The sequence below is a fragment of the Thermogutta sp. genome (genome assembly GCF_039793925.1).
GTDB lineage: Bacteria > Planctomycetota > Planctomycetia > Pirellulales > Thermoguttaceae > Thermogutta.
The window spans coordinates 1-57,671 of the sequence record NZ_JBAMME010000099.1 but is presented as its reverse complement, the minus strand read 5'-3'; the positions used below and the strand labels follow the sequence as shown (position 1 = coordinate 57,671).

The window sequence follows — 57,671 nt, the reverse complement described above, 5'->3', positions numbered from 1 at the left end:
GAGCATCGCCTGGGCTCTGGCAGCGCCAAGGGGTGCCCGTCTTGTGTATGTGGACTCACAGTTCGATCATGAAGCGCGCAAACCGAAGCCCTTTACGGAAAAGCTTACCGTTTTTTCTCTCGATACCCTCCCGAATAATTCTGTTGGTGGATAGAATATCGCACCCACCTTTCCTGAAGCGAGCGTGTGCTCGTCTTTCTTCTGATTGACCCTCCATGTCTGCGGTGCTCGCAGGACAATGTCCGAGGCACCAGTGGCATTTGGGAGAAACCGCGACCATAAGGGGATTGGTCAGTCCTCCCGCCTCCCGGAGAGCGCTGTTTTCACCGCATCGGTGCTTGATCTAAGGCACACATCGGTTGCCGTTCTGGCGACACACAATATGATAAAGGTTGACTCAGCGTTTTCTGCCAAGTTTTCATGCGTGGTTTAACGAGAAAGATTACCTCACTGGGAAGGATACATAGAGATGGCCACACAAATCGAAGCGGCTCGGGCCGGGGAAATTACACCGGAAATGGAATATGTGGCTCGCTCGGAGCACCTCAGCCCGGAATTGGTTCGGGATGAGGTGGCACGCGGACGGATGATCATCCCGGCCAACAAAGTTCACCTCAAAAAAGGGCTGAAACCCATCGGCATCGGCATCGCATGCCGCACCAAGATTAACGCCAATCTGGGTAATTCCGCGCTGCAAAGCGACGTGGAATGCGAGCTTCAGAAGGTCCATTGTGCGATCAGTCTGGGGGCTGATACGATCATGGACCTCTCCACCGGTCCGGACATCTTGGGGATCCGCCAGCGAATCATCGATGCGTCGCCTGTACCTGTGGGGACTGTTCCCATCTATCAGGTGGCCGAGGAACTCGACGACATCGCCGATATGACGCCGCAACACTTCCTCGATGTGGTCGAGCAACAGGCCGCCCAAGGTGTGGATTATATGACCATCCACTGCGCCCTGTTGCGAGAACACCTGCCCTTGGTAGAAAAGCGAATCACTGGCATTGTCAGTCGGGGCGGGTCGCTCATTGCTAAGTGGATGGCGGTCCATAAAGAGCAAAATCCGCTCTACACGCACTTTGACGACCTCTGCGATATCATGCGGCAGTACGACGTGAGCTGGAGCCTGGGCGACGGACTTCGACCGGGATGTCTCGCCGATGCCAGCGACGAAGCCCAGTTCGCTGAACTGAAAGTGATGGGCGAACTCGCCCGGCGGGCACGAGCCAGAGGCTGTCAGGTCATGATCGAAGGTCCCGGCCACGTCCCCATGGACCAAATCGAGCGGAATATCCGCCTGCAGATGGAATGGTGCGACGAAGCGCCCTTCTACGTGCTTGGACCACTCGTCACGGACGTGGCGCCGGGTTACGACCACATCGCCAGTGCGATCGGAGCGGCCATGGCTGCCTGGTACGGAGCCGCCATGCTGTGCTACGTGACACCTCGTGAACACCTCGGCTTGCCCACCCTGGAAGACGTCCGACAGGGGGTGGTGGCCTATAAGATCGCAGCGCATGCAGCGGATGTGGCGCGCCATCGCCCTGGTGCCCGAGATTGGGACGATCAACTCAGCCGGGCGCGCTTCCGGTTCGACTGGGAAGAGCAGTTCCGCTTGGCGATTGACCCGGAGACAGCACGCCGGATGTGGGAGGAAACCGCCCGACCCGGCACGAGTCTCCATGCCAAGTACTGCAGCATGTGCGGGCCGAACTTCTGCTCGATGCGGCTATCGCAGGACGTTACCCGGCTGGAACAAACCTCAGAGCAAGCTGCTAAACCGGTTACCTCGCGGTGAACTAACCGGGTTGCTGATCATCAGCACGTGCCTCAAGGTCCCACCCGGGTGACCACCACAAAGTAAAAGCCCCGCCAGGAGCCGTCTTCCGCCATGTGTCGCGCTTCCAACTTGGTCTTGCCTGTCGGCAGATCGGCCTCGAAGACCACACTCTCGGCACCCGGTGGAATCGGCTTTTCCTCGTCAAACAAACCTTCTACAACCAGCCGAGCCTTCCCTTCCGGAAGCTTGAACGACACGTACGCCGGCCGATCCCGCAGCTCGAATCGATATCGTCCGGGCTGAGCAAATTCCACTGCCCAAAATCCTTGCCCCTTTAACCCCCTTTGCATCTGGCTTTGATCCCAGGGAACGATCTCCCCATGCCAGTCATGTGAGCAAAGTGTGACAGGATTCTGTTCCGGCGCTCCAAGGACCAGTTCGCAGTATTCCCCGAAACGCTGGGAGACATCGGCATACCACCGCTCATAGTCGCGGCGGAGTTCAACTACCTTTTCCGGATGTTCCGATGCGACGTGGTGTTGCTGACCGGGATCAGTCCGCAAATCGTAGAGTTCTTTCCCATCGATGAGCCGCCAAGGCCCCCGCAAAACAGCCGAGGCGGCCCACGGCTGAGGATGGTCCACCCTGTTCACCTGAACCACCAGAGTCCGTTCCGGAATCGGCTTCTCACCTTCGAGATAGGGACGCAAAGTTATTCCATCCAATTTGAGATTCGGGGGAAGCGGGAGGTCACAAAAATCCATCAGTGTGGGCAGCAAGTCAAGGTGAGCCGTCAAGCCAGGCACGTCTCTGGGGGTGAGTCTTCCCGGCCAGCGAATGAAACACGGCACTCGGTGTCCCCCTTCGTACATGGACCCTTTTTTCCCACGCATCCCCGCGTTAAATCCGTTCCCCGCGGTTCCGTTGTCGGTCATGAACACGAGGATGGTCTTTTCTTCCAACCGGAGCTCTTTCAATGCATCCAGAAGCCGGCCGACATTCTCGTCGATATTGGTGATCATGCCGTAGAATCTGGCCAGGTTATCGGGCAGGCCGGCCTCTCGATACGGCTGAGCGTAGCGCTCCTCCACTTGAAGGGGTGCATGCGGCGCATTGGTGGCAAGATAAACGAAGAACGGCTCGTCACGGTGTGCTGTGATGTATTTGAGAGCCTCGCGGAAGAAAATATCCGTGCAATATCCCTCGTGCTTTTCCCATGTACCGTTGTGACAGAGTGTCGGAGAAAAATACGTATTGCCCCAGTAGTCCGGACCCTGACCAATCCCACCTCCTAGATGGATCAGGCACTCTTCGAAGCCACGATCCCACGGCCGATAGGGAAAACTATCTCCCAGGTGCCATTTTCCAAAGATGGCCGTGCGATAGCCCGCTTGTCGGAAAAGCTGCGCCATCGTCACCTCATCCCGACGCAGTAACGACCGCCCCATGATAGTGTGCCAGACACCAGTCCGGCACGAATAGCGTCCTGTCATCAAAGCTGCGCGAGTGGGCGAACACGTGGGGTCCACATGGAAGTCTGTCAATCGCACACTTTCCTGAGCAAGCCGGTCCAAATTGGGCGTCTTGATAATGGGGTTGCCGTGAAAGTGCAGATCGCCATAGCCCTGATCATCGGTGAGAATCAAAATCACGTTGGGCCTCGACGGATGGTCCTCCGCGGCGCAGATCCCGCTAGAAGACCACGCTCCCACAAGAACTGCGCCCACTCCAAGGACAAGCACCAACTGCAGAAATCCACCCATGTAACGGCTCTTTTTCGCAACCATCCAGGCAACGCTCCACCTGCTCATCTCTCACCCCAATCCATCCACGTTGATGTGAAGATCAGACAGTTGATTTCTCCCATTCCATCGGGATTGACTCATCGGCAAAATCCGCGATTTTCATCAAGCGGCCATTGTAAGCCCGTCGCGCCCTTTCATCCACCTCTCGCCGTTCCAAGCCAATCGCGACGCCGGCATGAAGCTCTCTTTGTTGGAATTCCCCAGCGTGTTTGTGGCGCACGTCCCGGGCCAGTGCCCTCAGGTGTTCCCATCCCCAAGTTGCGCTCGGTGAAGTTCGCGTCGCGCTTGGCGGTGACGTCCTCACCTGGCACACGGCTACTTTTTCGCTGCGCCGTTGGATAAGTATTAAAGAGCGGGATGCAAATTTAGGGCAAGTAGGCAATACAGGAAATCCTTCCCCCTCAATCAGGTAATTGGCGCAGGGAGGCCTCGCGGCGACAATAAGCTCAAGGATTTGCCGTTGGACGCGCACCCTTGTCTTGGCAGCGGCTCCGGGGGCTCAGTCTTATCCGTGTCGCTTGGTGGGAGGGAGAAAGGAGTCGGTTATGAACGCTCAGACCACGCTAGGCTGGGATCTGGAAGTCATGCGGGGAGAAGGCTGGCTCATCGTGCGGCCCGTTCCTCGCCGGGAGAGCACCACGGAACTCGTCCCCTTGGCTGACGAACTGTTTCAGTTGCTCGAGCGGTGCATGGTGAATCGGGTGATCCTTTGTCTCGACGGAATCCAGTTCCTGAACTCCTTTTTGATTGGGCAACTCGTAAAATTGCACAGAAGCCTGGAAACACGGGGAGGACTTGTTCGCCTGTGCCATGTCTCCCCGAATAATCGCCGTGCCCTGGAAGCGACCGGGCTGATTCGACGGCTTCCCGTCTATGAGGATGTGGAAGCCGCTGTGATGGGCGGTTTTCCTCGTAAACCGCGCTGAGGCGCTGCCGCGAAAATAGACTCACACTTCAAACGCACTCCCAAACCGAATGGTTTTACGATCTCCGCATTTCGGCCGTCGAGCGCTGGGCGGAGAAAAGCAGGGCTTCTCAGTCGCAGCCGAACGCGGATTCCCAATGAGTGATTTCTGGGTTGCCGGGGTTGTCTTTCGGCCAAAGCACGGTGATCACATCGAACCGCAATGGTTTCCTTGGACCGCCGGACGACCTCAAGTATTCCAGGGCTGCTCGAATGACCCGGTGCTGTTTCGCCGGGGTCACGGTGGCGGCGATATCAGGATCAGACTCGGAACGGCGAGAACGCACTTCCACAAAGATCCATGACTTCCCATCGGTGGCCACGATGTCCAATTCACCAGAGCGGAACTGGACATTTCGGGCGACGATTTGATAACCACGCTGAACGAGAAATCGGCAGGCAGCCGCCTCGCTCGCCTCTCCCAGTATTCGGCGTGGGTTCCGAAAAAGCGATTCCTGCCTTGTGGGCTCAGGACGCTCGCGGCTTTCCCGCCGTGATCGAAAGAGACTTTCTTCCCTGAAAAAAATCCGCAAGATGGCCACCACCATCTCGCGGCCTATCGTTTTCAGTCGAGACCACAACGAAGAGTCTTTGGATGAATGTGGGTTCCAAGATTTTGGCTTTCGCGGGACCACCCGGACATCTCCCAGAGTGGCTTACCGAGCCCCATGGTCCACCACCCGCGACGGCTATCACGCAGAAGTCGTCTGCTCGACAGGTTCACCCCCTCGTTTGGCCCAGTAGGCGCGCTCGCGATTAAGCCGCTTTTGCATCTGGTCGGGACGCCGTTCGCGGAGACGCACCGCTTTGCCCACCCGCTCGCGGAGAAAGTACAGTTTTGCCCGCCGAACGATTGCCGTCCGTTTGACCTCGATCTTGGCGATTCGAGGCGAATGGAGTGGGAATTTTCGTTCCACACCTTCGCCCTGGACAATCCGTCGCACCGTGAACGTTTCCCGCGTACCGCTTCCGCTGCGGGCGATGACCACACCACTGAAGATCTGAATGCGCTCGTTATTACCTTCGATAATCCGGCAGTGGACGTCAACGGTATCCCCGACTTCAAAATAGGGGATGTCCGTTTTCAAGCAGGGTTGCTCAACCGCCTTTAGAAGTTCACCCTTGTTCATGGCAGGCCTCTGGTTTACGCTTCAAAAACTTATTCTTGTTTTGAATCCTCTTGTGTTTCTGTGGCAGGGCTTTCAGGCTGTAGCCCTGCGTCGCCGCGTTCGCCAAGCGAATTTTTGGAAGTTTTTTCGTCTCGTACACCCTCTCCCGACCTGGAGGCCGTTGAACTCTCCAGCAGGTCACGGCGGCGTTCTTCCGTGCGCCGTCGCCGATCCATCAACCGCCATCGTGCGATTGCCCGGTGGTTGCCACTGAGCAACACGGCCGGGACTTCGTAACCCCGGTAACACCTCGGACGGGTGTATTGGGCATGGTCCAGCAATCTTTCCGGACCGGAAAACGAGTCCTGGCGGCTGCTTTCTTCGTCTCCCAGCACTCCGGGGACGAGACGGATCACGGCGTCGATGACCACCATCGCCGCCACCTCGCCCCCATTGAGCACGTAATCCCCGATGGAAATTTCGTCGGGTTTCAAAATAAGTCGGATTCTTTCGTCAAACCCTTCGTACCGTCCGCACAGAAGCAACAACCGCGGATACTGCGCTAGCTCCTCAACAACCGCCTGATTGAGTTTTCGGCCCTGGGGCGTCAGCATGACCAAGTGGCCCGGCTGATCTGCCATGGCCTGGACCGCCTCAACGCATTCCACGACTGGCGGCGCCATGAGCACCATTCCCGGCCCGCCACCAAACGGCCGATCGTCCACCTTGTGGTGTTTCTTGTCGTGACTCCAATCGCGGATGTTGTGGAGATAAATCTCCACCAGCCCCCGCTCAATCGCTTTTTTCAGGACGCTTTGCCCGAGGTAGCTGTGAAATATCTCCGGGAACAGCGTCAGGACATCAATCCGCATGGATCACTCAGCGGACGCCTCTTCCGCAGCTTCGGCCTCCGCAGCCCGGGTAACCTCTTCAAGGGCCTTCTTGGCCGCCTTCTTCTGTTCCGCCAAAACCAACGCGTGCTCCGCTGCTGCCTTCCTGGCCGCCTGCATCTGCCGGAGTTTCTCAATGGCCTCCCGCTGCTTTTCCAAATGGGTGCCGTTTGGACCGTATTTCTTCAACAGAATTTTTACCTTTTCACTGGGTTGCGCACCGACGCTCAACCAATACTGAACCCGCTCGAAGTTGAGCGTGACCCGCGCGTCCGTCAACGGGATCATTGGATCGTACGTTCCTAGCACCTCAATCACGCGTCCGTCCCTCGGCGCCCGAGCATCTGTGGCGCAGATGCGGAAAAAGGGACGGTGCTTTCGGCCACATCTTTTCATGCGGATACGAACGGCCACGGACTCACTCTCCCTCTCTTGATTTGATCTTGTACGCAAGATTGACGTGTATCTTTCGGCCGACAGGCAATGCAAAAAGTCACGGTTGCCCCCAGTCCTTCCTCAGGTTGCCAGAATGGGGGCATGCCCGCCGCGATCATGACGACCACGCACCGGGTGGGCAAAAATTTAAGTGTGCCAGATGCGGTGGGTTCTTTCAATAGGGAGCCTGCCCAGCGTTTTCCAAAGATCGTCACCGCCACATGGCGGGGCTGCTCCACTCCATCAGGACTTTTGGGCTCCCCTCGGTCGTCTGGGAATAACCCACCTCATTGTGGACGACTGGCTTGGAATTCTGAAGTTCGGCGGCTGTCCCGCCGCAACCACATCCCGGGGATTCCTGCCCACCATCAGTCGGGGTAGCCTGCGCAGTGACCGGAGCGGGCACTGGAGAGGGACGCCAACCAGACACGTCTACAAGAGGGGGATTCGACGGATCATACTGGGGTGCACTCAACCGCGTACTGGCGACCGGCTCTCCCGCACCGGAGGGACGTTCCCCAGTCGAATCCCTCATTTCGAGGGGAGACGCGGCTAACTGCTGGTAGAGGGAGGGAACAACAGCCAACGATGATCCTTTGGCTCGCCAGTCAGAGTTAGAACCCGCGACGGTCGCCGCCACCAGTGTGGCCTCCAGGGCAGACGGACCAGACGCGGGGGCAAGCTGGGGAAAACCGCGGGCCACCCAATCCACCCAGCTGAGTTGTAGCCGCCCCAGGTCTTGGTAGGGATAATGCCTGGCCAGCGCGGCATCCCAGTTGTTGTCTTTCAGGCCATCTTCCAGAAATTGAACGAATTTGCGATGGCCCCCTTGCTGAATGAGGAACTCGGCGAGAGTGTACCCCTGGGCATAAAGCGGCATGATGTCCTGGGGGTATTCTTCCATGGCGAACATGTGACGAAAGGGGATCCCCCGTCGGGTGCGGAGGAATTCGAGGAGCATCCGCCGATGCTTTTCCCTTTCGCTGATATGCTCCACCGTGGTGGCGGCTCCCTCATCCGCCCACCGGGGCAGGGGCTGGCGAAAGTGGCTGGCCAGGATCATATGGGTGATTTCATGAGGAAGCACCGAATCGAGCAGGCGTGCCCGGGATCCCTGAATCGTCATTTTCCAGCCATAAACCTCTCCCCGGTCGAAGACGAACGTCGTGGCCCCGCCGGCTCCAAGGTTCGGCCCCTCGTGAACCGTCACCGGGCACGGGCGAGACCAGTCGGGGAGCGTGTGCCCCAGCCACAGTTGGGCCAGCTCTCTCCGATATCTCTCTGCCGCTTCACCAAGCTCACGCGCAAGCTGGGGATCCTGGCAATGGATGATGAAATTCGGGGTGGGATACGACGCCCCCGCTGCGGCCAAAACAACGAGAAGGGCGCACACAAGACGGGATAGTCGAGCATCCATGCTCCACGGCTCTCCTTGCAGTGGGAATCCATTTCCACGTGCGGCAGGAAACCGGGGAACGCGAAAGCGCTATCACTAGGACGTCAACCCTTTCTGCCATTTCCGCCAGTTCCTGCCGTGTGAAACCGAGGCGTCCCGCCCAATCTAGCATGCCTGGCAAAATCCGCAAAGATCAATTTCGGTTCCGTCCCCTGTTCTCAACGGCTCGTTCGGAAGAAACTGCAAATTCCGTGAAATTGATCAAAGCCGAAGAATCCGAACGCCGATAATGTTGACGCCCAGGGGGGACAGTAGGTTGTGCCAGCGAGACCGCTGGCAGGTGCCTTTTTTGGGAGTCGATCCGGAGAAAAGCCCCTATGCCACGCACACATCTCCGCGTTTACTACGGCCCTCAGGAAGACGAGGCTCCGGCCCAACAAAAGAACGTCTCTTCCCTAGTGAACGTGCGACTCGGCGAAATTCTGCCCCTTCTGGTGGATGCCGTTCGCTGCCAGCGGACCTGGTTGAAAGATTTTGAACAGGAGGAAATCACGATCTCCCTGGATCTTTACGAGGTCCTCCTGGCCTACCAGTATTACCGCCGCCCATCCGCCTGAACACGTTCCCGTCCGGTGGACAATCGGTGCCCCGGCTTGCAAGGCGGCAGCGGCCGGTGATCCGCCAATTGGCCACCGTCGTCAAACAGGCAAGGTAAAAACCAGTTTGTCCGTCTCTTGTCCGCTGGCTGGAAGGTCGCGATCTCGCGGCTCTTCCCCGCACGGGGAAGTTGGCCTTATCGCTGGAACACGCGTCGGATCTCCGGTCGTAGTCCGGGGAAGCGGTCCATGAATTCCGCCCGGTGTTTCTCGAGGGCAGCCTGTTTTTCATCAAACACGTCGTGTGGGAAGAGTTTCTCCGGGTGGAACAGGATGGAATCCACCAGCCTCACCGCGGTGGGCACATGGAGCTTGGTGCGGGGGGAATAGACCCATTCATCGAGACCGCCGCGGAGGATGGAGTCGAGAATCCCCATCGTGTCTTGGAGGCGGATGTCGCGCATTGATTCGCCTTCTCCCACGAACCCCGTGTTGAGCAGGTAGCATTGAATGTGCGGATTCTCTTTGAGGATATCGTAAAACAGGTTCGCGTGCTCTGCGCGGTTCCCGGCCACAAATGGATCGTAAAAGAACACGTTTTTGATTTTGCCTGCCTGAGTGGGGTCACCGGCAGAGGATTCCATGGACTGTCCCAGCACCATGAATGCGGCAGCCTCTTCTTGGGTCAATTTGGCAACCGCGGGAATGGTGCTTCCCCGGGTGATGAGGAATAGATTGTCGATGCGCTCGGCGTTGATGGTTTGGGCGGCATGCATGAAATCGCGGCGCTCCACAACCGCCCGGCCGTTGGATGTCCGTTCCATGTTGAAAAAGTCAATGGTTCCGTCCGGCTCAACCCAGACGTTTTCCAGGAACGTCTCACGTTTTAGACATGCATAGTAGGCCTCGAGCTGATCGCCGGGGTTAAGCCCATCCGTTTTGATAAAAATTCCGCCGGGCTCGAAGCCCCGGAATGAGCCATCGCGATAGAAGGCACCTCCGTCATCCTGAATGAGCCAGGAGCGTTCGCGACCTTTTCGTGCCAGCACTTTGCAAGTGGTGCTTGTCTTGCCATTGGCACTCAGCGCGGCAAACAGGGAGCACACGGTGCGATACCCACCATGGGGCGTTTCCAAGGTGTCTCGCCGGCATCCCACGTGCAAAAAGATCGCGTTGCCCTTTTGCTTCACCCGCCAGTCCTCACCGGCGAAAACGCCTTTTTTCCACTCGCCGAAGTAATTGCTGTTACGGACAATTTTCACCATCCGTCCGTCGGACGAGTGGGCGAGGCGAATGGTGATGTCTTTGTCGGGGAGCTTTTTGCGTTTATTGCTTTCGAAGGCCTCATCCGTGAACATGATAACCTGGTAAGTTGGATTATCCGTGCTGGTAGGCTTGAAAAGCTTCAGTCCTGCGTAAGCTACATGGGCAAATCGGCGCGGGACGATGAGCCGCGCGGTAATTCCTTCTGTGCCGTCGCCAACCTGCACATCGATGCTCACCAGCTCCTGCTGCGCCAGCCGGCGTTTGGCCTCCTCGAGAAGTTCGTACTCCTCTTTGCCGAATTTCGTATCGATGTTATTTTTGGTGAACATCGCTGCCCGCGATGTCGGCTCGGAGTCGACCTCCAGGCTGCCATAACGGGTTTCGCGCACCTCGGGTTCTTCGAGAGCCATCGCGCGGAGTCGCGCTGTATCGGGATTGCGGATGAGCCTTCCTTCGTGCTGGGCCTGTTCAAAAATGGTCCGCGCTGCCTGCAAGAATTCTTCAAACATAAGCGCCTCCCGGAAAATGAAACAAAGACTCCCTGTCGGCTCGTTGGAGCCTCATTTTTTAAGCTAATCTCTCGTCTCCCAAATTGCCAGCACCCGCCCAGGTCCACCTGCGACAAAATTGTTCGGTGGATCGTCGCGCCAAATGGCGATATTCGCCGGCCGGACGCAGTCTCTACAATATTGGTTTTTGGGTTTCTTTGAGGAGTGGAGCGATTTCGTGAAACGATGGCTGAAGATTTTTCTCATCGCGCTCGGAGGGAGCTTCCTTCTGGGCCTAATTGTTTTTCAGATCCTCCTGATGCTGGCCTCTCGGGCGCCCGATTTCTATCTGGAAAAAGTGCAAATCGATCCGGCTGAGGCCAGCCAGATGAGCGATCAACTCCTCCAAAAGACCACGGCTCTGGCCACGCAAGTGCAACGTCCTGGCCGCTGGTTTCAAGTTTTCACGGAAGATGAGATCAACGCCTGGTTGGCCGTCGATTTGCCAAAGAATCACCGAGACCTGCTGCCGCCCGAGCTCTCCGATCCGCGGGTCAAGCTCGAGCCCGATGCAGTACGGATCGCCGTCAAAGCCAGGCACGGCCTGCTTTCCGGGATTCTGACGATTGACATCCACGTCCAATCGCCCGAGGATAACACTGTTGTCCTTTCCTTCCGCCGCGTCTCATTGGGGGCATTGCCGCTTCCTTTTCGCCCGATGATCGAAAGGCTCAAGAATTTCGCGGCGCACGCCGGATGGGAAATGCGGGAAATGCAGAAAGATGGTGTCCCCACCTTCGTGATCAGAATTCCTCCCATTCCCGACGAAAAAGGACAGATCCGAGAATTAACGTGGCTCCGCATTGCTGATGGCCGCGTCGAACTGAGCGGGATGGTCCGCAAACGATGAACTCTGGCTAGCGTGATTTCGCAAGGATCTCGTTTGCCAGAGCGCGGACCTGGTGGTCAGGATCCTCGACGGCCAGCGTACGGATGATGCTCAGAGCTTCCGGGGTGGACATGGTCCCCAGGGCGGAAAGTGCCTCAAGGCGGACCGTGTGATCTGGATCACAAGCCAGCAACATCAATAGCGGAAGCGGGTCCAGGCTGGCCGTGTTCCAAATCGCCGCCACCGCTTTGCAACGCTCTTCGGGATTTGGATGAAACGCGAGTCGCCCGACCAAGAAAGCGTCCGGCATCCACCCCAGCTCGCGGAGTTTTTCCTGTGCCTTTGCCGACTCGGGACCTCCAGCCGCAAGTTGGCTCCAAAGAGCCCTGTCGCGCTGCCAGGGATTGGCCTGCAGGGAAGCCACCTCCAACGTTCCCTTTGTGCTTCCATCGCGAGTTTTCTGCAGCGACAAAGCTCCCGGGAATTCCAAACCGAGTGGCGAGACGGTGGTTCCACTCGGCGGTGATTCTTCCATATCCTGTATTGCCTGTTGACGAGGCAGCTCTTCGGGACCAGACAGCGGCTCGGCATGTTCCGGAATGCGCAGCGTGGGTGGCATCTGGCCCGGTCCAAATGAAAGTGGGGTTACCTGCGGAAGAGCGGAAGCGTGGTCATTTTGGGAAGGCATCCCGCCTACCGCTGGGCTCACCCTCGGCGTGAGAGAATTCGGCCCAACTTCTGTTTCCGCTGCATAATGGGCGAGTTGGACTCGTTCCTGCGCGTGCTGTGCAGCGGCAGTGAGGGCAGGCTGATTTGATTGTGGTGCACGTAATGGATTGGCAAAGCTCCTCTGACCTTCTGCCGTCTTGAGTTGAGATCTTTGCGCCGACGGGGCCGGGGTTCCAGCCTCTGTCTTCTCAGCCAACTGCGGGTCAGCCGGCAATTCTCGCAGGATGGCTGCACATTGTGCTGCCAGTTGCGCAGAGGACGAAGCGTGGCCGGAAAACCCTTCCAAATAAAGTTGCAGAATTTTGCTCACCTGGTGCCGCCGGTCAACCGCAATTTTTGGCCAGACCTTAACGATGCCCGCCACGGCGGCGTTCGCCTCGGCGATTGCCTGAGTGGATGTCCGCGCGGCAAACACTTTTTCCCAAAGTACTTTCGCTACAAATTCGGCCACGTTCGATTGGGGATGAAGAAGTCCGCGGGCAACCGCCTCGGCACCCGCTGGTCCCAGCTCTTCCAATTCCGCAATTGCATGGAACGCCTGGGACTCCGGCATGCTGGGGAGCTCCCGGCCCACCTGCTGCACATGCAGGCGAACGACCAAATCCACAAGGTGCGGTGCTCCCAAAATAAACAAACCGGTTAGTCCAGCCAGGAAACACAATTTGCGGAACCAGGTCAAAATCGCAGGGAATCCCTTCCACCGCAACGCATGGTCGGTCACTTGGGACTCTAGCATTTTTGGATCCGGCGGAGTTGTGCACATATTGACCAGGACGCGTGGACCATAAAGTCCACAATGAACGGCGAGATTGTCGCACGAGACTGGGACAGAGACAAGAGAAAATAGGAAAAACGTAGAACCATCATCTGCTCCGCAAACTCTCGCAAGAGGAATTATTCACCCCGGAGAGGCTGCTCGCCGAATAATGGGTAGAGTGACTTTCGGTGAATGAGGCCTTCTGTCCGCAAGGGGGGCGTCCGCCTTGGAAATTGACCCTATGACACGGAAGACCTTCGCCCCTGATAAAGAACCGAGAGGAACCGGATCGGCAATAGGGCCGGGCCTCTCGCCCGCGGCACTCCGTTCAGGCCCCTTCAGCAGGCGCGATCTCTTGCGATGGCTTGCTTTGGGCCTGGGGATGATGCTCCTGGAGGATGTGCATCCCATTCTGGCGGAGGTGGGCTCGGCACGTGGTCCCGGCGAACCCCCCCGCGGCAAAGCAGCGAAGCAGGAAGCGATCAGCCGGATTCCCCTCGATCAGCTTTCCCCGGCCTGGCGGTCACAAGTGCTGGAGGTGGTCAACCATGCGGCCATGTTTCAGGTGATGCATTCCCCCATCATCGAGTGTGAGCCCGACTTTTATCGCTTCCTCGTCGAGCATCCCGAAGTGATCGTCGCGATGTGGCAGGCGCTGGGCATCACCAAACTGAAACTGGACGTGTTGGGTCCCCGGCAGTACCGGCTTGACGACAGTGCGGGGACCATCGCCCAGGTGGTGTACATCCACACCGGCACGACCCAGCACGTGGTGTATTCGGAGGGAAGTTACTCGGGCCCTCTCATGCTTCGTCCGGTTCGGGGGAAAGTCGTCGTTGTCCTCAACAGCAGTTTTTTGCGGGAGGCGGGTGGGACGCCATATGTTTCGGCCCAACTCGACCTCTATGTCCAGGTGGAACAGGCCGGCATGGAACTTCTCACGCGGGCGCTCCATCCCCTGCTCGGTTCGATGACGGAAAACAACTACCAGCAAACGATGAACTTCGTGGGCTCGGTGTATCGCACAGCCCGACTCCGGCCGATCACGTTGCAAAGGCTCACGGCCGATCTCAAGATCGACGCCCAAACCCGGCAAATGCTCGGCGACTGGATTACCCGCCTCAGCACCTGGGAAGAGTCCGATCAGACACGCGCTGCCATGGTTGACGGCCTGCCGAGCCTGGATGAGCAAAGCCTCCGGCCGGAAAGAATTCTTCGCCAGTAATCGGCTTGCCAATTCACGGGAGAGCGTTCGACAAGTGAGCGACTGTGACCCCGATCAGCCTTCCGCCGGTTTGGAAACAGGACCTGTGGCCAACAGCAAGGCGAGATCGTGGAGGGCTTTGATATCGAGTTTTCCGGTGCCCAGCACAGGGATTTTGTCCACCCGATAGAAATTGTCGGGCTCCGGGATCCAGAGAGGGGGAAGGCCATCTTCGAGGAGCCGCCGCACGAGTTCCTCCGGCGTATGCCGCAGTGCCGTGTAGAGAACGACGAGGCGTTCGCCTTTTCGCGGATCCGGCACGCCCGTCACTGCGAGGGTGATCGCTTCCTCGTCACCCCGGCCTTCAATCTTCCCCAGGGCCTCTTCGATGGCCAGGTGGGGCACCATCTCTCCGGCAATCTTTGAAAACCGGCTCAAACGCCCCGTGATGGTGAGGAAGTTGTCCTCATCGATGAGGGCCATGTCTCCGGTGATGTACCAACCGTCCTGAATGACTTTGGCCGTCTGCTCGGGCTGGTGGAGATAACCCTTCATCACGTTGGGACCTTTGACGCACAGCATGCCGGACACCCCAGTCCCGAGATCTTCCCCGGTTTCAAGGTCCACAATTTTTACTGCCACGCCGGGAATAGGTCGCCCCACCGTCCCCTGTTTCGCAGAAACAAACCATGGCTCCCGCACGCGGGAAGGGGGAATGTTGGAAGAAACCACCGGCGACAATTCTGTCGTCCCATAGCCTTCCCAGGGACGCACACCGAATTTTTTCTCGAAGGCATCAGCAACCTCCGGTGGGAGTTTCTCTGCTCCCGTGATAACGACTTCCAGATGGGCGAACTCTTCCGGCTCACAACGGCGGATGTAGTTGCGCAAGAAAGTGGGTGTCGCCACAAGGATGGTCGCCTTGTATTTTTTGCACAATTGGCCGATGGGCCGCGGTTCCAGAGGACTGAAGTGATACACAACGGTCGGCTCAAGCTGAAGCGCCGTCCAAAGCGTGGTGGTGTAGCCAAAAGAATGGAAAAACGGCAGAATTCCACACAACACATCCTTTCTCCGAAGATGGAGGATCTGGTTGAAGGCCGCCACGTTGGAGCCGATGTTGAGATGGGTGAGCATCACACCTTTGGGCTTGCCTGTCGAACCGGATGTGAAGATGACGGTGAGCACGTCATCCGGCCGGAGCTTGTGAAGACCCAGGATCCGCTCCAATAACCAGGCGGGCAGCAACAGAGCCTGGAGGGTCGCCACCAATTTATCTATTCTGGTGATCTGTGACCGCAGGTCCTCCAGGTAGACGATCTCGGCGTCCAGATGGAAGGGAAATCGCTCGAGCACCCGGCGACTCGTCAGCACGTGGCGGATGCCCGCTGTCTTGATGCAGTAATTGATCAACTCCTCGGAAAGCGTGTAGTTGAGATTCACGCTGATGCGGCGATCCACCGCCACAGCCGCGTTGGCGACCACCCCCGCCACCGAAGATGGCAGGAGTATTCCAACGTGTGTCTCATCATCGGCCAGAATTCGCCGTCGCAGGAATCGTCGCAGGGCCAGGACGCTGATGAGCAGCTTTCCGCCAGTCAGCTCGATACCCGTCGTGTCTGCCAGTTTTCGTCGCCAGAAAAGGCTCCGCGCGGTCCTTAAGAACTGCCGAGGCGGGATGTGAGCGATCTCCTTTCGCAATGACACGGCCTTCGCGGCCAGAAGGCTGACGGCAAGCTGGGCCTCCCACGGGCGCTGTACATGGCGCAGCGGTTCACCGATATAAAGTGTCACCTGGAGGCGTCGCAGTCTTGGCCATTTCCAGAAGTACCGGCCGCCCGAATAGCTGAAAATGCTTCCCCAAACACCGTCGATATAAACGGGAATGATCGGCACATCGAGGCCCCGGGCAATTTTCAGAAAACCGGGTTGAAAGCCCCGCATCTGGCTTGTCCGCGTCATCCCTCCTTCGGGAAAGATACCCACCAACTCCCCGTTTTCGAGGGCCTCTCGCGCCTGCCGTACTCCGTGCACGAGAGACTTCGAGCCAGGAACGATGGCGATCACCCCCGCCCGCTCTGCCAGCCTCCGAATCAAAGGTGCACTGATGTACTTGGCGTGAGCGATCATGCGAATCCGCCGGGGCATGGCCAGCATGATGAGCATCCCATCCAACCAGCTTATATGGTTGGAAACCACGATGGCGCCCCCTTCTGCGGGGATGTTCTCCAGTCCCACCACGCGAAAGCGATACACGTGGCGAGCAATCCAACCGAACAGAACACGAATAAAATCAACCGCCGTCAGCCAGAGAATCACTGCCGCGATGGGTAGGGTGATCAGCCCAGCACACGCGAACATCTGGCGGGCCGACAACCCCAGAAAACTCCCCAGAAACCAATACACCACGGAGCCTGTGATCATGCCGGAAAAGCTCAAGAAGTTATACGCCGCCAGGATCCTTCCCCGCTCGTGTGTGGGACTTTCAAATTGCAGAATGGAAATGAGTGGAATGTCGTAAAGTCCCGCCGCACAGCCCAATAAAAATAGGAGAATACACGCCAGATAGTAAGGCGCCGAGTTCCAGTGGCCGGTTCCCGCCGGAATTAAAGTAAAAGAAAGCGAAATGACGGCGATCCCGAACGCGCCGAGGGGCACCAGCCCGCGTTCGATCCGTCCGTGAGACCACACACCCGCCACCACGCTTCCCACTCCGATTCCCAGAGTGAGCGCCGCGAGCATGGGTCCGACGGCGGCCTGACCGGTCGGGCCGACCAGCTCCGGCACCGCGAGTTTGTCAATGGTGAGCTGGAGCAAAAGCCCCAGCGTCCAGAAATAAGTGCTTCCCAATCCGGCAAGGGCCAACGTTCGATGGCGGAAGAGTTCACCAAGATCGCGAAAGCACTGGGCAAATGGGTTGACGGGGATCCGCCGTGCAGGATCCGCAGGTGGTAACGGTCGAATGAAAAGAGCGGCAAGCAATCCTCCGATGCCGATCGCCAGAAGGCTGCTGGCATGGATCCACCAGTGATACTGCCCCGGTCCAACTCCGAGCTGCCGCGCAAGTTCGGGATCGGATACAGTCGTTAAACTGTAAAGCCAATTCCCTAGGGAACCGCCCACAATCACAGCGATCATCGTGGTCAGACCAATCAGGCCGTTAGCAGCCGAGATCGCCTGCGGACCCACGATTTCCGGGATGCTCCCATACTTGGCCGGGCTGAAAAACGTGCTGTGCACACCGGCCAGAAAAAGAACCACCGCCATCGCCCAGATGTTACCCATCAAAATCGAAGCGACCGCCATGAGGATGACGATCACCTCGGCGACCTTCGCTCCCACCAAAACGGTGCGTTTGCTGAAGCGGTCGGCGGTAGCCCCTGCCCAGCCCGCCAGCAAAATGAATGGAAGCAAATAGATAAACGACCCTGCCGCTCGGGCAATGTCAGCACTTTCCCCGAGCTGGCTTTGGGCAAGGTCCTTGCCAATCGGAATGAACAGCCAGCGGAGGATATTGTCGTTGAGCGTAACCGTGAATTGCGTGATCAGCAGAGCAATAAAGCTCCGCGTCAGGAGCGTCTGTTTCTGATTGTCCAAGGGATTCATCACTGAACGATTCATAGCCTGGCGACGGCTTCCACACCATTGCTTTCTGACTTCCGGTCAACCCCCGTTGCCCTTTCCCAAAACTCCTAGTTTACGAAGGATCGCCTCGAAAGGCATACTACACTTACCCCCCCATTGTGGCAATCGCAATTTGCCCAGCTCTATCCCGAAAAAAAGCCAACCAGAGAGCCCGCGCCAACTGGTGCAACCGGCGACTGACGCTTGCCAACACAACCTGAGCGAACTCCACCTCGCTGTGTTGCCACGTCGGGGTTTCAGCACGGCCCAGCACGGCTGTCAAGTCCACACCGTACACCTAGACACCTCCGCTGTTTATACTAGGGGAAACCACGTGTTACCTGGCAAGAAAGGACCGCGCCGATGGCAACTCCTCAGGGGCCGAGTGTTCCACCACCAGGCGTAACAGTCTCGTGTCCGCATTGCGGCGTGGCTCTGCAAATCCCCGCGTCACAGGCCGGCGCCATCTGCGCCTGCCCGGTCTGCCAGGGAAAATTTCAGGCGCCTGTGCCCTCGGCGCTTCCTGCAGGAGTAGGCATGGGATGGGGACCACCTCTTCCACCGCATGTGAAAGATTTTGTGTCGAAAAAGACCGCCGCCGGCGTGTGCGGCATCCTCCTGGGGGCGTTGGGCATTCACAAGTTCATTCTCGGCTTGACATCCGCTGGCGTCATCATGCTCCTTGTGTCCCTGGTGGGTGGCGTGTGCACGTTGGGAATTTCCACCCTGGTCATGAGCGTGATCGGGCTTGTGGAAGGCATCATTTATCTCTCAAAAAGTGATGAGGATTTCTATCAGACGTACGCTGTCCAAAAGAAGCAGTGGTTTTGAGCCGCCCGAGCCTTCCCTGGGACGGCACAATTACCACCGGCGTTCGTCGAAAAGTTGCCCGATCCGCCTGTCATGCGGATCTCACAGCGCCTGGTTCTGGAGGACAACCCGATCGATATAGATGTTTGTCGCCGTTTGCGCCATGCTGCACCAGCCGACCCAGGTGAGCTCCTTGAACCGCTCGCTGCCCACGGGAAGGTCGCGAAACACCTTGGTTTCGCCATCCGGCCCGGTGACCCGAAGCTCCCATTTTCCGGTCACCGAGCTGCCCACCGGACAGATGATTTCCAGTGTGATCCATTTCTCCAGCGGCAGTTTGATTAGCTCCTTTCCGCCGACGGTCAATCGACCGTCGCGGATCCACAGGGATGGCCCTACCTGATATGGGCCCGAGTCCCAGGTCCGCCATTCGTGGAATAGCACAGCTCCGGGGCCCAGCCAGACGTCGAACCGCAAAGTGGTGGTGCCTTTGGTATGATTCGGCCGAACGATCCAGTGCGGGTTGAAGGCGTTCGCCAATCCTTCGGCATCTCGCAAAAGGAGCGACTTCTTACCGTCGGAGGCGCGATCCGTGGAGACGACGACGGCATCTCCGCGGTTTTCCGAGATCGCCTGGCCTTCCTGAGGTGGGCGTCCGGATGCCATAAACTCGAACGATTCATCCAACGCAAGTGGCGGAGCCGGCGGAGGAGGCGGTGCAAATTCGACCGGTGGATATTGGAAATTTTCCGGGATTTTCCGCCACTCGGCATTGCCCTCCAATCCCGCCTGAGTGTAATCGAACGGCACAAAACCGATTTTAAAGGCCGGTGATTCTGGAGGTAGGGTAAAATCTCCATTCTTCGGATCTTTGAATCGCGGATCGGCGATGATCGAACCGACATCCCACCCTTTGGCCTGCCGTTCTTCTAGGGTCATTCCCTGAAAGTCGATCGGCTCCCGACCGCCGTTCCAGTAGAGATTGGATGCGAATTTAACGAGATCGTCATTGATCCGGCCGGCCGTGATGAGGGGACCACCGTCCCACAGGACGATATTTCTTTCGAAAAAGAAGGAAATATGATCCTCCACGCGGGATCGCTGAATTTGTCCATCCATGCTGTACGCAAAAATATTGTTCTCGACCCTGTTCTCCCGGCCGTAATGTTGATGGTAATTGCCCGTCTTTGTTCGATAGACAAGATTATTTTTCATCTCGATATAGGAACTGCCTTCGTCATTGTACAGCCCCCAACCGCCACGACCGTAGTGATCATACGAATATACATCGTGAATGACGTTATGACTGACTGTCGTCCCGGGTGAAACGCCCAGGGTGTAAACACCGCCCATGTCGCTCAGGACGCCCCATCCCAGATGGTGAATATGATTGAATTCAATGCGATTATGATGGGCCAAGGAATCTTTATAACCCCAAACCCAGCCCACAGAAATGCCTGTGTAGTAGAAATCACTGATATCGTTATGGAGCACTTCGTTGTAACCGCTGTGGCCGATCCACACGCCAATCGCCCCGTGATGGATGCGGCCGCCGCCGTGGATGATATTATTGCGACACACAATATGATGGGTTTGCACTTCGGGCTGGCTTAAATCAGCGCCCCAGCCTTCTCCGATTTTCACGCCCCCGCCACCCAAATCGTCGAGCCAGCACTTTTCAATGCGGCAATGCGTGCAGCCCCGGCGAAACCACACGCCGGAAATCCCCACATGTTTGATCTCGCACTCTTCGATATTCACATGGCGAGCACCGTCCAGCATCATAACAGCGGGAATTGTCACCTCTGCCTGACTATCGGCGTGACCTTCCGGCGGCAAGATGTACTGGCCATATTCAAAGACCAAACCGCGAAGCGTCACGTGTTCCACGCACTTTTCGCTTTCCGGCTTTCCTGCAATGACGACAAAAACGGATACCGCCGGGGCCATGACAACGGCGGTCGTCATGTCCTCATCTGCTCGCGGATAGTAAAAGAGGGTGCCATCCCGATCGAGAAACCATTCACCCGGCTCATCCAGGGCGGCCCGAAAATTTTCCAAATGGTATCGGCAATTGGGCCCCCAGTAGGCAAACCCCCAGGGGATCGGAGCCGTGATGGTCACAATGTTCTGCTGCGGATCGAGGCCCGCCAGACGAGATCGGGAGGTCTCCCAGGAATGATAGGTCACCAGCGTCACGTCAGAGAGTCTTTCCCGGGGAATACTGAAAAGGGGCGCTATATCTTCCCTGCGAGCCTGAAACGCCCGATTGGCCGTTTCCACCGGTTTGCCCGTGGAAGAATCTACAAAATGGTCGATTTTTCGCTGCACGTAAAAGTAAAACTTGTTCGGACTTCTTGCGCGAGTTGCCCGCCGCCCATTGACCCAAAGCTGTTCAAAATACCACTGGCCGGCGGTGACCTCCGGGACGTGTGCGGTCCACAGTCCGTCGGGCTGTTTCTTCCATCCGGTGATGCGGCGCCCGCCGGTAAAGCGTGGCTTTTCCGGCCCCTGCGCTTCGTAAATGATCGGGAATTCGGCAGTTCCGCTATCCTGGGGTTCCAGGACCAGTGGCTGGGAGAGCGTATATTCCCCCGGGGCAATGCGGATGCGAAAGGTTCCCGAGCGCCCCTCCGCCCTCAGTTTGCGAATGACATCTCGGGCGGCCGTGAGACTGGCTAATGGCCCGTCGCTCCGATCCTGGTTGGGCGATTCGATCCTTCCCGACCACGCGTCATTTCCCTGAGGACTCACATAGAGGACCGTTTCTTGCCCTCGGATATCCAGCGAATTGACCAGCAGGACAGCAAAGCACGTCGTGCAAAACCAGGCGGCACGCATGGGGCAAGACCTCTCATCGAAGTTGTTTAAGTGGGAGGAAATTCGGGCGGACGCCGAGCTGGTCGTGTTTGTGAATCACCAACTGCTCGGGGGAACGAGAGGCATTGTCCCTTACCGCAACGGTCTGGACAAGTCCCGGCTCAAGACGCGGCCAGCATACGAGCCAAGCGCTTGCTCTTCCGACATAGCAGCGATCAGGAAACGGGGGTCTCTTCCGGCGTGCCCCGCGGTCCGACCGCCGGCTGTTCTGCCGCGCCTTTTTCAGAGAGGCGCTTGACGAGCCGGATTTCATTGCCACGCTCGTTGAAGGAGACTTCATCCATGAATGCATAGATGAGGAGTAATCCCCGGCCACACGGACATTCCAGGGATTCGGGATCGTAAGGGTTGGGCAGAACCGAAGGGTCGAAGCCCGGGCCTTCATCGCGAATGACGAACTCTAGCTTCTGGCGGGACACTTCCCCGCGAAAATAGACCCGCCGATGGCAATAGGGTGGTTCTTTTCGGCGGCGCTCCGCCAGCGCGAAATACTGGGCCTCGTCCTCTTCTCGCAGGGCGGAAGAAAGCTCGAGATTGCCGTGAAAGACCGCGTTGGAAAGGGCTTCCTGGAGGGCGATGTTGATCCGGGTGATCTCCCCGCTGTCGAGCGAGAGGCACTCCAACACGCCGTGCACAAAGTTCAGAATCGGCTTCAGGAGCTGGCAGTCACTGGCCAGGCTGAAGCTGAATCCACAATGCTGGAGATACTGGTTGAGTCGCGAGATCTTGGCCCGCTGAACGGCTGCCTCTGCCACCTGATGCACGGTGGGAAGGAGCCGCCGCGCTGCCCAGCTTTTCGCCACATAGCTGCTGGCTCCGCGACGCAGCGCTTCGAGGGCCAACTCTTCACTCCCGTGGGCCGTCACGAGAATCACCGGCAGACCGGGAAAAGCCTGCCGCAACGCAGCCACCAGCTCCAGCCCGTTCATGCCCGGCATCAGCATGTCCGTGACGATCACATGGGGCGAATACTCGTTGACAAGACGGATGGCCTCCTCCCCGTTGGCCGCCGTGATGACCTCGTAATCAGGGGACCGGGCCAGCAAACCAGCCAGCCACTGACGATCACCCGGCGAGTCATCCACAACCAGGACGCGAATCATTCATCAGACCCTCTCTTCAGGAAAGGCTCCTCACAAGCTGTGCGGGCTGTCACGAAGTGTTAAGGTGCGACAATTCAAAAACGCTGTCAAGTCTCAGCGGCGGGGCCCCGCGGTGACTGGTCGTTTTCTGAGGAGGCCGACGTTACCATATTGTCTCCCTGTGCAAGTTCACCCAAAACCTGCTCGAGTAACTGTCGCAGCCGCTGCAATTGGGCAAACCAATGCGGGGAGTGGTCGCTTTTTTCGGAGGTTTCGGCCGACGGTGCGCCAGCGCTCTCGATTTCCTTGAAGATTTTCTCCAGCTCGAAGGCCACCTCTGCGCCCGTTTTAGCCCCAAAATGGCGGAAAGCGCCTCCGAGCGTATGGGCGGCCCGTCGGGCAGTGGCCCAATCCCGCTTGGTCAGGCTTTCTTCCAACATTTGCAATTGCCTGGGCATATCCTCGCGAAAGGTGACGATCAGCTCGCGGAGCAGGTCGGAATGGCCACCCGCGGAACGCAGCGCATGCTGCCAATCCACCAGCCGTCCGGACAAGGGACCGTTACTCGCGGAGGCAGGTGGCGCCTCCGTGGTTGGTTGCTGGGGTGTATGCACCGGTTCACGTGTCTCGGCCTTCTCACCGTGTTCAACAGCTCCGGCATCGATCGCCGGCATGGTGTGGGTTTCTCCCAGGTTGATCCCACGGACCTGGTGAACGACGTCGGCGATCGTTTGAAAGAATTCCGCTGCGATGAACGGTTTGGCGATGTAGCCATCCATTCCAGCGCTGAGCGCGAGTTCCCGATCTCCTTTCAGAGCATGGGCCGTCATGGCGATGATCGGAATTCGGGGAAGTCCCAACCGGGCTTCGCGAGCACGGATTTCCTTTGTGGCGGTCAGTCCGTCCATCTCCGGCATTTGGATGTCCATGAGGACTAAATCGAACTCGCCATCGGCGAGCGCTTGGAGGGCCTCCTTCCCGTTGGACACTGTGGTCACATGATGGCCGTGCTTCTCTAGAAGCCCGATCGCCACCTTTTGATTGAAGGGACTGTCCTCGACGAGGAGCACCCGCAGGGGAGAGAGTTCAGGAAAACTCGGGGGAATCGTCACAGGGGTGGCCGGCCGGAACTGCAGTCCCAAGACCTCTGCCAGCATGTTGTAGAGCTCGGATTGTTTGACGGGCTTGCGGAGCACCCCGGCCACGTCCATCTGCCGGAAGAGTTCTGTATCGCCCGCCCGATCTTCCGAACTGAGCACGATGATCGCCACTTTGTCGGCGGGATACCGTTTGCGGAGCTCCGCTACAAGCTGATAGCCGTCCATCTCCGGCATTCGCACGTCGGTGATGACGACGGGAGGAATCGCGTCCCCGGCCTGTTCCATGATCCGAAGCGCTTCCGGGCCCGAGGCAGCCAGGATGGCTTCCAGCCCCCAGCTCGCAAGCATCTCTGCCAAAATTCTTCGGTTGGTGGCGTGATCGTCCACCACCAGAACTTGCCGCGTGCCGAAAGCATCCAGTTCGGGGACGGGTGGGGCAGCGGGGACGGCGCTGGGAATTTGAAAGCGGGCGGCGAACCGAAATGTGCTTCCCCGACCGGGTTCACTCTCCACTTCGATCTGGCCGCCCATCAACGCGACCAGCCGCTGGCAGATGGCCAGTCCCAGGCCGGTGCCGCCGTACCGCCGTGTCATACTTTGGTCCGCTTGCTCGAACGCCTCGAAGATCCGCTTCTGCTTTTCCGGTGGGATCCCGATTCCCGTGTCGCGCACGGAAAATTCCAGTACCGCCTCGCGCTCGTGATGTTCTTTGGAGACAATCTCCACCACCACTTCGCCCTGCTCGGTGAATTTGATCGCATTATCTACCAAATTGATGAGCACCTGGCGAAGTCGCACGGGATCTCCCACGAGCCGATCGGGCACATCGGCGGCGATGCGACAAGCCAGCTCGAGCTGCTTTTTGTGAGCCCGTACCGCCAGGGTTTTCATGGTGTCGCCCACCACCTCGCGGAGAGAAAATTCAACGGCGTCCAACTCCAGCCGCCCGGCTTCGATCTTGGAGAAGTCCAAAATGCTGTTGATCAGCGCGAGAAGGGTATCGCCCGATTCCCGGATGATGCGGAGGTACTCACGCTGTTCGGGATCCAGACGAGTTTGTTCCAAAAGCTGCGCCATCCCCAGGATGGCATTCATGGGGGTGCGGATCTCGTGGCTCATATTGGCGAGGAACTCGCTTTTGGCGCGGCTGGCCTCTTCTGCCGCCTCCTTGGCCTTCTCCAGAGCTCGCTGCACCGCCACTTTTTCCGTCACATCCCAGAACACCACCTGGACGCCGATGACCTGGCCCAGGGCATCGTGAACAGGCGACTTGAGCACCTGAACATACCGGGTTTCGCCGTGCTTCTCGTATTCCTCAATGTCTTCGAACAGTTGGCCGGTTTCCATCACGCGGCGATCGTCACGCCGGTACTTCGAGACAAGATCCGGTGGATAAAAGTCGAAATCGGTCTTGCCGAGAATTTCTTCCCTGGATAACCCCAGAAGCCGGCAGAATGAGCTGTTGGCGAACGTGAAGCGTCCTTCCCGATCTTTGCGCAACACGTGCACAGGAAGGTTTTCCACAAGTGACGCATACAGGGCCTCCGAGTCCCGGAGATCCCGCTCGATCTTCTCCCGAAACCGGATCTCTTCTTCCAGTCGCCGATTCGCCTCTTCCAGACGGCGATTGACCTGCAGGAGCTCCCAGGTCCGCTGGGCCACAAGCTCTTCCGTGCGGATCGAACGTCCCCCCAGAAGGTTGATGTAAAACGCTAGAAGCAGCGAACACAATGCACCAGTAATCAGGACAGCCCAGGATCCTGGCCCCCGACGAGCCGCCAGATACTCCGGGGAGAGCTCCGCACGAATGTGCCAATCTCGATCATCAAGCTGGATTCGTCTCTCAAAATGGGGCAACCCCTGGAGGGCCTCCCAACGACTTTTCTCACGAGCATTCGCCTCCAGCAATTTTTCCCTTTGCTGAGAGGAAGAGATGTCCTCCAAAATAATGGACACGTTTTCCGCAAAAGCCCAGCTTGCCAAGGGCTCCAGCAGCTTGTCCACGTCCACTACCGCAACAAGCACTCCTTGGCACTGAACCATTCGGTCCGAGGGCTGCACAGGAGCCGGTGTGCCACGGAATACCGGCGTAGCAAACACCAGCCACCGGTGGGCAAGCCATTCCGGAAAGGAGTTCTCAGAGTCTGCCCCTTGTTGGGACGGTTTCATCGCCCCCGTGACTCTTTCTTCGCCTTTCCCCTGCCACTGGGAAGGATCAAGGACCGCGGTCTTCGACAATAAAAACGTGCGATAGGGCTGAGCCGTGCACGCCCCTTCGAGGACCGGCTGCCACTCCCGCAGGGACCATAGATCCAATCCCACAACCCGCTCCATCAAGGGACTTGGCTCGATGTATAGGACGGGATAATAGATGGGTCGGCTGCTGAGGGGACGGGCTTCACCGCTGGGCGTCATTTCCCACAGATTCAGTTGCAGGACGCCGTGGCTTTCTGCCAAATCCGTAAAGGCAAGCAGCTCATCGCTGTGCACCCGGGGAGCCCAAAGGACGAAATCCACCGCCGGAAACTGTTCAAATTGCGGCCGGCAGAATTCGCGAAATTCCTCTCTGTGCACGTCCTCCGAGGAGGCAAAGAAAGCAGCGAGGAACCGCACGAATTCCTCCGCCCGCCGTAGGTTAAACTCCAGGTCCCGCACTTGAGCGGAGAGCTGACCGGCAAATTGTCCCCCGATGCGGCCAGCTTCCCGCTGTACCGTGATCCGCCAGACGTAAAGTGTAACGGCAAGACCGAGCAAAAAAACGACGCCCGTAACCAGCCAGAGGGTGAACCTGAACCGCCGACCGCCTTGCCGCGGGAGGGTGCCGTCCACCGTCCTGTCGTTTCCAAAAGACATCTGAGAAAAGTCCGAAGCCCGGCTAATGAGTTTTCCCTCGTCCTCTGTCCCACCCCGCTCCGCGCCGCACCGACGCGGGCTCCTCGGCCAGACCTCCCAAGAATCCCTCCCCGTTGCTTTCCCAACATCCGGGAAAGTCATTTACCGACAACGGGAGAAAAATCGGGACCGACGGAAAAGTCTGCCACGAGAATCTCTCCCTTCAACATTCTAGCAGAAAAATAATCGGAAGAAATAATCTGCGTATTTTCAGGAAACGGTTTCGGCGATAGAGTTTGAAAAAAAGAGCCGTCACATCGCCCGGTTTTGGGAAACAGAAGCGTGGCCTCGAGAGGCGCGCTCATTCGCCCCAGCGGGAGACATTGCCCCGCACCAGGAGGATGTCTGCAGGGCCATTACCGTTGCCATCCGTATTTCGGGAAGTTGGACATCTTCGCAAACTTGTTGCTGGCACCATGCGTGCCGACCGCTTTCGGTTCGCGCAGCGGTTGCGGCTGATCAGCCAACGGGCAAACCGGGGGGAAAGAGTCACCCCTGAACTCGAACGGTTGAGAAGCGAAATCGCTGCCTCGGCCGAACTCTGCCGGCACCGAAGGGAAGCCAAACCGGAGGTCGAAATTCTCCCGCATTTACCGATTGCCGCTCAATGCGAGGCGATCGCGGCTGCCCTGCTGGAAAATCCCGTGGTCATTGTGTGCGGGGAAACGGGCTCGGGCAAATCGACGCAGCTTCCCAAATTGTGCCTGAAGATGGGCCGGGGCATCGAGGCGATGATCGGCCATACCCAGCCCCGACGCATCGCCGCCCGCTCCATCGCTGCCCGCATCGCCCAGGAGATGGGCGTGACTCTCGGTCGCGAGGTGGGTTACAAAGTGAGGTTTTCGGACGTGACTTCCCCGGAAACCTACATCAAGCTGATGACCGATGGAATCCTCCTCGCGGAAACTCAATCTGACCGATTTCTCGAACATTACGACACCATTATCATCGACGAGGCCCATGAGCGATCGCTGAATATCGATTTTCTTCTGGGCTACCTGCGGCGTCTGTTGCAAAAGCGGCGGGACCTGAAAGTCATCATCACGTCTGCTACCCTGGATGCCGCCCGATTTGCGGAGCATTTCGCCTGGCGTGGCCGCCCGGCCCCGGTGATCGAGGTCCCCGGCCGGTCCTATCCCGTGGAGGTCCGCTACCGTCCCCCTGTCCCGGATGAAGCCACCGGCGAGGCCGACTGGCAATCAGCGATTCTCGCTGCGATGGAGGAAATCCTTCAGGAAGGACCGGGAGACGTGCTCATCTTCATGCCCACAGAACGCCACATCCACGAAACCACCCAACTCCTTCGCCGTCAAGCGACGGCCGATCCACGTTTTCGAGAGTTGGAAATCCTGCCTCTTTATGCCCGGCTTTCTGCTGCCGAACAGCAGCGGATCTTCGAGCCTCACTCGCACCGCCGGGTCGTGGTGGCGACCAATGTCGCGGAATCGTCGCTCACCGTCCCCGGCATTCGCTACGTGATTGACCCGGGCGTCGCTCGACTGAGCCGCTATTCGCCCCGTACCAAGACCCAGCGTCTGCCCATCGAACCAATTTCCCAGGCCTCCGCGGAGCAGCGGAAAGGCCGTTGTGGCCGAGAAGGGCCCGGTATCTGCATTCGACTTTTCAGCGAAGAAGATCTCCTCCAACGCGATCGCTACACTCCACCCGAGATCGTCCGCACCAACCTGGCCTCGGTAATCCTTCAGCTTATGGCGCTCAATCTGGGCCGGGTGGAAACCTTTCCCTTCCTCGATCCTCCGCGAGCCGACGCCATCCGCGATGGATACAAAACCCTCTTCGAAATCGGCGCGGTAGATGAGAATGGAAAACTGACCCCTTTGGGACGTCAACTCGCTCGACTGCCTGTCGATCCGCGGATCGGGCGCATGATTCTCGCCGCCCACCAAGAAGGATGCCTCCACGAGGTCCTCATCATCGCAGCAGCTCTGGAGGTGGATGATCCCCGGCTCCGTCCCCCTGAGCGCGCTACGGAAGCCGATCTCTGCCATGCCCAGTTTCGCCATCCGGAGTCCGATTTCCTCGGTTACCTCAAACTCTGGGACTTCTACCAGTCGCTGAAAGCCAAACTTTCCCGCAGCCAGATGCAGAAAGCCTGCCAGCAGAATTTCCTCTCCTACAATCGACTCCGTGAGTGGTCAGATATTTTCCGCGAGTTGCAGGAAATCGTGGCCGAGTCCGGGATGAAACTCAACCGCCGGAAAGACGACCCCGCAGCAATCCACCGGGCCATTCTCACGGGGCTATTGTCCAATGTGGCCATGCGGCACAACCGCTATGAGTACACCGTGGCCGGAGGTGGGAAAGCCTTTCTCTGGCCCGGGTCCGGGGTCTTTGAAGCCAAACCTGCCTGGGTGATGGCCGCCGAACTGGTGGAAACCGCCCGACGCTACCTGCGGGTGTGCGCCAAGATCGACCCCGCCTGGGTGGAAGAGCTCGCCCCTCACCTCATCAAGAAGACATACGTGGACCCGTACTGGAGCCGCCGTTATGGAGCAGCCATGGTTTATGAGAAAGTGCTCCTTTTCGGCCTGCCTGTCGTTCCCCGGCGGCGCGTCCCATTGGGACCTATCGATCCTCAAACCGCCCGAGAAATGCTCATCCAGCACGGACTGGTGGAAGGGGAAATCGAGTGCAAGGCAGCCTTCTTCGAACACAACCAGCGACTGGTCAGAGAGTTAGAAACGGCTCAAATCAAACTCCGGCGTCTCGATCTGCTCCTCGGTCAGTGGGCCCAATTCGACTTCTACGACCAGCGGATCCCCTCTCACGTGTATGACCTCCAGGGACTCCTTGCTTGGTGGAAGGAAGCGTCCAAGGAAAATCCGAGAATTCTTCACATGCAACCGTCGGACGTCCTCAAAGAGGAGCTACCGGCCGATGTCTCCACGCGTTTTCCCGACCACTTCATCGTGGAAAAGGCCCCCATGCCGCTGACTTATCGCTTCCAGCCGGGGCATCCCGAAGATGGTGTCACCCTCACCATTCCCGTCGAGGTTTTCCACCACCTGGACCCGCGTCGTTTGGAATGGCTGGTCCCGGGAATGGTGGAACCGAAGGTGGCCGCCTTGATCAGGTGCCTCCCCAAGGAACTCCGTCGGCGGTTGGTGCCCATCCCCGAGAAAGCGCGGCAAGCCGTGGAGATGATGCGATTCGGAGAAGGGCGATTTCTGCCGGCTGTGGCGGAAGCCCTCTCGCGGCTTTCTGGTGAAAAAATCCGTCTGGAAGATTTTCAGCTCGATAAGCTTCCGCCAGAACTGCAGATGTCCATCAAAGTGGTGGACGATAAAGGGCAAGTTCTGGCGCAAGGCCGCGACTTCTGGGAACTGCGTGAAAAACTGGGAAGCCGGACCACGGTCGCTTACTCCGTCATCGACGATCCCGTCTGGACGAAAGATCACCTGCGAGACTGGCCCGATCAGGACCTCCCCGAGGAAGTTGAAATCCACCGCGGCGGGATTCCCGTGAAGGCCTTTCCGATGCTGGTGGACGCAAGGGACTCGGTGTCCCTGCGACTGGCCGACAGTGCCGCCCGGGCGGCCTATCAAAGCCGCTTCGGCATCCGCCGCTTGCTCGCCTTCGCCACACAGGAACGCCTCGACCCCCATTGGGATTGGTTTCCCGATCGCGACCGGCTCCGGCTCATCGCAACGCAACTGCCGGAATTCGACTTCCAGGACCAGCTTCTCCTGGCCCTTGTGGATCGGGCTTTCCTAGACGAGAGTCTGGTTGGGCCGTGGCTGATCGGGCAGTGGGGCCAGCTTCCCCGAACCCGCGACGAGTTCCACCGTCTCCGCCATACCGGTCTTCGCCGTCTCCCGCTGGCCATCCAGGAGGTGCTATCGCTCATCCGCCCCCTTCTGGATGGCTATCACCAGGCGCGGCTGGCTGTGGAAAAACTCACCGCGCCCCAGTGGGAAGAGGCCCGCCAGGATATTCAGGAACAAATCACTGAGCTCGTCCGTCCTGGATTTCTCACTCATACACCATGGAATTGGCTTCGCCAGTATCCCCGCTATTTCCAGGGAATTTGCCGTCGGGTGGAAGCTCTGCAACTGGGCAATGCCCTCCGCGATCGCCAGGCGCTGGCCACCTTTCGACCATACTGGGAAACGTACCGCAAGCGCCGCCAGCTCCATGAGGAAATGGACATCTTCGACCCCGAGCTCATTCAATTCCGCTGGATGCTGGAAGAATTCCGCATCTCCCTCTTTGCCCAGGCGCTGGGCACCGCCCTCCCCGTTTCTCCCCAACGGCTGGAAAAACAACTCGCCCGGGTCCGTGGATAGAAAATAGAAAGCCGGGCGAGCCGCCGGCTTTTTTACCAAAAGCCCAGGGAACGCGATCAAATCAACAGAGCTGACTCATGAATCGCACCGACATCACAATGGACGATGGCCGGTGTCGTCAGACCCCCGGTAGGGGCAATTCGCGAATTGCCCCTACCAGAGAATAGGAAGCCACTTCAATAGCCATGAAGACAGTCTGTCCCGCCGGCCGGCTTAAACAAGCTGCGGACCAATAATCAGCCAGGCGGACACATTCTTCGTCCGACCGCGTCCTTAGCTGCGCTGAGCCAGTTCCCGGTCGATCCAGAACAGACCCTGCGGTGCGTCACCCACCAGCTTCAATCGCTGGACAATGGCATCCACCGAGGCCTCTTCCTCCACCTGCTCATCCACGAACCACTGAAGGAAATTCACGGTGGCCACATCGCCTTCCTGTTGCGCCAGCTTCACCAGGTCAAGAATCCGTTTGGTGATGTGCTGCTCGTGGGCCATCACATCGTCGAACAACTGGGACAGTTTGGTCCAGTTGTCGGGCGGCTGCTGGATGGCCTGAAGCTTCGCCTCGCCCCGGCGGAGCACGATGTAGTTGTAGATTTTCTCAGCGTGTTCTCGCTCCTCTTTCGCCTGGACCTCCAACCAATGAGCTGCCCCAGGCAAGTTGAGCGCATGGCATCGGGCGGCCATCGCCAGGTAAAGGTAGGAGGAATATAACTCGGCATTGAGCTGATCATTCAGGGCCTGTAGCAATTTTGCACTCAGCATGGCGTCACTCCTTTCCGTTGTCACAAGTTACTCAGTTCTTTTGACTTGGCTACGGTCCGGGCACCCTTTCCACAAAAAAGTTCCCGCTCCCGTGGCCTCTTTACGTACTCGTGGGAAATTCATCTATTATTACCCTCGCGGTAAGAAAGGCAACCGCTCGAAAACCCACGCCGGCGAATCAAAATGTGTTCGCCGTTTAAGACGCGACCTGTAAAATTGAGAGTGTTATTTCAACAATGACTCTCGTTTCCGGCCATTTCAGCGCAGACATCACTCTGACAACATCTCGGACCCGGTTTTCCCTGGCCTCACGAACGCGCTCGGTCAAGTAAGAAGGGATTTCCGATGAGCAACCCACAGCCCACCCAGGACCTCTTTGCCCGTCCTCTCGACCTCTCTCAATTGCTGAGCGTCCAGAATCAGGCGATCGTGAGCCGGATCCTCGTGAAACACCCCAGTGGATCAATCACGCTCTTTGCCTTTGACGCGGGCCAGAGCGTGGAGGAGCACACGGCCCCGTTCGACGCGATGATTCACGTGTTGGAAGGTGAAGCCGAAGTGAGCATCGCCGGAGAATGGCATCTGGTGAGTTCGGGCCAGGCCATCCTTTTGCCCGCCAATGTCCCCCACGCGGTACGAGCCCCCAAAGCCTTCAAGATGGTGCTCGTGATGCTCCGTCGGCCTTCTCAATAATCGGGTTTTCTCGGAGGAGCTTTCCCTGCTTTTCATGAGGCGCTCACTCCATCGCGCGGCTAGCGCCGTCGATACTACCTCGCTAACCTCATGTTGCGCCATTAAACTTTCCATACTCTGCGAAATACGCATACTACGAATCTTATCGAATTTATCCAATACTTTTCGTCGATGCCGCCGATAGCGATACCGGCGAAAGATTCTTCCGCAGGAGTCCGACAGATTTGCCACCCCACCCAGCCAAGTGTGCTTTCCCACCTGAATGCCAAGGAGGTTTTGAACATGAGAAAAACCGCGTTCTCGACCGCCGTTTTCGGCTTATGTAGCTCGGCACTGCTACTGATAGGACTGTCTTCCCTTCGCGAACCGCTTCCCGTCCTGGCCCAGAACCGTTCTTCCGAAACCTCTGTCCCGGCTACCGAAACGCTTTCTTATGAATCCGAGTGGGAGGAGTCCGTGCTGGCCTCCCACCAAGACGTGGCAGCCAATGATCCTTTCAACGGAGCCTGGGACACAGGACCCGTACCAGATGATGCCCTTGCCGCCCAAGAGTCTGCTTCCTCGGCTCCATCGATCGATCCCACCAGTGGTTATCGCTATTATTACCGGTTCACGCCGGACCATAAGGATTTTGTGCGGATTGAGGATTCTGATGGCTGGCGCGAAAAACACAATGATCCCGACAAGGCAGAGTTTGCTAGCTCGGACGATTCTCTCTCCGGAAATCCTGACAAGCCCGCCGAACCCACCCTCCCGTCGGACGCGAAACAGGGTTCCGAAACCCTGCAGTACAGCTTTGTCGACGAGTACTCCTCCGAGGAGGCCGCCCGCTACGAAATGGCCCAGGAGAACCGTAGCCAGGCAAGCTATTCTGGCACCCTGGAACTCGCTGAGGACGGCTATTTTCCGTGGTATGAAAAGTACTACTACCTGATGAGCAGTCAGGAGCACGTGGGCACCCGTCCAAATCAGTGTCGTGTTAACGAGGAAAAAACGGCCGAACCCACCCCGGCACCTGCGACTGCCGACTCGGGCGACGCAACCTCCGGCCCCGGTTACAGCTTTGACGGCCGGACCTGGGAACCGGACTACGAGGCCGATGTCGCTGCCGCCTGGCTGTTTGCCGCCTCGCGTAATCTGACGGCTGGGGGCGAAGCCGCCGAGCGTCAGCTCGCCGAAATGTCGAACAGCCGTTCCTTGGAAGAAATGGACTCGCTTCCCGACGAAGCTTATGAAGAATGGGACGTGTATTCCGAGACGACCGATCCTGACTGGGAGGTGATGTCGGATGACGAGGGCCTGATGCCTTCCGAGAACAATCCTCAACGGCACGCCGAGGTGGAATCGAGCGAGAATGGGATGCCCGGTGAAGAAGGGGGCTTCTCCCCCGACGCCATGGACGACGCCGGGGAATACGACTCGTATGACGAGGCGATGGAGGACGACGCCCCCAACGTGCCCGAGGAACCTGCCGCACCTGAGGACGAAACAACCTGGACGATCGTCAATCCCGAGCCGATTGTCTCCTCCTCGGCCGAGAGCGACCGTGGCTACTCATCCACCTCGCTCATTTTTGATACACCTTGGCACGGAGAACCGGGCGAGAACTTCTTATGGGTGGAAAGTGAATCCGCCCCCGACAGCCCAGCCGCGGTCGATCAATCGGCGGAATCGGATGACATGGATTCCTCCTACGGCTGGAACTCGGATGACTGGGACTCGGGCAGTCTGTGGGACATGGATGTTCCCGGGTACCGGACGAGCGATGAGGCCCGTGCTGTGGGCGAAAATCGGGACGTCCAAATAGAAGACCAAAACAATCTGGAGGGCACCTCCGATCCGGCTGGCGAAAGCTCCGAAGGCGGAGATTTCCGGGGCGAAGAACAAGAGGAGACTCCCGCCGAAGCCGGATCAATTCCCTGGGATGAGGCGATTGATGAGCCACTCCCGGATGCCACATATACCGGCGACTACCTGGAGGGATCTTACGAGTGGGAAGAGCCTACTGTCCAGGAGAACGGTAGGGAAATGGACGTGGCTGCACCAGTGGGCGCAAGCGCGGTCCCCGCGGAGAACGAGGGGGTGTCCTTGGGGCGGGTTCTCCGCGGACTGGCGGCAGCCACCCTGGGCGTACTTCCCCGATTGACCTTGCGCGATTTCAGCCTGGGAATCCCCACCAACATGCAATGAGTTGTTGAGCTCGAAGTTCCCTGCCTGAACCGCCCTCCTGCTTGGCCCGAGTGGGAATCTCCCACGTCGGGCCATTTCTTTGCGCTGCCAGCCGGAAAAGTCCGGTTGTGGAATCAAGAATGGCAGTTATGCGATGCAGCGAGTGGGGGAACTTTCCTGGAAAAAAATGTCTCTAATCGTTTGGTAAGTGAAACCGCGGGCTTTGCTGCCAGGAAAAGACTAGAATTTGTATGGGATGCGAAGCCCGTCGGAGATTGCGAGCAAATGGCGGCGAGCGGGGTTTGCCCGCTTCATCCTGACCACATTTTTAGTTTTCGCCATTTTACCCCATCATCCCGGTCGAAAGTTTTTGCTTGGCAAATGCACGATTCCCAAGTTAAAATGGCCATAGTCCTCCAGAGTGTGGAGTGAACGCTCGTCGCATTGGGTGACCCGATACAGTGGTGGGGGACACGACATCGGTCCTCAGCCGTTTGTTTGTAGGGCGTCGGAGAAACGGAACCATGGTGTGCACGCGATTGATCGTGAGAATGACGGTCGGCCTGATGGTAGCATTGGGCGTGATTGGGTCGCTTTTGTCGGTGGCCACGGCCGATGAAGCGGCCGCACCTCAGGCCCAGTTGGAGCTTTTCCAGGCGGCGGACGGCAACCAGTACTTTGCGGCTGTTCTTCCGCCAGTTCCGTCGGTGCAGTCGGGCGGACGTCACATCGTCGTGCTGGTGAACACATCGGCGGCCCAGACGGGAGCCGTGAGGGAGAAGTCCCTGGCTGCCCTTCAGAAGTTTGTGGGAGAGCTATCGCCAGAAGATCGCGTGCAGATCGTGGCGGTGGACCTTAAAGCGGTACCGATGCACCCGGACTTTGTGGCCCCGGGAAGCCCCGAATTTCGGGCCGGTTGGGAAAAGCTCCAGAAGCGAGCGCCGCTCGGCTCGTGTGATTTGGGGGCTGGGTTGCAAGCCGCCATTGACGCCCTAAACAAGGCCCCGGCAGAGGGGCGCACCCTCGTCTATTTCGGCGATGGTCTCAGCCGTGCCCACCTGCTCTCTTCGGAGGAAATTGCAAATCTGGCCACCCAACTGTACGACGCCCGCATCCCGGTGAACGCCTATCTGATCGGCGCGCAGCGCGATGTGGGATTAATGGCCTCTTACGCTACGCACACCGGTGGCAGCCTGGTCATCGACTCTCCTGAAGTTGACGCAGCAGCGGCCGCCCAGCAGTTGGCCAGCGCGGTCCATGCAACGGTCGTCTACCCGGCAGAAGCGCGTTGGTCAGACAACGTCGCAGAAGTCTATCCCCAGCGGTTGCCCCCGCTTCGGTCTGATCGTGAGACAGTCGTCGTAGGCGCGCTCAAGGCCGCAGGACCGGTCGAACTCACTGCAAAATTACCGGGCGGCGAGCACAAATGGGTGCTGCAGGGAGCAGCTCATCCACAGAACGGTTATCTTGTGAAGCTCGTTGAAAGCGCCCGAAACACCGGTGGAAGTGCGGTGCCCGTCCCTGGTAAAGACGCCCTTCTTCAGTTGGCTGAAAATGCCGAAATCAGCGTTTACAACCTGACAGAACTGGCGCGTCAGGCGTTGGAGCTGAACGACGTGGCGTCGGCTCAAAAGATGGCGGAAGCGGCGCTCGCTCAGGATCCTCAGAACCAGGCAGCGAGGAAGATTCTGACGCAGGTGAGACAGGTTTCTCAGGAGGTGGCAGCTCCCGCAGCCCCGGCCCAAGCGGCTCCTGGCGCGGCGCCGGCGCAACGCGCAGCGCCACAGGCCCCGGCGGCGGACTTGAACCTCGTCGGTCCGCCCGCCCCACCGGCCGCGCCGGCGGAAATGCCTGGGGCGCTGGCCGCCCAGGTGACGATTGATCGCCAGATCTTGGCCGAGGCGATCAGCAAAGATGTCCAAGCAGCGATCAACCAGGCCCGGCAAATGATGGGCACAAACCCCGAGACAGCCCGGGATCAGCTCAAGCTCAAACTGGACGAGGTGAGCCGTGTTCCGGACCTCGATCCCGAGGTGCGGGACCAACTCCTCGATCAGATTCGGACGGCAATTCGACAGGCAGATGTGCGTGTGGTGGAACTGAATGAGCAGCGTCGCCGAGCAGCCCAGCTCGAAGCCCAGGCCACCGAACGCCGTCTCATCGCCGAAGGATTGCTTCTCAAGGAACAGAAGATCACCCAGCTCATGGACCGGTTCAACTCGCTCATGAAAGAGGGTCGGTACGAGCTGGCGGAAGTCGAAGCCGCTGGCGAAGCGGAAAAACTGACGCCGGACCTGCCCACGCCGCTTCTCGCCCGACACATGGCCAGCCAGGTGGGAAACTTCGAGAAAGCCATGCTCCTGCGCGAAGCGCGGCAAAAAGGCGTTCTGGACACGCTTTATCAGACAGAGCGGGCCCATGTCCCCACACCCGATGAACCGCCAGTTGTGTATCCCGATGCCCAAACCTGGCAGGAGTTGACCGCCCGCCGCAAGGAGCGCTACCAGAGCATGGACCTGGGAGCTTCGAGTCCCGCGGAGCGGAAAATCCTCTCCGAGTTGAAAAAACCGACCGAACTGGACTTCGTGGATACACCTCTCTCCGAAGTGATCAACTATCTCCGCGATCGACACCAAATCGAAATTCAACTGGATAAGAAAGCGCTCACGAATGTAGGCGTGGACACCAATACGCCCGTCACCAAGAGCCTTCGGGGAATCTCGCTGCGATCGGCCCTCCGCCTGCTGTTACGCGATCTGGACCTCACCTACGTCATTAAGGATGAGGTGCTGCTCATCACCACTCCGGAACAGGCCCGGAACGATCTCGTGCTCAAGGTGTATCCCGTGGCCGACCTCGTCGTTCCACCGAACTCCATCGGTGGTGCCGGTCTCGGGGGCTGGGGCGGCGCCGGCCTCGGTATGGGTGGATTTGGCGGAGGATTTGGGGGCTACGGAGGAGGATACGGCGGAGGATTTGGGGGTCTTGGTGGGTTCGGCGGAGGATTTGGAGGCTATGGCGGATTTGGCGGCGGGTTCGGTGGTCTGGGTGGAGGATTCTTCAACGTACCGAATGCCGCGGGTAACGGCGGTTTCCGGGCGTTCAGTGTCCAGGATGACCTGAGCAAAACGCCCGACGGCCAGCCCCGTCAAAACGCTTTGCCCCCCATCCTGAAAGTGACCGACGATGTCCTCAACGGCCAGATTTCCCGAAGTCAATCACCGGCCGATCTCTGGGACTCCGTCTTTGCCCAGGGAACAATCCCAGCTAAAGATGTCCGTGAGGCGGTCCGCCGTCTGGTCGCCGGTCAGAAGTTTGAACACGTGACCGCCCTAATACACTCCGCCCTGCGGCACAACCAACCGCAGCCCTGGATGTATGAGGGTTTGGCCTTAGCCCTGGAAGCGCAGGGTGGTTCACGGGAGGAGATCGAGCGAGCCCTGATGTCGGCTGCCGATTTTGCTTCTGACCCCATGGACTTCCTCGTCCTGGGAATTCAGCTCGAGCGACATGGTCTTGAGCAGAGAGCGCTCGCCATGTACCGTCAGGTGGCGAACCTGATGCCAGAATGGCCGGAACCCTATGTGGCGGCGTTGCGGTTGGCCCAAAAGCTCAACGATCGCGAAGCCCTGAAGTGGTCCACCGTGGGAATCCTCTCCCAGGTCTTCCCGCAAAAGCATCAGGACGTGTGGCTGAATGCTTTGCGAACGGCCAAGGCCCTTCTCGATGAGCTCAAAGTTCAGAGTCCTGAAGAAGCCCAGAAGTACGAACAGGCCCTCAACGAGGCCGTCGCGCGGGATTGCATTATCGAGGTCTCATGGGTGGGTGAGGCGGACCTGGACCTTCTTGTCGAGGAACCCGGGGGAACGCTTTGCTCGCTCCGCAATCCCCGAACCACATCCGGTGGTGTCCTGGTGGGGGATGTGAGCAGCCAGGCAGGCCGGGAAGCCAGCGACGGTTACAAAGAGTATTACGTCTGCCCGCGGGGATTCAGTGGAACGTATCGCGCAGTGGTTCGCCGTGTGTGGGGCAACGTTGTCGGCGGTAAGGTCAAAGTGACGGTGTACCTCCACTTCCTGACAGACAAGGCCCAGTCCCTCACCAAGACCATCCCGCTCAAGGGCGATGAGGCCTACATCCAGTTCGAGCTTGCCGACGGCCGGCGCAAAGTCCCGCTGGCTGAACAGCAACTCGCCAGTGCCGTCATGAACCAGATTGATCTCCGCAACCGCATTCTGGCGCAGCAACTGGGTGACGGGGGAAATGCCCCACAGGTGGATCCCAGCTCGATGGCCTCGTTCGTCCAATCGCGAACGGACGGCGGGGCGGGTGTTAACCCCGTCTGGCCATTCATCCCCGTGCGGGGTGGTGCTGTTGGTTATGCCCCGCAAATTACGGTTATCCCAGAGGGAACCATGCTTACCGCGGCTGCCACAATCTCTGCCGACCGCCGTTATGTGCGTGTGAATCCTTATCCGGTGTTCCAGGGTATCAGCCAGGTCAATATCTTCAACTTCGTGACAGGGGAAAGCGGGCAAGGCCTAGGTGGCACCGGTGGCCTCGGTTTCGGCGGTCTATTTGGTGGTGGTTTCGGCGGTGGCTTCGGTGGCTTTGGCGGGGGTTTCGGTGGTGGTTTCTTCTGAAGTCTGACCTCCGATACCTTCCCGACCTGAACCGCCCGACCTTCTTGACCTGAAGCATTTGAGAAATGGAGACGCTCACTCAGGCGTCTCCATTCTGTTTTTTACTTCCTCAGACGAATCCATTCTGCCTTTAAGTCGGGAGGAATCGCGATGATCACGCCGTCGCGATTGGTCTGCGGTGTCACATCAGCCCAACCCTGCCACTTCCCGCCCACCCATCGGCCAACCTCAGCTTGAGACTTCCCTGCAAGTTCGCCTGGCAGCCGCACTTCGCTCGCACCAGTGGGAATCAGCCACCATTCTTTTGCCTCGTGCAGTCGCTCACCCTCTGTAACCGGCATGAGAATAATGTGGCCGTCCGCTTCGACGAGCATCCGATCGTCCCACAGTATGCGTCCCGCCCCTTCAACGGTGATCGGTGTCGCCGATTGATCCACAGCCACCATTCCTGGATGCCAGCCCGGCAAACGCATGCTCACCGTGTGTCCATAGGGAAGCGTGGCGGTAAACGCGACGTCCCGATCCTGTGCATTAACAAAAACGTAGGCCTCGCCATCGACCAGAGGAACGCGAAATGCCTGAATAGCACGAATGTCCGGCGTGATCGTGATCCGGGCAATCTGTACCCTCTCGATAACCTGCCGCCACCTGTTGCGAAGTTGCTTCACAAGCTCGTCTCCTTGTGTTCCTGCTCGTCCCGCGGTTTCCAGTTCCCTTTCCCAGAGAATCGCCAAAGATCGGGAGTGCTTTTTCAGTATCTGTTGACTTGTCGGACTTACTTCCCCGGGGATGATAACCAACCGCACGCCATTCAGGGTTTGCTCGTCGAGCGCATTGTCTCCCGCAATCGCAAAGTCCACCCCCAGAGTGAAAAGAACGCGACTGGCGAGAAGAACCACCTCCCGAGCTGCGGCAGCACGTTCCGGCGGCACGCTATCGGGAGAAATGACAAGCACAGCGGGCTTCTCCCATTTGGGGGTAAGGCGAGAAAGTAAACCCGACGACGCCCGATAAAATCTCAGCGACGATCGCTCCGTACCATCACAACTGCGCAGGAGTCCCCAGGGAAAGACGCGATCATCGTCATCCCGCCAGCACCAGTTCCTGGCAGCGCACCCACCCAGAGCAAACACGTATTGCGGAAGTAACAGAAAGAGCCGCTCTTGCTCCGCCACCGATCGCCGAATATGGTACCCGTGGGCACCGCGATCTTGGTCCCAGGCGGGATGTGTTTTCACGCCGAATTCTCCGATTGCCAGAGATTTACCCCTAAGCCGCGAATCAATCCATTTGACGGTCGGAGCAAATTCTTCCAGATCCACTTGGGGTGGGCCAAAATACCCGACTTCCGCCACATCCAGCCCGTCGAGCGTCCTGCGGAGATCAAGCCCGCCGACCGGCCTCTGGTAATACTCGCTGATGATCGGATGCCGCTGGTCCACTTCACGAATGGCAGCCACGAGACGCGCGTTCCAGCGCTCTGTCTGGGAATATTGCCAGGCCACCGAGCGTTGCTGATCATTCTTGGGGTGTAACTGATAGTCCCCATTGAGATAGTAGATAAGCCCATCCAGATGTTTGTACCGTTCCGCGAAGGTCCTGGCGAACCTGGCCTGTCTCTCCAGGGTAGCCTCGTCCACAGCTACATCCTGGCCGACAAACAGCCCCGCTCGATAAATCATCCCCACCTTGCTTGCCAAATAAAGCATGGCGTCCAGTTGCCGCCATTCGGATTCGCTCAACTCGTACGGATCATGCCACCAGGTTTGCAGATTGGCGACGAAATCGATGGCAGCGTCACGCATCCTCTGAAGGTTTTCCGCCCAAAACAGGCAGTCGCTTTGACTGGGCGACAGAAACCAGTTAGACCAGGTCGTGGTCCCGCAGAGAAATCGCGGCCGACCACGCAGACGGAAATAATTTTCCTTGTAATCAAAGTCGATCTTTCCTGGTACTGAACGGCCATCCCAGATGACAAACCCGGTCCGCCCATAATCCAGCACATGACCGTCCGCCGTTTGCACCGTCACATCGAGCTGGTACAAGCCCTCACTCAAAGGTTCCGACTGGAAATGGGCCTCGAAGTTCTCGCCCGGCGCTAAGCGCGGTATGTCACCGGTAATATCCAAAACGATTCCATCGTCCTTCTCCCGGTTCGCCTCCGTAGAGAATGGAAGGCCGACCTGCCGCACCACGATGCGGAAGCCGCCAGAGAACGTCTCCTTGCCAGAATTCTCCACGATAAAGGGCACCCGGGGCTTTTCGTTTGGTCGGAAACAAGCCAACTCTGCAGCAAGCTGACTCAAGTAAACCCCCGTTCGCATCCGCTTGAGAAGCGGTACAAGCACGCCCTGGCGAAATTCCGGAATCGCCGGAAGATCAACATCTTCCACGCCGAAGAAAGCCCATTGGGACCCACGGAACGGGCCCGCCACATGGGTCATGAGCGCCCCAGCCGTTCCGCAACGGCGGCCCCAGCGATCGTAAGCGTGCACGATGGGTTGCCACCGCGCCTGCCTCCGCAGCACCCCGACAGCAGAATATCCTGTCAAAGGCTTTTCCGTTTTCCACGTCCAATCGCCAGCTCGCAGCTCCACCACATCCTGCAAAGGCGCGTCGGCATCAAACAGCCCCAATTGCCAGGGGCTCACCTCCAGGCCGTCTTCTGTCCTGCCGAAATGGGTATTGACCACCGGCGAATATTCCACCGCTTCCAGTTGCACGTCGTCAAACCAGGCGATCCCTGCCGCCTGATAGAGTCCCAAACGCACTTCGACGCGATCAGCACTCGGCGGTACTGTCAACAAGGCCACCACCCTCCGCCAGTCCTGAGTTCCCCGCAGATTGGCATAATCGCGCGGCTCGATCCACTTTTCCCCGGCGAACGGATACACCGCCAGAAAAGCGTAGCCCGACCCAGTCACGTTTTGGGTCTTGATCCATCCAGAAAGACGCAGCGTTTGCCCCGGCGTCACATCGTTGACAATCTGCGAGACAACAGCACTCCCCTGTTTCGTGAGACTGATTTGCGCGGCTCCCTGACCCGAATGCGTTTCCCCCGCAACCCATCGACAATTTTCCGGCGAAGACCTGCGCCAGGGGGACTTGTCTGGCGATTCGAGGGATTCCTCGAAAGACGAATCCGCCAGAAGGGGTGTGACGCTTGCCGGCTGTCCCGGTGTTTGGGCCACCCATCCCGATTTCGAGCGCCTCACGGGTATATCGAAGGCATAACCACCGAATGTGAGTAAGTCCGCTCCCTCTGCTAAAAACCGCAACAAAGTAGCACGGGCTTCGGGCAAATAGTATCGAGAATCAGGGAAGACAAGCAGTGAGACACCTTTGTAAGTTCCCGGGCACCAGCCGGGCGCCAACTCCTCCCAGGTCATGAACTCCGTCCGATAACCCGCCTGCTCCAACGCGTTTGCAACCGCTCGAACGTCGACGTGAGAGGTGAATCGCGGAGTCGCCGGTTCCACAATCACCGCTACACTCTCTCCGGGAAGTGCCTCCCCGCGGGGTGTTCCCCAGAAGGCCGCAGGTTCCACAACCACGTCACGAAACCAGCATCGTCCTTGTGCCTGATGCAGTCCGAGCCTTATTTCCATCCGGAAAGCGCGCCGATCAGTTTGCCCTTCCCATGTGAAAATTTTCCAGTCCTGCGTCCCGCTGACCTGAGCGAAGTCCGTAAAACCGAGAAGCTGGCCCCATTCGTCATACTGGTACACGGCTGCGTAGGCATACCCAGCTTGCCGGAGTGGACGCACATCTTCGCATCGCACGCTTGCCCGGATCCTTACCAACTCCCGCGGGGGTACAAAACATCCGGCAACAGCCACTGTATCCGGCCGATCGCAAAACAGCGTTACCCGGCCATCGGGCTCGGCCATCACTTCGGCTCCCGCGAGCTCCCAATCGTCGCGCTCGATTCTCCAAGCAATCGCTGGCTCTTCTGCCCACGCTGACTCATTGAGCACTTCACCTGCGATAACAAAGATCAGTCCCAAAAAGAACCACAACGGGCGGATGCCAGTGGCTCTCTTAATCTTTATCCGATGAGACTCTTCGCGAACCGTCGCTTTCATAGCGTCCACCCTTTCGGATCCACTCGCGGACTAGTGTGAAGTCTTTATTTGGGTCTCCAGCGCGCTCTGAATTGTGCTAAGAACGCCTCAATCACTCTCGGGACGGCACTGTTTTGCTCGGCTTAATTGTGAGCGAATCAGTTATCTTTCCCAATGCCACGCTGTCTGGGAATAGCGACTGGCGAGAAGCTCTCGCATTTGTGCGTGCGGCCAGGAGTGGAGAATCGAGTCAGCCGACCATGCCTGCCGAATGCGCATGATCATCTCTTCGCGCTCGAGGGGCAAATTAGCCACGAACATCTCGTGGGGACGACCAGCGCGATAATCCGGCTCTCGCGGTGGCTGCCGGAGGAGTCTTCCGATCCACGTCAAATCGAACTGATAGAGAATCGTTCCGTGATAGAGGACGCACCACCGGCCGTAACGAACACTGTTTCCCGAGACTTTGCGCCATCGTGCTGCATCATTCTCGGGACCCTGTGTTACGTCGTGGACAATGGCCAAATCGCTGATTCCCGCCCGAACGATACTCAGGCCGTTAATCGATAGCGCTTCGCCAAGCTTTGTGAGAACTTGGGCATGGAGCACATCGACTCGCCGCCAGCCCGGCCGATCCTCCAGATGAAGCACCAGCGAATATAAAAGACACCCTCGCCCGATGACCACCGCACAGCCTCCGCTGCATCGTCGCAAAATGGGCACCCCGAGAGATTGGCATTGCGCGACGTCCACTTCTTCCTCCAGCCGTGATGCCCGGCCCACAACTACGGCCAGGCGGGACGATTCCCACACCCGCAGCACGTCATCCAATCGGTCAGCGTCAGCCGCGCGAAGCAACGCCTCGTCGAGTGCCAGGTTCTCCTCAGGCGTGGGCAAAGTTAGCTCAAGGTACTGCATCGGCTTCTTAAGCAGGAAAGGCGAAACCTCATGTCACCCGGGCAACGCACTAAACAAAAGAATATTGAAAACGCTTGACACCTCCGCAAGTTTTCTGCATAAAATATGTCCAGTCAACTGACGACCGAGAACGATCGCCTGGTGTGGCGCGATTGGGTCTCGGTGATTTTCTTGTCCTAGGCGGCCGATTCTCATAGCCGCTTCGGAGGCGGAGGATTTACTATGGTATGCGACAATCCACCGGTCGCAACGGGAGCGGGCATGGAAACGGGGCTGCGTGTGCAAAAGACTGAGGAGGCTTATTCCTCCACAGAAACAGGGGAGCACCTTGGTCAGGCCACCTCTTCCGCAACCATTCGGGCACACAAGCAACCATCTCTGGTATGGCTTCTGATTTCCCGGGTGATTCTCCCTCTCGTTGTGGTGATTGGAGCAGCGGTGGGTTTCGTGCGGCTTCGGGCGATGCTCGCTCCAAGGGTTGAAGTGGCCAACGCGGTGGCCCAATTGCGGGCGGGCGGCCAAACACGCTGGCAGGCCGTGGCATATCTGACTCCCTTCATTTATGACCAGCGCTACGATGATCTGCGACGCGATCCCGCCCTGGCTGAGGCTCTTGCCGACTGCCTCACAGAAGAACTCCAGCAGCCATTGGCGGGTTATTCGGATATGTCGATCGCTGCGCGGGCCCATCTCTGCCGATTGATCCGCCGTATGGATGTTCCGACGGTTATACCCTGTCTTGCGAAAGCCGTTCGGTGGCGCGGCGGTGGATCGCCGGAAATGGATTCACCGGTGCGAAAAGCAGCGGCGGAAGGGCTGTACGAGTTGGGCGAACGTCTTGGGCCGGAGGTTCTTCACGCCTCTCCGGATGTCCTTCCCGCCCTGCTCATCGCAGTGGACGACCCCGTAGATCCCGTCCGGTCGGTGGCTGCGCTGGCCCTGGGATTGCACGGCGGACCTGAAGCGTGTGCCAAGCTCCAGATGCTCCTCGGCGATCCCAATCCTGCTGTGCGTTATAACGCAGCCATCGGCCTGGCAATGGCGGGCGATGCGGCGGGGATCGCCACTCTGGCAGAGCTGTTCCACTCCAAGGAAACGGAGAAGCTTGCCACCACAGGCAATCTAGAATCAATCAATGGCATGCGAACGCGGCAGCTTCTCGTACTGGGACTCCGCTCTGTCAATCGCCTCATGGACATGGATCCTACCGCCCCGGTCGACAATTTGCGTCCCGTCCTCAGTCAGTTACAGTACAGTTTGGTTCCGGAGGACGTTAAACAACTGGCCTTCCAGGTGGAAGTCAAAATCAACCAACGTGCCGTGCGGTGAACGTTAACGGGTAAGCTGCTGAACCTGCGCCCATGTGACAGATCGCCCCGTTTTTACCCCGGGTTCTTTCACCACCGATTGCGGTGGATGCGGTTAGGATCGAAACGGTCCACGGGGGCCGGGTTTTCCGCAGGATAGCCCACCAGAATGAGGCTGTGGGGAATGACGTGGTCCGGAATGTTGAAAATGTCCCGCATTCCCTCCACGCGGTTTTCGCGGGGATAGACTCCCGTCCACACAGCCCCCAGACCGAGTCCATGGGCAGCCAGCAAAATATTTTGGGCGGCGGCTGCACAGTCAATAACCCAATACCCCTTGGAAAGCTCCAAGGTCAGATCGCCGCACACGAGGATGCCCAAGGGAGCCGTGCGAGCAGGCTCGGCATTGGGAAAACGCGCGGCGATCTCCATCAATGTGGCGCGGTGGTCGATCACCACGAATTGCCAGGGCTGAGCATTGCGGGCACTTGGGGCAGCCATCGCCGCTCGCAGCAGTTTTTCCTGAATGTCCTCCGGTACGGGTCGCTCCTCAAAACAGCGGATGCTCCGCCGCGTGAAGATGGCTGTCAAAACGTCCATGCATCAACCTCCCAAACATTTTCACCAATTCCCCCAGGTCACGATTCCGCCACAGACTCTCCGGCGCGGCCGTCCTCTGTGACACGCCGTCCTCACCTTCAAATCCGGACCATTCCACTATGAGAAACTCGGCTGCCTTGCTCGTTGATCCTTTGCGGGGGTGCCAACGTAGAAAGATAGTCTAGCACATGGGGAGCGGCCACTGAATCGCGAGCTCGGAATACGGGGACTCGGTGGCGTCGTCCGACCGAGTTGCTCTGCGGCTCTGCGCTGATATAGCGGTAAAGGTGTTGAAAACTGGCTCTGCTTGTTACAATGACTCTACCTTCACTTCGGCAGTCAACGGACTTGCGATTTTCGGCAATCCCATTGCCGGGATAAGTTTGCCCGGGTTTTGCCGACGAACACGTTCAGCATCATAAAAGAAGGACCCAAGATATTCATGATTCGCATCGGGGACAACGGTTTGCCACAATGGGACTATCCCCGTTACGAAGCCGGGGAAAAAGTCGGCCTGTTCATCCCCTGTTACATTGACCAGTTCTATCCCCAGATTGCGCAAGCCGTGGTGGATATCCTCCATCGCCTGGGTATCCCGTTTGCCTATCCAGAAGAGCAGACATGCTGCGGGCAACCGGCGTTTAACTCCGGCTACTGGGAAGAAGCCCGCCGCGTCATCCGACATTTTTGCCGGGTGTTTGCGCCGTATCGGTATATTGTGTGTCCGTCAGGCTCGTGCACGGCCATGTGCCGGGTGTTTTTTCAACAGGCAGATCCCGAGAATTCGCAGGCTCGAGAGGTTGGCGAGCGGGTGTTCGAGTTGACAGAGTTTCTGGTCAATGTCCTGGGGGTGACGGACCTGGGAGCCCGATTCCCCTACAAGGTGACGCTGCATAGCGGCTGTCACGGACGGCGCGAACTCGGAATCCTCGAGCAACCCATCATCCTTCTCAAGAATGTGAAAGACCTCACCTACTGTGAGCTTCCCAACATTGAAGAATGCTGTGGATTTGGAGGGACTTTCAGTGTGAAAATGCCGGGCACCTCCATCGCCATGGGCGAGACAAAAGCCGCCAGTATTTTGCGCTCCGGAGCAGAGGTGGTCACTTCCGGAGACATCAGTTGTCTTATGCATGTCGGCGGCATCATGCGACGCAAACCAGAGATGCGGCATATCCGCGTCCTCCACATTGCCGAGATTTTAAACAGCCGGGAGTAATCCAGCGCTACAATAACTGGGGGGATCTTTGGGAAATTCGTAGCTTTTAAAGGTTTCCTCCATCCCGGAGTCATGCACAGATGACGGTCGTCGATCAGCACCATGGGGTGTCACTTCGCGGGGCCGCCTTCTGGAAGGCGGAGAATAAAGGACTCGCTGAGCCGCGAGGATCGAAAGCCCTCGGAGAATCGGCGGAACGATCCAGCAAACACAACCGGCAGGTCGCGCTGGCCATTCCGTACTGGGAGTCCTGGCGGGAGGCCGCGCACCAGGTCAAACGTTACGCCATTCATCATCTTCCAGAACTTTTGGAGGAATTTGAGCGCAATATCACAGCCAGAGGTGTCACGGTCCTCTGGGCCCGCGACGCTGAAGAAGCCAACCGTCACCTCCTGCAAATTGTTCGCGAACACAACGTGAAGACCGTGGTCAAATCGAAGTCCATGGTCAGCGAGGAAATGGAAGTCAACCACGTGCTGGCCTCGGTTGGCGTCAAGGCCCTGGAAACGGACCTCGGCGAGTTCCTTGTGCAACTAGCCGGTCAGAGACCCACACACATCGTCACGCCTGCCCTTCACCTTTCGGCCGCCGATGTGGGCCGGCTCTTCGCCGAAAAGCTTGGCGAACCGTTCACCACCGAACACGAAAAACTCACCGATATTGCTCGGCGCCACCTTCGGCAGGAATACCTCCGCGCGGATATGGGGATTTCCGGATGCAATTTTGCTCTGGCCGATGTCGGGGCCATCTGTGTCATCGAGAATGAGGGGAACGCGGGTCTGTCGATGGCGGCCCCACCGGTGCATGTCGTCCTGATGGGGATTGAAAAGGTCATCCCCAGCATCGAGTATCTGCCGCTGTTTCTCAATTTGCTTGCGCGGAGTGGCACCGGCCAGAAATTGACGACTTACACGCACGTGCTGTTCGGACCGTCACCTGGGCGGAAGATGTATGTCATCATCATCGACAACGGTCGTTCCAACGTGCTGGCGGATCCTGCTGCCCGCAGCAGCCTCTTTTGCATCCGATGCGGCGCCTGCCTGAATACCTGTCCGGTGTACCGTCGAGTCGGCGGTTGGGCCTATGGGTGGGTGTATCCTGGTCCGATCGGTTCCATCCTCACCCCGCACCTCGTTGGATTTGAGGAGGCCGGCAAACTGCCCTTTGCTTCGTCCCTGTGTGGCGCGTGCGGGGAAGTCTGCCCCGTAAAAATCGACATTCCCCATCAACTGGTTCACCTCCGCCATCGGGCGGTGAACACGCGATCTCCCGTCCGTTCACCGTTTGAACGGCTGATCTGGCGGGCTTGGGCCTGGGCGATGTCCCACCCCTTCCTGTACCGGCTGGTCATGGGATGCGTTCGCCTGGGGGTGCGTGTCGCACGATTTCTGCCGTTCCGGCCGGGGCCTCTGGGTGCGTGGACCCGCGCCCGCGACTTGCCCCCCGTTCCGCCCCGCAGTTTTCGCGCGTGGTGGCGGCATCACAAAACCCGTTATCTTCAGGCAGCGAGTATGACTCCGTCGCCAGTACGGCATTCAAGCAACGCAACCAGCTCGTGATGCAATGGAGCGATTTCTCAGGCGATGGCTTAAAGAACGTGGTTTACGCCGCGAAAAGACTTGAGAAGCCGGATCTAAAAATAAAAAACTTGCTGTAAGGACACAGGCACCATGGGCGCACGTGAAGTCATTCTGGATCGTATCCGAAAAAACCTCGGAAGAGTCGCCGAAGAAAATCAGCCACCCGTTCCCGAGGTCTGGCCCCGCACACACCCCAGTTCGGCGGACCTCGCTCGCCGTTTTTCCGAAGAATTGCGCGCCGTTCACGGTGAAGCGCTGGTCCACCACAACTGGCTGAGTGCGCAAGAAGATTTTTGGAACCTCGCGGAAAAGGCAGGCTGGCGACAGGCCCTGGTGATGGATCGGCCGCTGGCATGGCAGCTCGCCAACAGCGCACCTGGACTGCAAACCATTCCAGTTCCCGACAGTCCCGTCCCACGCGATCTGGAACCTACTCCGGTCAGCATCCTGGAGGCAGAATGTCTTCTCGCGGACACCGGGTCGGCCGTGGTCGTCTGCCGCAATCCCGGTGAGCGACTCGCCTGCTACCTTCCCCCTGCGTGTGTCATCGTGGCCACCGCCGACCGATTGTGTGAGCATTTGCCGGCCGCCTGGGAGCGCATCACGAGTGTGGCGCGGCAGCCGGAAATGCGCGGAGAATGCGTGATCATCACAGGCCCCAGCCGAACTGCGGATATTGAAAAGATTCTCATCCTCGGTGTGCACGGTCCGAAGAGGCTGATTGTCTATCTCATCGGTGCAGAATAACCGGGGGCCGTTTCCTCAGAAAGTCGCAACAACGGGAACCGGCGCGGTGGTTCCGGAGGCGGAGCCGGTGGCTCCACCGGCGGTAAGCGAATTGGGGCTGGCATCGGCACCAGGTCTTCTCGTGCTTCACGCGTCTGCATGAGACGTTCTTCCTGACGCACTTCCTCCAGATGCTCCAGAAGAATTCGCTCCACTTCCAGAATGGCAAGCGGATGGGTGTGAATCGTCGTGTGTTCGGCGGGGACGGCCAGCTCAGAATTCGCGCGGTCAGAATGGGCACTTTCCCAGGAGAGAACACCGTCTGTGGTGCCCGTCACCCGTCCCCACAACCCCCCATCCAGAGAAACTCCCACGATATTGTGATGGAGAACCCATGACGCCCGCGGCGCATTGTTGAGCACCGGGAAAATGGGACATTCAGGAGAGAGGGCGTCAACGCTGTCGGTGATCTTAAGAAGATTGTCCGGGATGAGCAGTTCAGCATTCTCTCGGAAAAACCGCTCCTGCGTTTGCAGCAACTGCCGGGGAGCCCGGATGAGCTGCGCCGCCAGGCGCTGCGTCATCCCGTTCGAAAAGTGCGATCCCCAATGAGGAGTGGCGAGCGTCACGACGCGGCGCACGGAGGGATTGGGATGGAAGAAGAATATCTCGCGCAGTTGCGCCAGGGTCTCCGGATCAGCGCGAACTTCCGAAAATGGGTGATCACTGACCAGCCGCCAGAATTCATCGCCACTTTCCATCACCTGCATTTCGGCGATCAGCCCACCCATACTGTGACCAACGAGGATCATCTGGTCGAGCGCCGGCTGCACGTGCTGGGGATCGATCGTCTGCCGCAATTCGCGGAGTTCACGGCGGAACTGGGCGGCTGAAATCCAGAACGGCTGTCCCGTGGGATACAGGTAGAACCAAAACTGGTAATTGTGCCGGATTTCCGGGACACTGCGGAGATCGTTGAACATCTGCATCCAGGTCATGGGACTGGACCACCAGCCATGAATGAAAACCACCGGAATCTTCTGCGGTTCATAGGGCTGGACCATGTACAGCCCAGTGAAAGGCTTGTCCCGTCCCGGTTGCAGCGTGAGAAGGGTTTCCGGTCGCAGCAGCCCCACGGTCGCCAGCGAGGGTCCAAACGCAGGATTGGAGAGAAACGCCGCCAAAGGAGTTGTCAGGTCGGCCTGCAACGGGACCTGTTTCCCATCCACGTTGACGTCGCTAATGGCCACCGGATCATACAACTCAAGCTGGGCCTCATAGTGTTGCTCCTCCCCGGATGATTTGGAGGACGCGGCAAACTTGGGAAACTCCGGCCGCAGAAAGACGGTCACCGGAAAGCTCAGGTCCGGTGGATAATACCGAGCCGCAGGCGGCTCCCCGGGGTAACTTTTTCGCACCGCGATGAGAGGCACGCCCAGCCCGTAGCTCACGTGATGATTCCGCAGGCCGATAATCCGATAATCCGATACGAACTCAAAATGGCCAAAATCCTCCGGCCGCCAGCGATCGTCACAGATGATGCATTTGAGCCTCCACACTGCATCGGCGGTGCGGACGCGGAACTCGGTTCCCGGCCGAAGCTGTTCTCCCTTGCAGACGATCCGCAGCGCGGACTCCAGAGCAGCGTTGTACAGATCACAGGCGCCGCGAAAATGGGGATCGTACGGATTGCGCGTGGAATCAAACTGCGGATCAAAAAGGTACTGGTACGCCCGCAGCACGGTACCCCCGTACAAATCGAGGGCCAGCCGAGGCTCGGTCCGCTCCAGCCGACGCGCCAGAGCGAAACTGACCTCCGCGTAAGCGTACAATCCTTCCAGGGAAGGCTCGCGGTCCACCACCGCCTGAACTTTTTCCATCAATGTCCGCGGAGGGTCGCCAAGAGAATTCTCCAGATCGTGCTGCCTGAGAAACTGGCGAGTTCGCTCTCCCAAAGAGATGGGCTGCGGCCGAAACCAGCCCGGCCGAGCAATCAAGCCGTGTCGCGGAAGAAGTCCCCGTCGCTCAAATCGGCGCAGCGCGCAGCCGACAGAGGTCGCACACACAGCGACCAGCATCACCGCCAGCAGCACTCGCAGATCACGCCGTTGCATCACCACGGGGCCATCCATAGGCGACGGGAGATTCCCTCTCGGCAGGGGTACCGACCCAAACCGCGCCCGATATACTGCCGGTGCTCCCGCCCGTCAATGCCGATTCGCCATGCCCCGTCCCCCGTTTTGCAAATACCTACGCGATACCACGGGGCAATGTGATGGTAGGGGCCATTTATGAATGACCCCTACCGTTTTATTTATCCGGCAATCGAACCGAGCAGTCGGAGCCCAGCCAGCGAAATGGATTGTCCAAGCTTGCAAAGCAAACCCGATAGGGACGTCCCTCCGGCAGGAACTTTCACCTTGTGAAATCCCGCCTCCGACGCTATGATTTGACCACCGTCGGTGGGTTTTTGGCCGCCGTGCCAAACTTTCCCGCCGCGTTTTCGGCAGGGTCGGCTGAACCACGGCAGCAGCCCGCCACCAAAAAAGCAGAAAACAGGCACTCCAACGCAAGCATGCAACCGCCTCCGTTGTTTTTCACACTCCCCCAATTAGGCCACGCAGGTTAAAATTAGGTCAGCGAAGTTGTATTGTTGATGATTGAACGGGCGGGCGGACGTAGACGCCTCGCCTATTGGTGAAGTTTCACTCTCTTTGTGGATTCCAGCGATGAAACTGTTTGAACGCTCTTACCCCAGGGTACCCCTCATCCTTCTCTGGACAGGACTGCTTGTCCTTGTCAGCAGCATTTCCGCGTGTGGAGACCCCGCTGGGCCGCGAGCCCAAGACCGGTACATCGCCCGCACCATTGCCATTCGGCTTCCCCAGGGACACCTCACCAAACATCCCCTGGACGAGGAGATTTCGCGTCGGGCGTTCAAATTGTTCCTGAAATCTCTGGACCCGATGAAACTCTATTTCTATCAATCCGACGTGGATCGCTTCGCCGAGAAACAGGACCAGTGGGCCGCGTTGCTCAAGAGTGGAGATATCAGCCCGGCGTATGAAATCTTTTCTGTTTTTCTGAAACGGGTGGACGAGCGGGTGGCCACCGCTCTTGACATCCTCAAACAGCCCCTTGATTTCACAAAGGACGAAGAGATCATTCGGGATCCCGACCTGCTCACCTATCCCAAAACGCCGGAGGAAGCTCGCGACCGCTGGGAGAAACGGATCAAGCTGGATCTGCTCATCCTCAAGGCGGACAAACAGACCAGCGGAGCGGAAGCTATTGAAAAACTCCAGCGCCGATACACGAGCTTCGCCAAACGAATTCACCAAACCGACGAGGACGAACTCCTCGAGACTTATCTCTCCGCCATCTGCGAGTCTTATGATCCCCACACCAGCTACATGTCCCCCGAGACGCTGGAAAACTTCGACATCACTATGAAACTCGAGCTGGAAGGTATCGGGGCAGCCCTCCAGTCGGAAGACGGCTACGTGGTCGTCAAGCGAATCATCCCCGGCGGGGCCGCAGCGAAAGACGGCCGTCTAAAAGTGGATGACAAAATCATCGGTGTAGGACAAGGTGAAGACGGCGAAATCGTGGACGTCGTCGACATGAAGCTCTCCGATGTGGTTCAGCTTATCCGCGGAAAACGGGGCACGGTCGTGCGACTGGAAGTGCTTCCTGCCGATGGCAGTCCCAAACGGATCATCACCATTACCCGTGAGAAAATCGAACTCAAAGACAGCGAAGCCAAGGGTCAGGTCTTCGAAGTGGGGCAAAAGCCGGATGGCAAGCCGTATCGCATCGGCGTGATCGATCTGCCCAGCTTCTACATGGACATGAGCGGTGCTCGGCTGGGGATTCCTGAATTCCGCAGCACCACGCGGGACGTCCGGCGAATCCTGGAGTCTTTCACCCAGCAAGGAGTGGATGGCGTCATCCTGGACCTGCGGCGCAACGGCGGGGGCTCACTCCAGGAGGCCATCAACCTCACCGGCCTGTTTATCGAAAGTGGCCCTGTCGTCCAGGTGAAAGATTCGGGCGGTCGGGTGATGGTCTACGACGACGAGGACACCAGTGTCGCGTGGCGTGGCCCACTCATCGTGCTCATCAGTAAATTCAGTGCGAGCGCCAGCGAAATCCTCGCCGGAGCCATTCAAGACTACCGTCGCGGGCTCATCGTCGGTGACCACAGCACCCATGGAAAAGGCACCGTGCAGAGCCTCATTGATCTTGGGCAGGAACTCTTCCGACTGCCCAATGCCCCCAAGCTCGGCGCCCTCAAGCTGACGATCCAGCAGTTTTATCGACCGGATGGGGACAGCACCCAAAACCGGGGTGTGCTGGCCGACATCGAGCTGCCCTCACTCACCAACCACCTGGAAGGAATTTCCGAGTCCGACCTCGATTACGCCCTCCCATTTGACCGCATCCAGCCGGCCAAATATCAGGTCTACTCGGACGTCAACAGCGCCGTGGTGGACTTCCTGAAAAAGCGGTCCGAAGAGCGGGTCAACAACTCTCCTGACTTCCAAAAAGTAAAGCAAGATATCGAACGCTACCTGGCTCAACGTGAAAAGAAAACGGTGCCGCTCCAGGAAGAGAAATTCATGGCCCAGGTGAAGGAACTCAACGCCGACAAGGAAGAGGAAAAACGCCTCCGCGCCCTCGACGAGGGAAGCGAGGAAGGCATCAAACGTGATTATTATCTGGAAGAAGTGTTCCAGATCATGACCGACTACCTCCAACAGCGGGTGGTGGCACAGGCCCGCTGAAACTCTCCGAAACCAAGACTTCGGCACTCCGCTGACCGCGGGCCAGGCTGGCGTCCGAGAAACAATGGGCTGAGGAATCGGCCCAAAGCCGATCGAATAACCGCCGCGAGCACGAGAGGCCGCCCCGTCCTAACAGGCCGATGTGTGATGGCGCGGTGAAAAGGATGAATCCGGCAAAGCATGCTTGACACGTGACAAACGGACCAATGAATCGCATAGCAAGCTTCGGCTGCTTTGTTTTGCTCAGCATCGCAATTTTGCCGCGTCCACTGTGGGCGCAGTTCAAGGAGGACCAGGGCAAAGGTTGGCGGTTGGGTGAGGCTGTCGTCTCCAAATGGCAGGCCGGGATCGTGGTCAAAGCGGTGGCGGGTGCTTGCCGGAATATGGTTGGGACAGCCCCCCTTCCCCGCGACTGGCCGGAACAACAGGTGGAAATCGTCGAGGAAGATTTCTCTCCAGGGGTCACCGTCCAGTACCGCACCGTGGACAATCTCGTCGACCAAATGGTAGTCAAAATCCCCAGCCTGCCCAACGGCAGCGAAGCCCACGCCCTCGTGACGGTGGAAGTCCGCCGACATGTCCAGCTCCCTCCACCCGACACAACGATCTTTCGGATCACTGACAAGCTGCCCGCTGATGTTCGCGTATTCCTCGGTCCCAGCCCCAAGATCGAATCAAGGGACCCCAAAATCATGGAACAGGCCAAGGCCCTCATTGCCCAGGGCAGCAACGACTGGGAAAAGGTCCGCTCCATCTACAATTTCGTCCGCGAACACGTCAAGTACCAGAGCGGGGCACAGCTAAGAGGGGCCGTCTATGCATTGAAGGAGGGCGTCGGCGACTGTGAGGACATGACCTCCCTGTTCGTGGCCCTCTGTCGGGCGGCAGGCGTCCCGGCGCGCACAGTGTGGGTTCCTGGGCACTGCTACGGAGAGTTCTACCTCGTCGATGACGAAGGTCGAGGCTACTGGTTCCCCTGCCAGCTCGCCGGAAGCGAAGCCTTCGGTGAAATGCCAGACCCCCGCCCAATCCTCCAAAAAGGCGACAACTTCCGTTCCCCGGTCAATGCCCGAGAACGCGTTCGCTACCTCGCGGAAAGCCTTACCGGTGGCGGCCTCGGTGGTCAACCCCAAGTCCAGTTCATCCGCAAACAGCTCGCCAATTGATTGGCCCGGAGTTTCGCCCGTCTATCAAATCATTCCACCCGGGCAAAAAGCAGGCAGGCTTCTCGCCGTGAGTTAACTACTCGCCCTTTCCGGCAACTTTTCTGCCTGAACCATCAACTCGCCCCGAAGTCGTGAAGAAAAAACATCCCTTGACAACTTCCCTGATGAGAGGCTACTTTCCGCACCCCGAGTTTTGGCGACGGGATGACTCGTCCCCGCGTGGAACCAGAAATTCGAAAACGCTCGAAGATCAGTCCGCTTCGGAGAGACTTTCACCCCTGTCGTCTTCACTCTTTCTGATTCGCGAAAATCTTGCGGAGGATTGGCAATGGCGTGGGGAAGTTGGCTTCGCACCTTTTTGAATCGTGGTCTTCTCGCGGTGGGAATCACGCTCTGCCTGGCAGTCACGCAAGCTTGCTCGGGCGAGCCCCAATCGCAGAACCCCATTGGCAACCGACCTCGTATCCCCGACATCCGGTTGGATACGAAGAACGCTCTCCAAGGGGTGCTCGTTTCCCCCCAGGGAACCCCGCTTCCCAATAGATCTGTGACCCTCTTTCGGCCTGATTCCCCAAAAGCCCTAGTTCACGCAAAGAGTGACCGCCAGGGCCGGTTCCAAATCGTGGGCATCACTCCGGGGAGCTATCAGCTTCGTGTCGAACCGGACAGCCTGGCGACCGTCCGACTCTGGGATGGGAGAACGGCCCCGCCTTCCGCACGCGACCAACTTCTCGTCGTTGTGGGAAATCAAACGGTGCGCGGCCAGCAGCGGATTGATGATCTGCTGACGATCGACGACAAACTCGTGGTTGGGGGAATGGTGGCCGCGGCCATCGCCATCCCCATCGCTATCGCTAACACTGACAAAGATGTGACTCCTATCAGCCCATGATGGATCCCCAGGAAAATACGGGAATTCCCGAAGCCTGACGGCTGAACATTTGACGGCCCCCGGAGTCAGCTCCCTACACGCGGAGATAGCGGGTCTTTATTGACGCACATTGCTGCGACCCCGACTCCGGACACACCCTGAGCTACTTTTGGGGAGTCCCCACAACAATGGGGCCTGTCTGAGATCGAACTGAGGGTCTTCGCTACCCGACCGCTCCGTCGTCGGCGGAGGTTGTTTGCTCTGTCGTAGACCAGCGAGCCTCCTCCTAAGTCACGGTGACCGCCTTCACGCCCAACATTGGGGGCCTGGCTAATCAGAACGAGTTCGCTAAAATTACAAAGAGCAGCCATCTTATAGTACGTAAACCAGCGACACCTAAGCTGGCTGCCTGGAACGATCGCGGCTGACCCGTCCCTTCGCCAATGGCAGGGATGAGCGTGATTGTCTTTCTTCCATCACACCCGACGAAAGCGGGTTGTGTGAGGGCTTTCACCTGGGGTGAAATGCCCGACGCTTCAGAGCCGCGATGGTGTTGCAAAAATGACGCGGGGCTGTAGCTCAGGTGGTAGAGCAACGGACTTTTAATCCGTAGGTCTCGGGTTCGAGTCCCGACAGCCTCAATCCATAGTAAGCCACAAAACCCCGTGATTTCCCACGTAAGTGATCGATTTCACGGGGTTTTTGCTTGCGCCACAAGGTTCTGGAATAAAAAACTTGCATCTCAGTTAGAGGCAGAAAAGTCCTGTAGAGCCTGCAACGGACCTGACAAGCACGTCCCTCCGGGGGATGTGCAAACTCCGTTTATTATGCTTTCGGCCGTTCGGGTGCACGGTAGAGAATCCCTCCCACTGATCGGGCTTCTAGAGCCGTCCATGGCCGGTGCCGAGGCCGCCGGGACCGGATGATGAAGTCCTCCAGTTGCCGGGGCAGGGAGGCGGCCAGCAGGAGGCGCTGCCGTTCCAATACGAGAGTGAAGACGGCATCCCAGTGGAATACGCTCTTCCCCCAGGGTTACCCGAGAACCCCCATCCCATGCAAGTTGTCCATAAATTGGAATTACATCAAGAGGCTGTTCACAAATATCACCAAATTCTGGGCATGGCGGGCTTAGAACCAAAGACAGTCCATAATGTTGGGGG

The 57,671-nt window shown here is 58.3% G+C and carries 36 protein-coding genes, 1 tRNA gene and 1 pseudogene (1 of these 38 running past the window's edge); 20 read left to right on the top strand and 18 right to left on the bottom strand.

Annotation, left to right across the window (positions count from 1 at the left end; all coding sequences use genetic code 11):
• On the top strand, nt 1–154 hold the 3' portion of the coding sequence (locus ABJK56_RS03810; protein ID WP_347243339.1) for a hypothetical protein. It extends 1,271 nt beyond the left edge of the window; the window shows 154 of its 1,425 coding nt (coding positions 1,272–1,425); its start codon lies off the left edge, out of view; its stop codon occupies nt 152–154.
• A gap of 315 nt (nt 155–469) precedes the next feature.
• A complete protein-coding gene (gene thiC, locus ABJK56_RS03805) occupies nt 470–1,801 on the top strand; it encodes a phosphomethylpyrimidine synthase ThiC (RefSeq protein ID WP_347243338.1) in 1,332 nt (443 codons plus the stop codon).
• A 32-nt stretch (nt 1,802–1,833) separates the two neighbouring features.
• On the opposite strand, the gene ABJK56_RS03800 is transcribed toward thiC, so the two are convergent.
• A complete protein-coding gene (locus ABJK56_RS03800) occupies nt 1,834–3,570 on the bottom strand; it encodes an arylsulfatase (RefSeq protein ID WP_347243337.1) in 1,737 nt (578 codons plus the stop codon).
• Nucleotides 3,571–4,133: 563 nt separating this feature from the next.
• Here ABJK56_RS03800 and ABJK56_RS03795 point away from each other — a divergent pair.
• Nucleotides 4,134–4,514 (top strand): STAS domain-containing protein, encoded by a 381-nt coding sequence (locus ABJK56_RS03795; protein WP_347243336.1) that lies wholly within the window; start codon nt 4,134–4,136, stop codon nt 4,512–4,514.
• A gap of 109 nt (nt 4,515–4,623) precedes the next feature.
• Here ABJK56_RS03795 and ABJK56_RS03790 read toward each other — a convergent pair whose 3' ends face one another.
• From ABJK56_RS03790 to ABJK56_RS03770, 5 genes and pseudogenes are all read right to left on the bottom strand, one after another.
• Nucleotides 4,624–5,100, bottom strand: a complete 477-nt coding sequence (locus ABJK56_RS03790; RefSeq protein ID WP_347243335.1) for a YraN family protein — start codon at nt 5,098–5,100, stop codon at nt 4,624–4,626.
• A gap of 234 nt (nt 5,101–5,334) precedes the next feature.
• Nucleotides 5,335–5,682 (bottom strand): annotated as a pseudogene (rplS, locus tag ABJK56_RS03785) (50S ribosomal protein L19); the annotation flags it as partial.
• 29 nt (nt 5,683–5,711) lie between these two features.
• Nucleotides 5,712–6,533, bottom strand: a complete 822-nt coding sequence (trmD, locus tag ABJK56_RS03780) for a tRNA (guanosine(37)-N1)-methyltransferase TrmD (RefSeq protein ID WP_347243334.1) — start codon at nt 6,531–6,533, stop codon at nt 5,712–5,714.
• A gap of 3 nt (nt 6,534–6,536) precedes the next feature.
• Nucleotides 6,537–6,965 (bottom strand): 30S ribosomal protein S16, encoded by a 429-nt coding sequence (gene rpsP / locus ABJK56_RS03775; protein ID WP_347243333.1) that lies wholly within the window; start codon nt 6,963–6,965, stop codon nt 6,537–6,539.
• 232 nt (nt 6,966–7,197) lie between these two features.
• On the bottom strand, nt 7,198–8,403 hold the full coding sequence (locus ABJK56_RS03770) for a hypothetical protein (protein ID WP_347243332.1): 1,206 nt from the start codon (nt 8,401–8,403) through the stop codon (nt 7,198–7,200).
• A 356-nt stretch (nt 8,404–8,759) separates the two neighbouring features.
• Between ABJK56_RS03770 and ABJK56_RS03765 the strand changes: the two genes are divergently transcribed.
• Nucleotides 8,760–8,999: a hypothetical protein gene (locus ABJK56_RS03765; RefSeq protein WP_347243331.1), complete on the top strand. Its 240-nt coding sequence runs from the start codon at nt 8,760–8,762 to the stop codon at nt 8,997–8,999.
• Between the two features lie 176 nt (nt 9,000–9,175).
• On the opposite strand, the gene ABJK56_RS03760 is transcribed toward ABJK56_RS03765, so the two are convergent.
• Nucleotides 9,176–10,753, bottom strand: coding sequence for a phosphoenolpyruvate carboxykinase (locus ABJK56_RS03760; RefSeq protein WP_347243330.1), 1,578 nt, complete (start codon nt 10,751–10,753; stop codon nt 9,176–9,178).
• Between the two features lie 217 nt (nt 10,754–10,970).
• Between ABJK56_RS03760 and ABJK56_RS03755 the strand changes: the two genes are divergently transcribed.
• Complete coding sequence (locus tag ABJK56_RS03755) at nt 10,971–11,642, top strand: hypothetical protein (protein WP_347243329.1); 672 nt, start codon at nt 10,971–10,973, stop codon at nt 11,640–11,642.
• A 7-nt stretch (nt 11,643–11,649) separates the two neighbouring features.
• Here ABJK56_RS03755 and ABJK56_RS03750 read toward each other — a convergent pair whose 3' ends face one another.
• Nucleotides 11,650–13,086, bottom strand: coding sequence for a HEAT repeat domain-containing protein (locus tag ABJK56_RS03750; RefSeq protein ID WP_347243328.1), 1,437 nt, complete (start codon nt 13,084–13,086; stop codon nt 11,650–11,652).
• Nucleotides 13,087–13,348: 262 nt separating this feature from the next.
• Here ABJK56_RS03750 and ABJK56_RS03745 point away from each other — a divergent pair, with 262 nt between their 5' ends.
• The gene (locus ABJK56_RS03745) at nt 13,349–14,332 is read left to right on the top strand and encodes a hypothetical protein (RefSeq protein ID WP_347243327.1); all 984 of its coding nucleotides are present in this window, start codon (nt 13,349–13,351) and stop codon (nt 14,330–14,332) included.
• Nucleotides 14,333–14,386: 54 nt separating this feature from the next.
• Here the strand turns inward: ABJK56_RS03745 and ABJK56_RS03740 are convergent, their stop codons facing one another.
• On the bottom strand, nt 14,387–17,932 hold the full coding sequence (locus ABJK56_RS03740; RefSeq protein ID WP_347243326.1) for an MFS transporter: 3,546 nt from the start codon (nt 17,930–17,932) through the stop codon (nt 14,387–14,389).
• Between the two features lie 109 nt (nt 17,933–18,041).
• Complete coding sequence (locus ABJK56_RS03735) at nt 18,042–18,233, bottom strand: hypothetical protein (protein ID WP_347243325.1); 192 nt, start codon at nt 18,231–18,233, stop codon at nt 18,042–18,044.
• 65 nt (nt 18,234–18,298) lie between these two features.
• On the opposite strand from ABJK56_RS03735, the gene ABJK56_RS03730 reads away from it, so the two are divergent.
• Complete coding sequence (locus ABJK56_RS03730) at nt 18,299–18,766, top strand: NINE protein (protein WP_347243324.1); 468 nt, start codon at nt 18,299–18,301, stop codon at nt 18,764–18,766.
• An 81-nt stretch (nt 18,767–18,847) separates the two neighbouring features.
• Here the strand turns inward: ABJK56_RS03730 and ABJK56_RS03725 are convergent, their stop codons facing one another.
• From ABJK56_RS03725 to ABJK56_RS03715, 3 genes are all read right to left on the bottom strand, one after another.
• Nucleotides 18,848–21,586 carry a right-handed parallel beta-helix repeat-containing protein gene (locus tag ABJK56_RS03725; protein WP_347243323.1) on the bottom strand — a complete coding sequence of 913 codons (2,739 nt, stop codon included), beginning with the start codon at nt 21,584–21,586 and terminating at the stop codon, nt 18,848–18,850.
• A 194-nt stretch (nt 21,587–21,780) separates the two neighbouring features.
• The gene (locus ABJK56_RS03720) at nt 21,781–22,728 is read right to left on the bottom strand and encodes a response regulator (RefSeq protein WP_347243322.1); all 948 of its coding nucleotides are present in this window, start codon (nt 22,726–22,728) and stop codon (nt 21,781–21,783) included.
• Nucleotides 22,729–22,814: 86 nt separating this feature from the next.
• Nucleotides 22,815–26,660 (bottom strand): response regulator, encoded by a 3,846-nt coding sequence (locus ABJK56_RS03715; protein ID WP_347243321.1) that lies wholly within the window; start codon nt 26,658–26,660, stop codon nt 22,815–22,817.
• 380 nt (nt 26,661–27,040) lie between these two features.
• On the opposite strand from ABJK56_RS03715, the gene hrpA reads away from it, so the two are divergent.
• Complete coding sequence (gene hrpA / locus ABJK56_RS03710; RefSeq protein WP_347243320.1) at nt 27,041–31,006, top strand: ATP-dependent RNA helicase HrpA; 3,966 nt, start codon at nt 27,041–27,043, stop codon at nt 31,004–31,006.
• A 273-nt stretch (nt 31,007–31,279) separates the two neighbouring features.
• Here hrpA and ABJK56_RS03705 read toward each other — a convergent pair whose 3' ends face one another.
• The gene (locus ABJK56_RS03705) at nt 31,280–31,768 is read right to left on the bottom strand and encodes a ferritin (RefSeq protein WP_347243319.1); all 489 of its coding nucleotides are present in this window, start codon (nt 31,766–31,768) and stop codon (nt 31,280–31,282) included.
• 345 nt (nt 31,769–32,113) lie between these two features.
• On the opposite strand from ABJK56_RS03705, the gene ABJK56_RS03700 reads away from it, so the two are divergent.
• From ABJK56_RS03700 to ABJK56_RS03690, 3 genes are all read left to right on the top strand, one after another.
• Complete coding sequence (locus ABJK56_RS03700) at nt 32,114–32,461, top strand: cupin domain-containing protein (protein ID WP_347243318.1); 348 nt, start codon at nt 32,114–32,116, stop codon at nt 32,459–32,461.
• Nucleotides 32,462–32,743: 282 nt separating this feature from the next.
• Nucleotides 32,744–34,651 carry a hypothetical protein gene (locus tag ABJK56_RS03695; protein ID WP_347243317.1) on the top strand — a complete coding sequence of 636 codons (1,908 nt, stop codon included), beginning with the start codon at nt 32,744–32,746 and terminating at the stop codon, nt 34,649–34,651.
• Nucleotides 34,652–35,154: 503 nt separating this feature from the next.
• Entirely contained in the window at nt 35,155–39,273 is a 4,119-nt protein-coding gene (locus ABJK56_RS03690) for a hypothetical protein (RefSeq protein ID WP_347243316.1), read from the top strand.
• A 101-nt stretch (nt 39,274–39,374) separates the two neighbouring features.
• Here ABJK56_RS03690 and ABJK56_RS03685 read toward each other — a convergent pair whose 3' ends face one another.
• Both ABJK56_RS03685 and ABJK56_RS03680 read right to left on the bottom strand, forming a co-directional pair.
• Nucleotides 39,375–43,358 carry a hypothetical protein gene (locus ABJK56_RS03685; RefSeq protein WP_347243315.1) on the bottom strand — a complete coding sequence of 1,328 codons (3,984 nt, stop codon included), beginning with the start codon at nt 43,356–43,358 and terminating at the stop codon, nt 39,375–39,377.
• Nucleotides 43,359–43,499: 141 nt separating this feature from the next.
• Nucleotides 43,500–44,255 (bottom strand): hypothetical protein, encoded by a 756-nt coding sequence (locus ABJK56_RS03680; protein WP_347243314.1) that lies wholly within the window; start codon nt 44,253–44,255, stop codon nt 43,500–43,502.
• Between the two features lie 222 nt (nt 44,256–44,477).
• On the opposite strand from ABJK56_RS03680, the gene ABJK56_RS03675 reads away from it, so the two are divergent.
• Nucleotides 44,478–45,584, top strand: a complete 1,107-nt coding sequence (locus ABJK56_RS03675) for a HEAT repeat domain-containing protein (protein WP_347243313.1) — start codon at nt 44,478–44,480, stop codon at nt 45,582–45,584.
• A gap of 68 nt (nt 45,585–45,652) precedes the next feature.
• Here ABJK56_RS03675 and ABJK56_RS03670 read toward each other — a convergent pair whose 3' ends face one another.
• The gene (locus ABJK56_RS03670) at nt 45,653–46,162 is read right to left on the bottom strand and encodes a nitroreductase family protein (RefSeq protein ID WP_347243312.1); all 510 of its coding nucleotides are present in this window, start codon (nt 46,160–46,162) and stop codon (nt 45,653–45,655) included.
• 442 nt (nt 46,163–46,604) lie between these two features.
• Between ABJK56_RS03670 and ABJK56_RS03665 the strand changes: the two genes are divergently transcribed.
• The 3 genes from ABJK56_RS03665 to ABJK56_RS03655 all read left to right on the top strand — a co-directional run bounded on the left by ABJK56_RS03665 (nt 46,605) and on the right by ABJK56_RS03655 (nt 49,708).
• Nucleotides 46,605–47,381: a (Fe-S)-binding protein gene (locus ABJK56_RS03665; RefSeq protein WP_347243311.1), complete on the top strand. Its 777-nt coding sequence runs from the start codon at nt 46,605–46,607 to the stop codon at nt 47,379–47,381.
• 80 nt (nt 47,382–47,461) lie between these two features.
• Nucleotides 47,462–48,940: a lactate utilization protein B gene (locus tag ABJK56_RS03660; RefSeq protein WP_347243310.1), complete on the top strand. Its 1,479-nt coding sequence runs from the start codon at nt 47,462–47,464 to the stop codon at nt 48,938–48,940.
• Nucleotides 48,941–49,051: 111 nt separating this feature from the next.
• Nucleotides 49,052–49,708: an LUD domain-containing protein gene (locus tag ABJK56_RS03655; protein WP_347243309.1), complete on the top strand. Its 657-nt coding sequence runs from the start codon at nt 49,052–49,054 to the stop codon at nt 49,706–49,708.
• Here the strand turns inward: ABJK56_RS03655 and ABJK56_RS03650 are convergent.
• Nucleotides 49,687–51,801, bottom strand: coding sequence for an alpha/beta hydrolase (locus ABJK56_RS03650; protein WP_347243341.1), 2,115 nt, complete (start codon nt 51,799–51,801; stop codon nt 49,687–49,689). The genes ABJK56_RS03655 and ABJK56_RS03650 overlap by 22 nt on opposite strands.
• 615 nt (nt 51,802–52,416) lie before the next feature.
• On the opposite strand from ABJK56_RS03650, the gene ABJK56_RS03645 reads away from it, so the two are divergent.
• The 5 genes from ABJK56_RS03645 to ABJK56_RS03625 all read left to right on the top strand — a co-directional run.
• On the top strand, nt 52,417–54,474 hold the full coding sequence (locus ABJK56_RS03645; RefSeq protein WP_347243308.1) for a carboxy terminal-processing peptidase: 2,058 nt from the start codon (nt 52,417–52,419) through the stop codon (nt 54,472–54,474).
• A 206-nt stretch (nt 54,475–54,680) separates the two neighbouring features.
• A complete protein-coding gene (locus ABJK56_RS03640; protein ID WP_347243307.1) occupies nt 54,681–55,640 on the top strand; it encodes a transglutaminase-like domain-containing protein in 960 nt (319 codons plus the stop codon).
• A 328-nt stretch (nt 55,641–55,968) separates the two neighbouring features.
• Nucleotides 55,969–56,532, top strand: coding sequence for a carboxypeptidase-like regulatory domain-containing protein (locus ABJK56_RS03635; RefSeq protein ID WP_347243306.1), 564 nt, complete (start codon nt 55,969–55,971; stop codon nt 56,530–56,532).
• A gap of 547 nt (nt 56,533–57,079) precedes the next feature.
• Nucleotides 57,080–57,152, top strand: a tRNA-Lys gene (locus tag ABJK56_RS03630).
• A 259-nt stretch (nt 57,153–57,411) separates the two neighbouring features.
• The coding region (locus ABJK56_RS03625) for a hypothetical protein (RefSeq protein ID WP_347243305.1) at nt 57,412–57,671 on the top strand (260 nt) is incomplete at its 3' end.

What these genes read in the sequence shown, in the direction of transcription:
- thiC (WP_347243338.1), top strand. Translation starts at nt 470, where the DNA reads ATGGCCACACAAATCGAAGCGGCTCGGGCCGGGGAAATTACACCGGAA.
- ABJK56_RS03800 (WP_347243337.1), bottom strand. Translation starts at nt 3,570, where the DNA reads ATGGTTGCGAAAAAGAGCCGTTACATGGGTGGATTTCTGCAGTTGGTG.
- ABJK56_RS03795 (WP_347243336.1), top strand. Translation starts at nt 4,134, where the DNA reads ATGAACGCTCAGACCACGCTAGGCTGGGATCTGGAAGTCATGCGGGGA.
- ABJK56_RS03790 (WP_347243335.1), bottom strand. Translation starts at nt 5,100, where the DNA reads ATGGTGGTGGCCATCTTGCGGATTTTTTTCAGGGAAGAAAGTCTCTTT.
- trmD (WP_347243334.1), bottom strand. Translation starts at nt 6,533, where the DNA reads ATGCGGATTGATGTCCTGACGCTGTTCCCGGAGATATTTCACAGCTAC.
- ABJK56_RS03770 (WP_347243332.1), bottom strand. Translation starts at nt 8,403, where the DNA reads ATGGATGCTCGACTATCCCGTCTTGTGTGCGCCCTTCTCGTTGTTTTG.
- ABJK56_RS03765 (WP_347243331.1), top strand. Translation starts at nt 8,760, where the DNA reads ATGCCACGCACACATCTCCGCGTTTACTACGGCCCTCAGGAAGACGAG.
- ABJK56_RS03760 (WP_347243330.1), bottom strand. Translation starts at nt 10,753, where the DNA reads ATGTTTGAAGAATTCTTGCAGGCAGCGCGGACCATTTTTGAACAGGCC.
- ABJK56_RS03750 (WP_347243328.1), bottom strand. Translation starts at nt 13,086, where the DNA reads ATGCTAGAGTCCCAAGTGACCGACCATGCGTTGCGGTGGAAGGGATTC.
- ABJK56_RS03745 (WP_347243327.1), top strand. Translation starts at nt 13,349, where the DNA reads ATGACACGGAAGACCTTCGCCCCTGATAAAGAACCGAGAGGAACCGGA.
- ABJK56_RS03740 (WP_347243326.1), bottom strand. Translation starts at nt 17,932, where the DNA reads ATGAATCGTTCAGTGATGAATCCCTTGGACAATCAGAAACAGACGCTC.
- ABJK56_RS03730 (WP_347243324.1), top strand. Translation starts at nt 18,299, where the DNA reads ATGGCAACTCCTCAGGGGCCGAGTGTTCCACCACCAGGCGTAACAGTC.
- ABJK56_RS03725 (WP_347243323.1), bottom strand. Translation starts at nt 21,586, where the DNA reads ATGCGTGCCGCCTGGTTTTGCACGACGTGCTTTGCTGTCCTGCTGGTC.
- ABJK56_RS03720 (WP_347243322.1), bottom strand. Translation starts at nt 22,728, where the DNA reads ATGATTCGCGTCCTGGTTGTGGATGACTCGCCGGGTGATCGTCAGTGG.
- ABJK56_RS03715 (WP_347243321.1), bottom strand. Translation starts at nt 26,660, where the DNA reads ATGTCTTTTGGAAACGACAGGACGGTGGACGGCACCCTCCCGCGGCAA.
- hrpA (WP_347243320.1), top strand. Translation starts at nt 27,041, where the DNA reads ATGTCTGCAGGGCCATTACCGTTGCCATCCGTATTTCGGGAAGTTGGA.
- ABJK56_RS03705 (WP_347243319.1), bottom strand. Translation starts at nt 31,768, where the DNA reads ATGCTGAGTGCAAAATTGCTACAGGCCCTGAATGATCAGCTCAATGCC.
- ABJK56_RS03700 (WP_347243318.1), top strand. Translation starts at nt 32,114, where the DNA reads ATGAGCAACCCACAGCCCACCCAGGACCTCTTTGCCCGTCCTCTCGAC.
- ABJK56_RS03695 (WP_347243317.1), top strand. Translation starts at nt 32,744, where the DNA reads ATGAGAAAAACCGCGTTCTCGACCGCCGTTTTCGGCTTATGTAGCTCG.
- ABJK56_RS03690 (WP_347243316.1), top strand. Translation starts at nt 35,155, where the DNA reads ATGGTGTGCACGCGATTGATCGTGAGAATGACGGTCGGCCTGATGGTA.
- ABJK56_RS03685 (WP_347243315.1), bottom strand. Translation starts at nt 43,358, where the DNA reads ATGAAAGCGACGGTTCGCGAAGAGTCTCATCGGATAAAGATTAAGAGA.
- ABJK56_RS03680 (WP_347243314.1), bottom strand. Translation starts at nt 44,255, where the DNA reads ATGCAGTACCTTGAGCTAACTTTGCCCACGCCTGAGGAGAACCTGGCA.
- ABJK56_RS03675 (WP_347243313.1), top strand. Translation starts at nt 44,478, where the DNA reads ATGGTATGCGACAATCCACCGGTCGCAACGGGAGCGGGCATGGAAACG.
- ABJK56_RS03670 (WP_347243312.1), bottom strand. Translation starts at nt 46,162, where the DNA reads ATGGACGTTTTGACAGCCATCTTCACGCGGCGGAGCATCCGCTGTTTT.
- ABJK56_RS03665 (WP_347243311.1), top strand. Translation starts at nt 46,605, where the DNA reads ATGATTCGCATCGGGGACAACGGTTTGCCACAATGGGACTATCCCCGT.
- ABJK56_RS03660 (WP_347243310.1), top strand. Translation starts at nt 47,462, where the DNA reads ATGACGGTCGTCGATCAGCACCATGGGGTGTCACTTCGCGGGGCCGCC.
- ABJK56_RS03655 (WP_347243309.1), top strand. Translation starts at nt 49,052, where the DNA reads ATGGGCGCACGTGAAGTCATTCTGGATCGTATCCGAAAAAACCTCGGA.
- ABJK56_RS03650 (WP_347243341.1), bottom strand. Translation starts at nt 51,801, where the DNA reads ATGCAACGGCGTGATCTGCGAGTGCTGCTGGCGGTGATGCTGGTCGCT.
- ABJK56_RS03645 (WP_347243308.1), top strand. Translation starts at nt 52,417, where the DNA reads ATGAAACTGTTTGAACGCTCTTACCCCAGGGTACCCCTCATCCTTCTC.
- ABJK56_RS03640 (WP_347243307.1), top strand. Translation starts at nt 54,681, where the DNA reads ATGAATCGCATAGCAAGCTTCGGCTGCTTTGTTTTGCTCAGCATCGCA.
- ABJK56_RS03635 (WP_347243306.1), top strand. Translation starts at nt 55,969, where the DNA reads ATGGCGTGGGGAAGTTGGCTTCGCACCTTTTTGAATCGTGGTCTTCTC.